The sequence below is a fragment of the Rhodococcus rhodnii NBRC 100604 genome, from assembly GCF_001894925.1.
Classification (GTDB): domain Bacteria; phylum Actinomycetota; class Actinomycetes; order Mycobacteriales; family Mycobacteriaceae; genus Rhodococcus_F; species Rhodococcus_F rhodnii.
Genome location: NZ_BCXD01000017.1, coordinates 57,672 through 115,342 on the forward strand (window position 1 = coordinate 57,672; position 57,671 = coordinate 115,342).

The window sequence follows — 57,671 nt, forward strand, 5'->3', positions numbered from 1 at the left end:
CGGCAGCCCGCAGCATCCATTCGACGAGATCGACTCCCGTCACCGCCTCGGTGACGGGGTGCTCGACCTGCAACCGCGCGTTGACCTCGAGGAACGAGGCCTCGCCACGCTGCGGGTCGTAGACGAATTCGACAGTGCCGGCAGAGCGGTAGTTCATCGACGAGGCGAGTCGGCGTGCCGATGCGGCGAGTTCCGTCCGCACCTCGTCCGGCAGCGCCGGGGCCGGCGCCTCCTCGACGACCTTCTGGTTGCGACGCTGCAGCGAGCAGTCGCGGTCGCCGAGCGAGACGACACGCCCCGCGCCGTCGCCGAACACCTGTACCTCGACATGGCGGGCGTTCTCGACGTAGCGCTCCGCGAAGACGCCGCCGGAGCCGAAGCTGCGCATCGCGAGCCCCACGACGCTCTCGTACGCATCGCGCACTTCGTCGTCGGTGCGGCACACCGACATACCGATGCCGCCGCCACCGCCCGTCGCCTTGAGCATCACCGGGTAGCCGACGGCGCGGGCCTCGGTCACCGCGGTGTCCGCGTCGGGGAGCAGCCCGGTGCCCGCGAAAACGGGCACTCCCGCCGCCACCGCGGCCGCGCGGGCGGTGTGCTTGTCGCCGAAGGCACACAGCGCGTCCGGCGTAGGCCCGACGAAGGCCAGCCCTGATCCTTCGACCGCGGACGCGAAATCGGCGTCTTCCGAGAGAAATCCGTATCCGGGATGAATCGCATCGGCGCCGCTCGACTTGGCCGCGGAGAGCACGGCCTCGACGTTCAGATACGACTCCGCCGGGGCAGTCGCTCCGAGCGAGACCGCGTCGTCCGCCATCGCGACATGCGCGGCCCCACGGTCCGCCTCGGAGAAGACCGCGACCGTGCGAATTCCGAGGCGCTTCGCGGTACGGATGACGCGGCACGCGATCTCGCCGCGGTTGGCGACGAGCAGAGTACGGACAGGACGTGGGTTCTCGAGAGACTCAGGCACCGGAATACACCACCATCTCGGCACGGCTCGGGTCGAAACCGTTGCACGGGTTGTTGATCTGAGGACAGTTGGACACGATCACGAGGGTGTCCTTCTCGGCGCGCATCGACACCGACAGTCCTGGAGCGGAGATACCGTCCACGATGCCCAGCGTCCCGCTCTCCTCGACGGGAACGTTCATGAACCAGTTGACGTTCGAGACCTGGTCGCGCTTACCCATGCCATATCGGCCCAGCTCGGCGAGGAAGTTGTCGGCACATCCGTGCTGCGAGTACGTGTGGTGGCCGTAACGCAGTGTGTTCGACTCGCGCGAGCACGCACCGCCCAGCGTGTCGTGGCGACCGACGTCGTCGGAGACGATCGTGAGCAGCGGGTCGTATTCGTTGTCCCGCAGCACGCTTCCGGTCGTGAGGTAGACGCTCGGCTGCGCCTGGAGCGTGGCCTGGGCGCTGTAGGCACGCGAATGATCGTGCGCGTCGTACGCCAGGAAGTCGACGGCCTGATTCGCGTCGAGATCCACGATGGACAGGACTTCACCCGCCGCGATCACCCTGCTCCACGGGGCCCGCGGTGCGACGGTCTCGCGGAAGTTCTCGGTTCCGAAGCGGCTCATGCGATTCCCCTGCTCATGCGGTAGTCGACGGTGTTCTCGTAGGCGCGGCGTCCCTCCGGGGTCGCCGACCACTGCGGGTCGTCCGGGGTCGTCGTCCGCTCGCGCCACCCGAGGATTTCGATCGGGCTGCACGTGTACTCGTCGCGCGGATCCAGCGGGTGCGCCGCGTTGGCGACGAGCATCACGACCGGGAGTTCGGTGCGCAGCGTCACGGACGCTCCGGCGCCGGCGGAGCCCGTCCACTGCGGGTGCCCTTCACCGTCGATGCGCACTCCCTGGAACAACGACGCCGTCGGGGGAAGATCCCGTCTCCCGAGCCCGTTCTTGGCCGCGGCGACCGCGAGCAACTCGCGCCCCGCGGGGCTCGGGCCCTGAATCTGCCCGTCTCCGTACCGTTCTTCGTTGCGAGCTCTCGACGATGCGCCGTAGATCAGATCGTGCCGCTGCGAGTCGTCGCCGACGATCGTCGCGAGCACCCGCGCCTGGTCACTCAGCAGGAGATAGCCCTCGTCTGCGTACACCTGCCACTGGATCTTCACGGTGTCGGCCACGTTCAGCCGTTCCCAGGGCGCGTCCGCGTTGAACAGCACCAGCGACGCGCATGCGTCGCCGTCGAGATCGGTGAGGCGCACGCACGTACCCGCCGCCAGTACGCGATGGGCGTAGCCGCCACCCGGAATCCGGTCGCTCCACAGCACATCGTCGCCGGTCACGCCGTCGGGTAGCGATTCGGCGCGCGAGGCCGGCACCGTCGGCGCCGTGTGGACGACAGTCCCCTCCTGCGCCCGCGCGTGCGATCGCGCGCCCTCGGTCGTGCTCGTGGCACTCTCGGACGCGGTAGCGATTCCCGGTACGTCGATGCTCATTGCATCCTCCCGCCGTCTTTTCGTTCGGTTGACAGAAATTGAACGCGAGCGGCGTGTCACCGCAGTCTCCCCGATGTAAAGCCTGAGTTAACCGGCGCGACAGTGCCCCTCGCCGGGATCCACCGCGTTCCCGACGTACTATCGGGCGATGGCCCGTCGTGGACAACCCCGCGCTGCAGGTCCTTCCGTCAGCGGACTGTCGACGGAACAGGAGATCCTGCACGCTGCCGCATGCCTGTTCTGCACCGAGGGGTACGGCAGCGTCAGCACCTACAAGATCGCCGCGGCCGCACGCGTGTCGCAAGCCACGATGTACCACTACTTCTCGGGCAAGCACGCCATTCTGCTCACCCTGCTGCTCGACACCGTCAAGCCGAGCGTCGGCTTCGCGGAGAGCCTGGTGGACCGCACCGAGAGCCCGGAAGCCCGGCTGTGGGCGCTCTGCGCGTTCGACACCACACTGCTCGTGTCGGGCGACGAGAATCTCGGCTCCCTCTACCTGCTGCCCGAGCTCGGCGACGAACGCTTCGAGTCCTTCCACGTCGAGCGCACACGCCTGCGTTCGGTGTACAACGCGCTGGTCACGCAGTGCCCGGACGTCACGGCGCCGATGGCGGCGGATCTCTCGGATCTCGTGTTCGGGCTCGTCGAGAGTGCGATCCTGCGTCGCCGCCTCGACAACGCCGTCGATGCCGCGTTTGCGGCCCGCACCGCAGACGCGGCACTGCGCGTCATCGGCGTCGGCGCCGTCGCGGCAGTGGAGGCCGCGCGTGCCGGCCACGCGATACTCACCGACGGATAGTGCTCTATATCTCTGCCGTACAACAGTTTTCACTCCGATTGCTCGTTCGATGATGCGCCCGGCCGAGCTGCAGACGTAATCAGCCTTTTACGGAGCGGAAACCGGAACGGACGCGATCGCCAGTAGTTTTCTGTCGTATGACAGGTATTCCGACACCTGCCGCTTCCCCGGCGATCCAGCCCACCGCCACGGACCTCACGGGATCCGTGCTCATCCGCACGCTCTTCACACAAGGCTCGTACGTCGACGACACGAGCACGGTCGAATGGGTCCAGGGACCCGCCTGGTTCTGCGACGTCCGCCGGCCCGCCGACTTCGTCCGACCGCGCGGCACATGCCTGCGCCGGATGGAGCGCACGGATCTCGCCGAACTCGCCCGCCAGGAAGGCTTCGCAGGACGACTCACCGACCGCGCCGCATCGGGCACGATCCCCGCACACGTCGAGTGGTCCCACGTCGTCGACCTGCATCCCGGCGCCGCCGTCGACGCCGGAACACTCGAGTACGGACCGGACCACCTGATCGAACGTGGCGTTCACGCCGACTACCTCGAGCACTGGACGGAGCGCGCACGCGGAGACGCGGAGGCGCACCGGCTGACCGACACCGAGAACGGCGCCGACGGCGTGCTCGTCCGCGTCGGCGACCGCTTCGGCTGGGCGCGCGGGCATCCGCCGCGCACCATCGGCCGGGCAGATCCCGATGCCGCACTGCGCGACGCGCAGGACGCACTCGACTGCGAGATCGCGCTCGGTGACATCGTCGGCGACGCCTGGACCATCACCTTCTCCACGCTTCCCTTCCGCGAAGGAACCCGCCTCGACCCCCGCTTCCACCCGGGCGGAGCCACGACAGCAAACCTCGACCCCGACGGTGCCCCGTACACCCGGACCTGGGTCGCCGCGAACCAGGAGTGACCCCGTGACCGACACCTTCACCTCCATCCCCGTCGTCGACATCTCGCGGCTCCGATCCGCCGACGCCGCCGAACGTGCCGCATGTGCACGTGAACTCGGTTCCGCCGCACGCGAAGTCGGATTCGCCCAGGTCGTCGGGCACGGCATCACCCCCGAGACGTTCGACGCCATGCTGACCGCGACGACACGCTTCTTCGCACAGAGCACCGACGACAAGATGTCGGTGTACATCGGCAACTCGACGAACCATCGGGGCTACGTTCCCGCAGGCGAAGAGGTCTTCGCGGGCGCGACTCCGGACCTCAAAGAGGCGTACGACCTCTCGATCGACCTTCCCTCCGACGACGCGCGTTACGTCGCCGGCAACCCGCTGCTCGGCCCCAACCAGTGGCCCGCACTCGACGACTTCGCCGAGCCGGTCGCGCGTTACTACGACGCAGTCTTCGAGGTCGGGCGCCACGTCCTACGTGCCTTCGCGCTCGCCCTCGGCGAGTCCGAGGACGCCTTCGACCGTTTCGTGACGACACCACCTGCGCAGCTCCGTCTCATCCACTACCCCCACGACGACTCCGCGCACGATCGGCCCGGCATCGGCGCCCACACCGACTACGAGGTCTTCACTCTGCTGCGTCCCACCGCTCCCGGCCTACAGGTTCTGGGCGGGGACGGCGAATGGATCGACGTTCCGTATCGCGAGGACGCGCTCGTCCTCAACACCGGTGATCTGCTGGAGATCTGGACTGGTGGTGAGTTCGTCGCCACGTCGCATCGGGTTCGCAAGGTCGCGACCGAACGCTATTCGTTCCCGCTGTTCTTCAACGTCGACTACGACACGCGGATCGAGCCGCTGCCCCGATTCGCCGGTGCTAGCGAGGAATACGGCTCCGTCGTCGCCGGCGACCATCTCTTCGCGCAGACGGCACAGAGTTTCGAGTATCTGCGCCGCCGCGTCGCGGAGGGCGCGATCGCGCTTCCCGGCGACGCACGTCCGCTCTATTCGCTCGGGCGCGAAGCCGCACGCGCCGCCCACGCCTGACCTCACTCCACCACGCACTCTCGGACCCGCCGCCGTGTCCGACGACACTCCTCCCGATCGGAGCACCCATGATCATCACCGGAGTCGCGATCTGTCTCGCGCTCGTCGTCGCCGTCGGCTTCTATTCGACGCGGCGGGTACGCGGCGAGACCGATAACTTCCTCGTCGCGGGCCGCTCGCTCGGCACTCCCGTCGTCGCCGTGCTGCTCATGTCGCAGGTCGTCGACTCCAATGCGACACTCGGGAGTGCCGACCTCGCCGCGAGTTTCGGGTTCTGGGCGGGTGCAGCAATGCCCATCGGTGTCGCCCTCGCCGTTCTTCTCGTGGGTCTCGCGTTCGCGAAGAAGCTGCGCCGCACCGAGATCGTCACGCTCCCCGAGTTCTTCGCGTCACGCTTCGGCCGCGGGACCGAGGTCACGGCATCGCTGCTCACCGTGATGAGCTTCGGCATCCTCCTCGCCGGCAACCTCGTCGCCCTCGGCTTCCTGCTCGAGTTCTTCGTCGGCATCAGCTACACGTGGGCCGTTCTCGCCCTGATTCCGTTCGCGCTCGCCTACACGATGGCGGGCGGAATGTTCGCGAGCGTCTACACCGGCATGGTGCAGTTCGCTGTGCTGGCCGTGGGCAGCGCGGCACTCGTCGTGTGGGTCGCCACCGGACCCGGCTTCTCCGCCGAGCCCGGACTCGGCGTCGGTGATCTGAGCCAGCTCACCAGCGCCGCCGAAGGTGCCGCGATCAACTGGGCGACGATCGTCGCCCTCGGCCTCGGCAACCTCGTCGCGATCGACCTCATGCAGCGAGTGTTCTCGGCGAAGTCGCCGGAGATCGCACAGCGGGCGTGCTTCTCGGCAGCGGCAGGAATCCTCATCGTCTGTGTCCCACTGTCGCTCGTCGCGGTCGCTGCAGTTTCCATCGTCGGCGCCGACGCCGCACACGGACCGATTCTCTACGTCCTGCTCGGCGAGTACGCACCGACCTGGCTGGCGATCGTCGTCATCTCGGGGCTCGTCATCGCGTCGCTCACGACGGTCAGCGGCATCCTGCTCTCCACCGCGAGCGTCCTGGTGCGCAACGTGCTTCGCATCGGCGGCAACAGCGGCGCGATGTCCGCGGACGTCATGAAGGCGACGCGCTTCGCGATGATCCCGATGGCCGCGCTGGGTGCCGTCGTCGCACTGCGCGTGCCGCAGACCGGCATCCTGCTGACGCTCACGTTCGATCTGCTGCTCGCGAGCATCGTCGCACCGTTCATCCTGGGGCTGTACTGGAAGCGCGGCGACGCCCGTGCCGTCGCCGCCGCCGTCGTCGCCGGAATCTCGGTGCGCATCGGGTTCTTCGTCCTCACCCCGACGATCTACGGCGTCGACAACACGCTGCTGTACATCCCCAACGATCTCGTCGGCCCGTCCGTCGACGGCTGGACGACCTTCCTCGCCGCCGGAGTGTCGTTCGCCGCGTACATCCTCGTCGCGGCGACGACGACGCGCCGCACCGACGAGCCCGCAACGACCGCCGCGCCGGCACCGGTCTCGCACGCTCCCGCGACCGTCCGGGTGTAGGCGGCTTCGCCGCTCGTGAGTGATCTTTCGGCATGGGGACCGGAAAGTCGCTCACGAGCGCGCAGCGCCTACGCTCCTACAGCGGCATCAGATGGTGCTTGCGCGGGTTGCGCTCGACCTGCTTGTCGCGGAGCAGGCGCAGCGCCTTGCGGATCTCGAGGCGGGTGTTCGACGGCTCGATCACGGCGTCGATGTAGCCGCGCTCGGCCGCGATGTACGGCGTCGCGACGTGCTCGTTGTAGAAGTTGATCAGCTGCTGACGCACGGCCGGCGCGTTCTCCCCCGCCGCCTCGATCTGGCGGCGGCCGATGATGCTCACGGCACTCTCGGCTCCCATCACCGCGATCCGGGCCGTCGGCCACGCCAGGTTGATGTCGGCGCCGAGCTGCTTGCTGCCCATGACGGCGTACCCGCCGCCGTACGACTTGCGGACGACGACGGTCACCTTCGGGACGGTGGCTTCGACGAACGAGAAGATGAACCGGCCACCACGTTTGATGACGCCGATCTTCTCCTGCTCGACACCCGGCAGGAATCCCGGCGTGTCGACGACGAACACGAGCGGAATCTCGTACGCGTCGCAGATGCGGACGAAGTGCGCGGCCTTGTCCGAACTCGCGGCGTCCAGCGCACCCGACAGGAACATCGGCTGATTCGCGACGACGCCCACCGAACGACCGTCGACACGTGCGAGACCCGTGATGATGTTCGGCGCGACCTGTCCGCCGATCTCGTGCAGCGTGCCGTCGTCGAAGATGCGCAGCAGAATGTCGTGCATGTCGTACCCGGCGTTGTCCGCGTCGGGCATGAACGAGTCGAGAGTCCGGTCCGACTCGGTGATCTCGGGCTCGAGGCCCGGATTCACGATCGGCGGATGCTCCTGGCAGCTCGACGGCATGAAGCCCAGGTACTCGCGCACCCACTCGAACGCGGCCTTCTCGTCGGGCGCGACGTGGTGGATGTTGCCGTATTCGGCCTGCTTGCGGGCACTTCCGAGGTCTTCGAGGCTGATGTCCTCGCCCGTCACCGACTTGATCACGTCGGGACCGGTGACGAACATGTACGCCTCCTCGGTCGCGACGACGATGTCGGTGTTGATCGGTGCGTACACCGCACCGCCCGCGCACTTTCCGAGGATGATCGAGATCTGCGGGCACATGCCCGACAGCGGCTCCTGCCGTCGGCCGAGCTCCGCGTACCACGCGAGGGAGGTCACGGCGTCCTGGACGCGTGCGCCGCCCGAGTCGTTGATGCCGACGCACGGGCAACCGATCTTCGCCGCGAACTCCATGATGCCGGCCACCTTTCGGCCGAACATCTCGCCGACGGTGCCGCCGAAGACGGTCTGATCGTGGGCGAACACCGCGACGGGCCTGCCCTCGACGGTGCCGTGCCCCGTGACGACGCCGTCGCCGTACGGATTGTTCGCATCGCCGGGCATCTTCACGAGCGCGCCGACCTCGACGAAACTGCCCGGATCGAGCAGCATGTCGATGCGCTCACGCGGGCTCGGAAGTCCCTTCGCCTTGCGCTTCTCGATCGCGCGCTCCGAACCCGGTTCCTTCGACTTCTCGAGCTTCTCGCGCAGTTCCGCGAGCTTCTCCGCCGTCGTCGTCACAGTCATCGCTGCACTCCACTTCCGGTCTCGCGGCCCGCCGAGATGCGCGCGAGCTTGGTCGTCAGGTCGGCGCCGACCTTGCCGATGTACGGCTCGTCGACCGCCTGGATGTGGTCGCCGCCGATGTGGATCACCTCGAGGTTCGCCACCGCGTCGCCCCACCCGCCGTCGGGCTTGCGGGTGCGGAACGCGGGCTCGAGTTCCATCGCGTCCTCGTGATACGAGTCCGCCATGTAGAGCACGACGTCGCCGTCGTACGGTTCGACCGTCGCGGTCTGGATCGCCCGGTTGTCGAGCCAGCTCGTGCGCTGATGCTCGATGATGCCGCCGGGAATCTTGGTGCCGCTCATCTTGAGCAGGTCGGTGAGGATCTTGATCTGCTCCTCGTCGGACTCCGCGGCCGCGAGCTGGTCGTACGGCAGCGGGTAGTCCACGCCGTACGTCTTCTTCGCGAACTTCGCGTACCGCTGCCAGCGCTTGCGGATCTCGTCGGGCGTGTCCGGCACCTGCTCGCCCGCCATCACCGTGTCGATGAGGCCGACGACGGCGACGTCACGTCCCTTGTCGCGCAACAGCTTCGCGACGGCGTACGCGAGGACACCACCCAGCGACCAGCCGTACAGTACGTACGGGCCGTCGCCCTGAATCTCCTCGACGAGCGGGAGGTAGACCTTCGCACGCTCCTCGATCGGCCCTTCGGTCCGCTCGAGGCCGTACATCGGGGTGTCGGCCGGCAGCCGCTTGAGCAGCGGCTCGTACGCGACCGTCGAACCGCCCGCGGGATGGAACACGAAGACGGGCACGGCATTCGATCCCTCGGGACGCTCGCGCAGCGTGCGCACGAGGCCGTCGATCTTGCCGCCGTCCTCGAGGAAGGCGCGCACGACGGTCGCGAGTTCCTCGATCGTCGTCGCGTCGAGCACGTCGTCGAAGGTGATCTCTCCGCCCGACCGCTCGGTCAGCCGCGCCGCGAGGGCTTCCGCCTTGTCGTCGGTGAGGATGGGCAGCGGATTGAAGATGCCCTTCGCCGACTCGCCCGTCACGACGGCCCACGTCGCGAAGGTGAGCCGCTCGGCGGCGTCACGCGGCGGGACGTCGGAGCCGGTCGCCGTCGCGAATGCCTCCTTGGTCGCCATCATCGACTGCTGCGCACCGACACCCACCGGAGCCTCGGGAGCTGCGGTCTCGCTCGCCTCGGCTACGGGCGCATCCGCGACAGGAGCATCCGACACCGGCGCATCGGGCGTATCCGTGTTCTCCGCTGCCAGCTCGGCCTGCTTCTCGGCTTCCTTCTCCGCGGCCTGCTTGTCGGCGAGTGCCTGCACCTCGTCGCGATTCTCGACGGCGTACCGCAGGTACTTGCCGACCTCACGGAGATTCGCGTCGCGCACGGCCTGCAGCTGCAGCTGCGGAATGTCGAACTCGTACTCGACGCGGTTCTTGATCCGCACCGCCATGAGCGAGTCGAGGCCGAGCTCGATGAGCGCGATCTCCTCCGGAAGATCTTCGGGCGCATAGCCCATCGACTCCGCGACGATGAGCGCGAGCCGCTCCTCGAGCGTCTGACTGCCGTTCGGATCCCACTTCTCGCCGCCGATGTCCTCGACCACCTCGGGGAGCTCGACGACGTCCTCGGCCGATACCGGCACCGGAGGTGCGATCGCGGGCTCCGCGAGCGGCTCGCCCGCCGTCACGACGGCCTCACGCACGAGCGTGAACTCGGTCCCGGCCTTCGCGTGCACCTGGATCGACGCACCACCCGGATGCGGGCTCAGCGTCGTCGTGAGCGTCCCGGCCGCCGGCACGTCACCCCGCGCGACCGACGCCGTCAGCGTGACGTCCGAGAGCACCTGCGCCGCAGCAGCTCTCACCAGAACGTCGACGTCGGTGACGACGTCGGCGCGCACCTCCCACACGTGGCGGCCGTCGGGCAGTGCGACGTGCGATCCCGGGACGCGTCCCTCACCGCTCGTCGAGACGACGGTATCGAGCCAGTAGGACTTGCGGACGAACGCCGTCCGCGGGATCTCCGCGAATCCCCCTGCGGGAAGCAGTGTTCCGAGATCGACGGCGTGCCCGTGCACGTACAACTGCGCGAACGCGGTGTACATGCCGAGGACGTCGTCCTCCTTGCGCTTGAGGGTCTGAATCAGCTGCATGTCGTGCAGGCCCGCCGCATACGCGCTCGCCGCGACCGACATGAGGGCCGCGGGGTTCGGCGCCAGCTCGACGAACGTGCTGTGCCCGTTGCCGACGGCGAGACGCACCGCGTTGTCGAAGTACACGCTGTAGCGCATGCCCTTCGTCCAGTAGTCCTCGACGTGGATCGGGTCGTGGCCCGGCCGGTAGAAGGTGTCCTTGTCGACGGACGAGTACACGCCGAGCTTCGGCGACGACGGCTCCAGACCGGCGAGTTCTGCGGCGAACTCGCCCAGGATCGGATCGACCTGCGACGTGTGGCTCGCGCCCTTCGTCTGGAGGATCCGCGCGAACTTCTCGGTCGACTCCGCCTGCGCGACGATCGCCTCGACGTCCGGCTGCGGACCACCGATGACGGTGTGCGTCGGCGCCGCGTACACGCAGACCTCGAGCTTCGGGTACGACGGCAGCAGCGCCTCGATCTCGTCGGCGCTGTACTCGACGATCGCCATGAGGCGGATGTCGTCGCCCTGCAACGTCGATTCGCCCTCGCCCATCAGACGCGAGCGCGAGCAGATGACCCGCACGGCGTCCTCGAGCGAGAGACCGCCCGAGATGTACGCCGCCGCGGCCTCGCCCATCGAATGCCCGACGACGGCTTCGGCGTCGGCGCCGTGGTGACGCAGCAACGCGGCGAGGCCGATCTGGATCGCGAAGATGCCGACCTGCGACGTCTCGACGTCGTAGTCGATCGCGTCGTCGAGGAACTTCTCCTTCATCGAGTACCCGGCCTCGAACTCGATGAGTTCGTCGACCTCGTCGATCGCCTTCGCGAACACGGGATTCTCGAGGTAGAGCTGCTTGCCCATCTTGCGGTGCTGCGAGCCGAAGCCCGAGAGCACCCACACCGGCCCCTTCGCGGCGGGCGAATCCGCCGTGAAGACACCGGGTCCCGGCTTTCCGGAGCCGATCGCGCGCAGCCCGGCGATCGCCTCGGCGCGGGTCTTCGCGACGACGACGCCGCGCGAGCGACCGTGATTGCGTCGCGCGAGGGCGCGGGCGACGTCCGCGAGCGGCGTCGTGCTGCCCGCCTCGGTCTCGAGCCAGTCGGCGAGTTCGGCGGCCGCGCGCTTACGCCGCGACGGCAGTGCACCCGACACCGGCAGCAACACGATCTCGTCGGACGCATCGGAGACTGCGGCCGGCGCAGCCACCTCGGCGGGCTCGTCCACGTCGGCGGGCCCATCCACGTCGGCGGGCTCTGGCGCCACGTACTCGCGCACGACGACGTGCGCGTTCGTTCCGCCGAAGCCGAAGCCGGACACGCCCGCGACGGCGCGCCCGCTGTAACGCGGCCACGGGCGGGTCTCGGGGATCACCTCGAGATGCGCCTGCTCGAACGGGATGTACGGGTTCGGGCCCGCGTAGTTGAGCGACGGCGGCAACTCGTCGTGCTGCATCGACAGCACGACCTTGATGAGGCCCGCGGCACCCGCCGCGGCCTCGAGATGCCCGAAGTTCGTCTTTGCCGAGCCCAGCAGGGCGGGCTTGTCGGCGTCACGGCCACGGCCCACGACGCGGCCGAGCGCGTCCGCCTCGATCGGGTCGCCGAGGATCGTGCCCGTGCCGTGCGCCTCGATGTAGTCGACGCCGACCGGATTGATGCCGGCATCGCGGTACGCGCTGCGCAGCACATCGACCTGCGACTCCGGGTTCGGCGCCGTGATGCCGTTCGACCGGCCGTCCTGGTTGACGGCACTACCGGCCACAACGGCGAGGATGTCGTCGCCGTCGCGCTCGGCGTCCTCGAGCCGCTTGAGGACGACGATGCCGCCGCCCTCGGCGCGGATCATGCCGTCGGCATCCGACGAGAACGCCTTGATCCGGCCGTTCTGCGCCTGCACCCCGAGCTGATCGAAGCCGAGCGTCGCGGCGGGCGCGAGCAGCATGTTGAAGCCGCCCGCGACGGCGACGTCCGACTCGCCCGACCGCAGCGAACGGACCGCCTGATGCACCGCGACCAGCGACGACGAGCACGCCGTGTCGAGAGTGAGCGACGGCCCCTGGAAGTCGTAGAAATACGACACGCGATTCGCGACGAGCGCCGTCGACGTACCGGTGAGGGCGTACGGATGCGCTCCCGCGGGATCGCTCACCGCGAGCAGCTGGTAGTCGTTCGCGGAACTGCCGAGGAACACCCCCACCCGCGAACCCTTGAGTTCGTTCGCGGGAATCCGCGCATGCTCGAGCGCCTCCCACGTCAGCTCGAGCGCGAGCCGCTGCTGCGGATCGACGTTGCGGACCTCGAGCGGCGACATCGCGAAGAACTCGGCGTCGAAACCGTCGAGCCCGTCGACGTACCCGCCCTGCGTGTTCGCGTTCGCCACCGCCGCGGCGATGACGGGATCCGCCAGGAACTCCGCCCAGCGGCCCTCGGGCAGATCGCGGATGCCGTCACGGCCGGCCGCGAGCATCTCCCACGTCGACTCGGGCGTCGCGCCCGCACCCGGCAGGCGGGTCGCGAGGCCGACGATCGCGATGTCGTGCGCGTCCGTCGTGTCGTTCGACGCGTAGAAGGCGTCGTCCACGACGTCCGCTACCTCGGGCTCGCCGTCGATGATGCGCTGCGCGAGCGACGCGATCGTCGGGTGCTGATACGCGACGGTCGCCGTGAGCGTCACGCCCACGAGCTCCTCGATCTCACCGCTCAGCGCGACGGCGTCGCGCGACGACAGCCCGAACTCCTCCATCGGCCGGTCGTCCGTGATCGCGCTCGCGGGCTGGCCCGTGACCTCCGCGACCCAGTTCCTGAGCCATTCGCGCAGCTGCGCGACCGTCATGTCCCCCTGCGAAGTGCCGTCCCGGTCCCCCGACCCGTTCGGATTGATCTCAGACATCAGCTCACCAAACTACCCGTAGTGACGAAAGCGCCCTAGTGACGGCAACGCAGTGGGACGAAACGCAGGAACGAGACGGTCCCCCTCGCGCCGAGGCGTGAGGGGGAACCGACGAGACCGGAACGGCGCGGATCACTCCGCGGCGACCTGATCCGGGAACGCCTGCTGCTGGTGACCTCCGCGCAGCGTGCCCGTGATGTAGGCGGAGCGGGTCGCGCGGCGTGCGATCTTGCCGCTCGACGTGCGCGGGATCGATCCCGCGGGAACCAGCAGGATGTCGCGGGCCGTGACGCCGTGACGCTGCGAGATCGCCGCGCGCACGGTGTCTGCGATGGGGCCGGGGTCGGCCTTGCCGGCGCCCGGCGCGCGCTCGGCGACGATCACGAGCTGCTCGGACGCGTCGTCGGCGTCGAACGAGATCCCCGAGTGGGAGTCCTCGAAGACGACCGTCGGCAGCTGGTTCGCGGGAACGGCGAACGCCGCGACGAAGCCGGGACGCAGTGCGCTGCTCGACTCCTGCGCAGAGAACTCGAGGTCCTGCGGGTAGTGGTTGCGGCCGTCGACGATGACGAGATCCTTGACGCGGCCGGTGATGTAGAGCATGCCGTCGACGTACACGCCGTAGTCGCCGGTGCGCATCCAGTTCGCGTCGGCGGGAACGCCGTCGGCGTGGGTGTTCTCCTGCCGCGACGCGAGCCGGTTGTGGAAGGTCTCGTCGGTCTCGTCCTTGCGGCCCCAGTATCCGATGCCGATGTTCGCGCCGTGCAGCCAGATCTCGCCGACGTGGCCGTCCGCGACCTCGCCGCCGGTCTCGGGGTCGACGATCGCGGCCCACTGGCTGCGGGCGACGTACCCGCACGCGACCTGCGCGACGGAGTTCGGGGTGTCCTTCTCGACCTGCTCGATACGGCCCGCACCGAGCGCGTCGCGGTCGACGTGGATGACCTTCGCCTCGTCCTCGGGACGCGTCGACGACACGAACAGCGTCGCCTCCGCCATGCCGTACGACGGCTTGATCGCCGTCTTGGGCAGGCCGTACGGCGCGAACGCGTCGTTGAACTTGCGCATCGAGGACACCGTGACGGGCTCGGAGCCGTTGATGAGACCGATGACGTTCGAGAGGTCGAGCGTCTCGCCGTTCTTCGGCAGGCCACGCGCCGCAGCGTGCTCGAACGCGAAGTTCGGGGCAGCCGCGAACGTGCCGGCGCCGTCGGAGACTGCCGCGAGCTCCTTGATCCAGCGGTAGGGCCACTGCACGAAGGCCCGCGGGCTCATGATCGTGATGTACTTGCCGCCCAGCGCCGGCAGGATCACCGTGAGCAGGCCCATGTCGTGGAACAGCGGCAACCACGTGACGCCGCGCGAGTTCTCGTTGAGGTCGATCGAGTCGGCCATCTGCAGCGCGTTCGTGCCGACCGCGCGGTGCGTGATCTCGACGCCCGCAGGGGTGCGCGTCGAACCGGACGTGTACTGCAGGTACGCGATGTCGTCGAGGGTGACCTCGGGGCGCGTCCAGGTCTCGGCGACGGTGTCGGGGATCGCGTCGACGGCGATCACGCGCGGGCGCTCCGCAGCGGGCAACGCACGGAAGAACTGGCGCACCCCCGCGGCCGACGACGTCGCGGTGAGGATCGCGGAGGGCTTGCAGTCGCCGAGGACGGCGTGCAGACGATCGGAGTGACCGGGCTCGTCCGGATCGAACAGCGGCACCGAGATGGTCCCCGCGTAGATCGCGGCGAAGAACGAGACGACGTAGTCGAGGCCCTGGGGCGCGAGGATCGCGACGCGGTCGCCGGGGTTCGTAACCTGCTGGAGGCGGGCAGCGACGGCGCGCAGCCGTACTCCGAAGCGATCCCACGTGAGTTCGTGGACCTCGCCGTCGCGCTCCCGCGAGTAGTCGATGTAACGGTAGGCGAGCTCGTTACCGTTCTTCTGTGCGTTCCGCTCGACGTAATCGATGAGAGTGTCGTCCGGCGACAACCGGAACTGACCGTTCTCGTCGAGATACTCCTCGACACCGAACTGCACGTTCATTGCTCAACTCCTCCGAAGCGATCGCACACTCGCACCCGCGACTGCGCCCCAGACTTCTCTCGCCCTATCGGATCTTCTCGTGGTACCGGCTGGTGCCGCGTACGGCTCTATGCACGTACGGCAGTGTGCACGCTGCGGGTGTCGCCACCCGAGAGGCACTCCACCGCACGACTACATCGAAATGTACCGGCGGTTATGTTACAGATCGGCATCATCTCGGTCGTTCCACGTGTCATTCCCCACGTAGCTGATCCATCACAGGAGCGAACGCGTCCATCTGCGTCGGGAAGATCCCGACGTAGGACATCGACGTCTTCTCCCGGACCATGCGGATCTGGTCGGCGATCTCCTCGAACGAACCGATCGCGAGGTACGGCGACGACAGGATGTCCTCGACGCCGAGCTTCACGTCGACCTCGATGTTCGGCGGGAAGCCCTGATCGAGGGCCGCCAACGCCATCTCCGCGGTCTGCTCGCGGTCGTCGGTGATCATGATCATCGTGATCGTCCAGTTCAGTTCGATCTCGTCGAACCGGTCACCGGCGGCCTCGCGGATCCGCTCGACACGCTCGATGGTCTTGTCCAGCGTGACACCGGAGAGCAGCAGCTTGCCCTCCTTCGACGTCGGCGTCGCGACGGAGATGATGTCCGCGTACTTCGCTGCCAGCGCGAGCATGCGCGGGCCGCCGCCGCCGACCGCGATCGGCGGTCGCGGGCCCTGGCGCGGACGCGGGCTGCCCGTGAGCCCGTTGATCGAGTAGTGCTTGCCCTCGAAGGTGCACTCCTGACCACGCAGCAGCGTGTCGAGGATCTGCAGCGACTCCTCGAGCTTCTCGATGCGCACACCCGGGCGCTCGTAGGCGATGCCGCCCTTGTCGAACTCTTCCTTCATCCACCCGGCACCGATGCCGAGTTCGAGACGACCACCCGAGAGGACGTCGATCGTCGCCGCATCCTTCGCGAGCACCGCGGGATGCCGGAAGCCGTTCGCGAGGACGGCCGTGCCGAGCCGGATCCTGTCGGTCGCGACGGCGAGCGCACCGAGCGCCGCGATCGGCCCGACCTGATTGCCGAGGTGATCCGGGATCATGAAGCTGTCGTATCCGAGTTGCTCGGCCTTCTGCGCGAGCCGCACGAACCGGCGTGCGCCGCCCTCCTCCGGGTTTCCCTCGCCACCAGCGGCGAACCGGAACCGGCGCAGGCCGCGCCCGTCGGACACAGTCATATGGAGCCTTCCTGTGGGTACGCGCTCACGCGCGATCGGCAGCACTCGCGCTCGGGGGGCGCGGAACAACGCGCCACTCTACCGCTGCGCCGCTGCCCGGCCCACCCGGTGCACCGCCTCGCGCGTCCCCTCACGAATGAGGCGGTGCGGGCGCCTGCTCGATCAGCGACGCCGCCCAGCCCGCGACCCATTGGGTGGACGTCGTCCCCGCGTCGTCCACCACGAACGACGCGTACTGCGCGTGGACCGGATTGCCCACGTACTCGCCGATGCGCGCCGCCGCCGAGAGCCAGTTGCCGGGCGAGAACGCACCCGCCGGCGCGTCGCAGATGCCGTCGCTCGGCGCGCAGATCTGATACGTGCGGTCGTCGAGTTCGCCGAAGCCGTTCTCGCGGGCGCCCGTCATCGTGATACCCGGGACGTCGAGACCCGCGAGCGAGAGCTCCGCACCGACACCGGCGGGCTCGGGACCGACCGGGATGCCGTGCGCGGGATCGCGGCGGCCGTCGGCGATGAGAGCGACGCCGAGAACGTCCTCCGCAGCGACCGGGCCGTCACCACGCCCGATGCTCGACGCGAGGTCGCCGGCGATCACCGCGCCCTGCGAGAAGCCCGCGAGCACGTACTTCGTGAGCCCGCACTCCGCCATGCGATCCACGAGGAAGTCGCGCGCGACCTGCGTCCCCTCGCCGCGGCTGTTGTTGTACGACTGCTGGCCGTCCGGGGGGATCGCGACGGGATTGGAGAACTGCGCGACGTACGGAACCGTGAAGACGTCGGCACGCGACGGCTCGAACTGCTGCTGCAGCGGCTGCGTCACGTTCAGCATGAGCGACGCGGGATTCGCCTGCGGCGCGTACGGATCGTCCGTCGGGCTCGACTCCCACGTCCCCGGAATCGCCACGACCTGCACGTCCGGGCAGTGCTCGGGCTGCGCCGTCGGCGGCTCCTCGACACCCGGCGGCGTCGGCACCTCGTCGGGCAACCGCCCGGCCAGCAAGTACCACAGGCCCACGACGACGAGAACGACGACGACGACCAGCGCGACGGCGATCAGCACCAGCCGGCGCAGCCTGCTGCCGCGCGAACGCTTCTTTCCTCCGGTCCAGCTCACGTCGCCCTACCGGCAGTAATTCGCGCGCGCCGTGTCGACGTACACCCGGGCGTCGGCCGCAGCCTTGTCCGGCGTGATCTCCGTGCCCGACGCGCTGGCGTCACTGCCGACCATCGCGGTGACGAACACGAGGATCGCCGTGTCGTCCTGGCCTTCGGCGCTCGCCTGGCAGATGTAGTCGGCCGTCGTCACCGCGATCTCGCCGTTGCCGGCCGGATCGATGCCGTTGCCGCGCAACGCCTCGACGAACGCCGCGCCCTCGGGTGTCACGGGAACCTCCGCCGGTCCCGGGTAGCCCTCGGGGACGGGCTCCGGCTCCTCGGCCGGTGCCGTCGCCGCCGACCCCTCACCGGGCGGCGTGCTCGGGGCCGCGTCCTCCTCCGACGTCGGCGCAGCACCCGTGGTGGTCGTGGCGGCCGCCTGCGTCGTGGTGGTCGGCGTCGACGTCGCGGTCGAGTCGTCGCTGCCGCACGCCGTCAGCAGTCCGCCACCCGCTACCGCGAGCAGGCCGACTGCGGCGGCGCGCGCAGTGAACGCGCGAGCCGGGACCGAGCGGAACAGTGACACCTTCGACATGACGACATCCGTCCTTTGCATGCACGACAAAGCTATGAGCGTGGCGATTCGGGGCACAGCCTACCGAGCGGGAAAGGGCCGCAGGCCGCCCCCGCGGGCGGCTGCGGCCGTTCCTCAGGAACACCTCAGGATCAGTGCACCTCGACCGTGTCGCCCATCACCGTGACATAGCCGAACTGGAAGTTCTGCTGCACCCCACCGGGAATCGCGAACTTGTCGGAGATCGGGAAGCCGAGCCGCCCGTTCTCGTAGCCCTCTCGCTCCCACGCGTCGAAGATCGGCCCGAGTTCCACCGTCCACGCACCCGTCGCGTGACTCCAGTAGATGTTGCCCGCCTCGAACTCGTTGAAGCGGCCGTTGTCCTTGACCGGGATCTCGCTCGTCTTCGGGAAGCCGAGCCAGCCGCCCTCCCAACCGGTTTCGGCGTACTTGCGCATGATCTCGCCCTGCACGGCGTGCGTGCCGTTCGCCGGGCTCGTGTACATCGCGCCGATCTCGAAGCCCTGCACCGCGCCGTCCTTGCCGGGCGTCGGCACCTCGGCGCCGACCGGGTACCCGAGGGGGCCACCCTCCCAGCCCTGACGTGCCCACTCGTCGCGGATCACGCCACCGACCGCGTGCGCGCCGGTCTGCGGCGTCCAGTAGATCGAGCCGTTCTGGAAGTGATTGAACCGGCCACGGCCGTCGGGGGTGCCGAGTTCGGGCGACGTCGGGAAGCCGAGCGCGCCACCCGGGCCACCGGTCCGCGAATACTCGCCGCCGATCCGTCCCGCGACCGGCTGCGCACCGGAGCCGCCGTCGAAGATCCGGCCGAAGCGGAAGTCCTGCACCGTGCCGCCGGCGACCTGGTACGCGGGCGTGAGGCAGTCGCCGATCCAGCCGTTCGCCGCGGCGGCACCGCCGATGGAGCCCTCCGCCGAGCACGCGGGCTTGTCGACGGGGACGCCGATCGCATTGGCGAGCTGCGGCCACAGCTGATGCAGCTCGAACTCCCAGTACGGCCACGAATGCGTGCCCGAGGGGCGGTAGACGATCTGCGCGGGGATCCCCAGCGTGTTGAGCTTGGTCGCGAAGGTCTGCGACGTCAGCCGCGACAGGATCTCGAGACCCATGCCCGCGTAGTTCGTGCTCACGCCCGGGATGTCGGACGGCTGATCGTACGGGCCGGTCGTTCCGCTGCCGCTCGACACGTAGAGGCTCACGCCGCGCAGATGCTCGGCGAGCAGATACGGGTCGTGCTCGGCCCACGCGGGCGCCGACGGCGGACCCCACATCGCGCGCGAGTCGAAGCCGCCGGCGTCGATCATCGCGTACTGGATTGCCTGCGGCATACCGAGCGAGGTCGTCGTGAGCATGCCCGACAACGACGCCGCGAAATCGAAGAAGCCCTGGTTGCGGGCCGCGAGGAACATCGCGGACGTCCCGCCCATCGACAGGCCGACGACGCCGCGCGTCTGCGTCGTGCGCCACTGGCCCTCGAGGATCGGCGGGAGCTCCTGCGTCAGGAAGGTCTCCCACTGGTAGTTGCGGCCGTTGTCCTGGTCCGCCCAGTCGGCATAGAAGCTCGACTCACCACCCACCGGCAGGACGACGTTGACGTTCTTGTCGGCGAAGAAGGCCTCGGCGTCGGTCTCGTACGTCCAGCCGTTCTCCTCGTCGGTGGCGCGCAGACCGTCGAGCATGAAGACAGCGGGGAACTTCGCGTCGGGGGTGATGTTCCAGTCGCGGGCGAGCAGCACCTGGACCTGGATGGGCGTGCCCATCGACGGCGAGTCGATCCAGAGCGCAACCTTGCGATCCGACAGCCACTCGACGTTCGACAGCACCGCGCCCGCGCCCGCCTGCGTCGCCGCCGGCGCCGACAGCGCGGGAGCCGCGGCCGCGACACCCACACTCGCGACGGTGCCCGACCCGACCGCGACGAGCGTCGCCGTCAGCGCACCGGCGACCACAGATCGGGACGCGCCCCTGCGCACGCTCCACTTCCGAACCAACCGCATTGCCCTGCCTCTCGCCCACTCACCGAAACCGGACGCGAAAACGCCGCCACCCCGGCCCGTGTCGCGTTGTTTCTACACGCAAACGGGGCCGGGGTGGGGTTGCCACGCTGGGCGAAGCCGCAATTGTCGCCGGCGTTCAGCCGATCGATACCGGCGTTCGGCCGATCGATCCCGGCTGTCAGCCGATCGTTGCCGACAGGTCGGGAGCGAGATCGTGGATCTGCGGCTCCCAGTAGCGCCACGAGTGCACGCCGCGCGGCTGGAAGTTGTAGGTCACGTTGTGCGCGCCGATCGCGGCGAGCTTGACCTGGAAGGCACGCGAGTTCGCGACCGACAGCACCTCGAGCGCGGAGCCCGATCCGGTGTTGACGACGTCGGTCAGCGAGTGCCGGCTCGGATCACCCGGGGCGGGGACGCCGCTGCCCGCGGAGACCCACAGGCGGGTGTTGTTGTCGCGCAGCTTGTTGGCGAACACGAACGGATCGTTGCGCAGCCACGCCGGGTTCCAGGGCGGGCCCCACATGGCGTCGACGTTGTAGCGGCCGGCGTCGAGCATCGCCACGCGGATCGCCTCACGCATGCCCGGTGCCGAGATGTTGAGGTAGCCCGACAGCGAACCGGCGTAGTTGAACTGCTGCGGGTGGTACGCCGCGAGCGTGAGCGCCGCACTGCCGCCCATCGAGATGCCGATGATGCCGTTGTTCCAGGACTGGAAGCCGTACCGGTTCGCGAGCGCGTTCGGGAGATTCTGGGTGAGGAAGCTCTCCCAGCTGTACTTCGTCTCCTGGCCGTTGAAGTTCGACGTGGAGATCCAGTCGGAGTAGAAGCTCGACTCGCCGCCGACCGGCATGACGACGTTGATGTTCTGCGACGCGAGGAACGGACCGACGTTGGTCTCGATCTCCCAGCCGTTGAGGTCGTCACGGGCGCGCAGGCCGTCGAGGAGGTAGACGACGCGGCTCGTGTTGCCGTCGTGCGCACGCCACACGCGGTTCTTGATTCCGCCCATGTCGGAGTCGACCCAGAAGTCCTCGGCGTTCGGGTCGAACGCGGCGTTGGCGATCGCGCCGCCACCGATCGTCTGGACGCCGAGTGGAAGAGCGACGGCCAGAGCGAGCGCTCCCGCCATCCGTTTGATCCAACTCCGTGCTCGCATCTACCCGCTCATCCTCCCGCTCACGGCTCGCGCCCGGTGCCGGGCACGAGCGAGGCTCTTCCATCTCGGTTCGGTCACGGGCGCAGGCCCGCATGCGACGCCGATGCTTCGGCGCCGAGCCGCCCGCGCAGTGTTGACTGCGCGGGCGGCGACGTGTCGCGATCACCTTATAGACAGCCGCCGCGCGCGGCATGTCCGGTGTCCACTGTGTGAAGTTGTCCGTACAGGCGAAACGCCCGGACGGGTGCAGCAGGAGCTCACCGCTTCCTGGACGCGAGTCCAGCTTTTCGTGCGGGAGCATGTGGCAGGCACTGTATGTCACCGAAAGGTCACGCACAATCCCGGAGTCGTGGCGATCGTGATCTGGGCGTTATCCGAACCGCCTCATCGGATCTCGTCCTCGGGTACCGGCGACGGGAGCCCGCACCGCTGCAGCTCGTACTTCGGGACACGATCGAAGCGATAGTCCGCGTACTCGAACGCGTTCTTGACGTTCTGCTTGAAGCGCGGCCACGTCAGCTCCGACCGCGACGACGTCAGCAGTTCCTGGGTCTCGGGGCAGGTGATCGCCACCTTCGCCCGCGCGACCCACTGCTCGTCGAGGAAGCCCGGCAGCCACGGATGGACGTCGACCATCCCGGTGTCGGCGACGACCCAGTCCGGGAACAGGTTCTTGTCGTGACCGATGCGGCCGTCCTCGAGCCGTTCGGTGTGTGCCGCGAGCGGGTACGCGAGCCCCATCTGGTCGTAGACGCGAACGTCGAGCCCGACGTTCATGCTCGTCATTCCCAGATTGAGGAAGTACACGGTGTGTCCGGCGCCGTCCTCCGGGATCGGCGCGGGCGGCGGGACGACGAACCAGAACGTGTAGTCGCCCGACGGCAGCAGCAGCCCACCGTCCGGGGTGTGCTCGATCGTCGCGGCCATCGCACGCATCCGCGGGTAGTCGAGGTAGTCGCTGGCGCGGATCGGATGATCGTGGCCCGTGTTGAGGACGTAGAACGCACGCTCGTCGACGATTCCGGACTTTCCCACCACCGCACCCTCGGGCATGCCCGTGGTGTTCGCAGCGAAGATGCTCCACACCACCGTCCCCACCCACACGACGGCGGCGACGCCGAGCAGGCCGCGCTCGCGGCCCGTCCGCTGCCCGCGGGGCGGGATCCGGACGGGAAGGACGGCGACCGGGAGCAGCAGCAGGAAGAGCGGCGGCAGCAGCACGCGGCCGTGCATGAAGTCGCCACCGACGCGCATCGAGTACAGCGCGAGCACGATGCCACTGACGACGGCGAAGACGACGATCGCGCCCGGCGTCCGCAACCAGCGCTGCACCCTGCGCACGTACAGCGGGAGACCGGCGCGCTCGGCACCTGCCCGGACCGCCGCCTCGCCGGCGTCGCTGCGTGCCGCGGCACCGCTGAGCCGGGCCACGGCGACACCGACCACGAGCAGCACGAGCGGAAGCCACAGCAGGTACGGACCGAGCAGGTTCCACAGATATGCGAAACCCTGATCCCACTTCGCGCCGCCCGCGTCCTTCGCGACGGCGGTGTTGGGGTACGGCAGCGCGTAGTAGCCCATCCGCCAGATCTGGTACCCGAGCGGCACGACGGCCGCGACGACGACCATCGCGACGCGCACCCGCCACGTGCTCGCCGCGAAGAACACCATCGCGAGCGCGAACGCGGCGGGAATCGCCAGCTCGGGCCGTACGAGCGGGCCGAGACCCGCGACGAAGCACAGCACGAGCACCGACGTCGTCGACGGCACGGCCGCGGTGCTCCACCGCATGAGCAGCAGCCACAGCAATGCCAGCCAGAACAGCACGAGGCACGTCTCGAGGCCCGACGTCGCGAAGTCGCGTGCCGGCGGAACCGCGATGAACACGAGCACACCGGCGGGCAGCAGCGCGAGCACACCGCCCGGCCGCACACTCGCGCGATACAGCCGCGCCGTGCCGAACATCGCGAGCACGATCGCACCCGTCGACAACGCGAGCGCGAGGGTCAGCACGACGTACTCGAGCCGCACTCCCGTCAGCCACCCGCCCGCGTACACGAGGTACGTCCAGACGGTGCTGGTGTTCGCTTCGACGCGCTCGCCCGCGTTGAACACGGGACCGTTGCCCGCCAGGAGGTTGCGGACGGTGCGCAGCACGATGAGGCCGTCGTCGGCGATCCACCGGCGCTCCCACGCACCCCAGAACATGAGCAGCGCCGACACGGCGACGCCCACACCGAAGACCCATCGGGACGTCACGCCGGCCCGCGAGGGCCGCTCGGGTTCGGAACCCTCGGCCGCGGCCGGCCGAGTCCGATCAGACGACGTAGACAGCGACACCGACCACACCGACCCACAGGACAGCGAGAATCTGCAGGACCCGATCCTTGAACGCGATCTCCTCCGGCTCCCCCGCTTCACCGCCGTCGACGTCCACGGCGTACCGCAGGATCGCGACGGTGAACGGCACCATCGAGAGCGCGTACCAGTTGGTGTCCTTCATGTCGTCCTGCTGGAACGCCCACAGGCCGTAGCACAGCACGACGGCCGTGGCGCTCAGCGTCCACACGAAACGCAGGTAGGTCGTCGTGTACGACTGAAGCGACTTGCGGATCTTCGCGCCGGTGCGCTCGGTGAGCAGCAACTCGGCGTACCGCTTGCCCGCCGCCATGAACAGCGAGCCGAACGCCATGATGAGCAGGAACCACTGCGACAGTTCGATCTCGGCCGCGACACCGCCGGCGATCGCCCGGATGAGGAAGCCGGACGACACGATGCAGATGTCGATGACGGCGTGATTCTTCAGCCCGAAGCAGTAGGCGAGCTGGATGCCGATGTACACCGCCATCACGACCGCGAGATTCCAGTTCGCGACGAACGACAGGCCGATCGAGGCGACCATGAGGACCGCCGCGGCGATGTACGCCAGCTTCACCGGCACGATGCCGGCGGCGATCGGACGGAAGCGCTTCGTCGGATGCGCGCGGTCGGACTCGACGTCGATCGCGTCGTTGACGAGGTAGACACCCGACGCCGCGAGACAGAACACGACGAAGGCGAGCAGCACCCGCAGCAAGATGTCGAGCTCGAACGCACTGCCCGCCGCGATCGGCGCCGCGAGGACGAGGACGTTCTTGACCCACTGCCGCGGCCGCATGGTCTTGATCAGACCGCCGAGCAGGTTCTTGGGCGGCTCGGCGACCTGCCGCGCGTCCTCGCTCATCGTTCCCCACTCTTCTTCTCGGAGCGTCTTTTCTCGGGGCGTCTCTTCTCGGGGCGTCGCTTCTCGAATCGCAGCACCGCGCCGGCGGACGCCGCACCCAGTGCCGAACCCGCGAGCACGTCCGTCGGGTAGTGCACGCCGAGGATCAGGCGCGACAACAGCATCGGCGGCACGATCACCGCCGGCAAGGGTAGCCCGGTGAGCCGGCCCATCAGCACGGCGGCGGCGGTCGTCGACGTCGCGTGCGACGACGGGAAGCTCAGCTTGCTCGGCGTCGACACCCCGACCGCGACGGCCGGGTCGTCGGGACGCGGGCGGCGCACGATCCGCTTGACGACGATCGACGCGGCGTGCGCGCCGACCGCACCGATGGCGGCGGCGGCCCACTGGCGGCGGCGGGAGCGGTCGACCACGGCGCCGACACCGGCGACGGCGACCCAGCCGAGCGCGTGCTCACCGAAGTGCGACATCGCGCGTGCAGCCGTCACGGCGCCCGGGACCGAACCGACGGTCGCCTGCACGCCCTCGAGCGCCCTGATCTCCCAGGACGACGGCGGCTGGGTGGGCAGTTTGCGGACGGTGGGAGCCGCGGCCCCCGTGCTCGCGGCGGCTCGCGAACGCTCGGTCGATGCCCGCTCAGTCGATCCCGAAGACACGTTCCCACCTCTCCTTGCTCGTCAGATCCGGTGCCGCGTCACGATAGCGTGCGCTCGTCTCGGGGAACCGGGCGAGGAGCTCACGGCGCAGCGCGAACGCGCGCTTGCCGAGTTCGAGGGCCTGCTTCGGGTTGCGCTTGCGGTAGACGACACCGCGGCCGTCCGCCGTCGTGACGGTGACGCCGTCGACCTGCGACAGCAGGAACCAGCGCGCGTCGAGGGTCGGGACGTTGAGCTGCGGCTGCTCGTGATGCCGCTCGTCGGCGGGCCGCACGCTGTGCACGAGTCCCTTCGCGAGGCGCGCGATCTTCGCGATCGGGTTCGCGGGCTCGCCCACGGCCCCGACGCCGTCGCCCGACGGCAGCGGCAGCTCCGTCGCCGACTTCAGCACGACGGCGTCCGGGAACTGCTTGCGCAGCGCCGCGACGTCGCCGAGCGCCGACTCCAGCTGCGCCGCGATGTGCTCGGGGCCCGCGAGAAAGTCCTCGATCGCCTTGTTCTGGATGGCGACCGTCGAGTACTCGAGGCACAGCAGATGCTTGATCGTCGCCTTCACGCTGCTCACGACGAGACCGCGGATCGACTGCGGGAAGTGGATCGACGCGACGACGAGCCGGTTGCGCAGGTGGAAGTACGCCTGCCAGTCGATCGCGTCGTCCTTGTCCGACCACGCCATGTGCCAGATCGCGATGCCCGGCACCGTCACCGTCGGGTAGCCGGCGGCCTTGGCGCGCAGCGCGAACTCCCAGTCGTCCCACTTGATGAAGAGCGGCATCGGCAGGCCGATCTTCTCCGCCGTCTCGCGCGGGATCATGCACATCCACCAGCCGTTGCCGTCGACGTCGATGCGGCGGTGCAGCTGCTTCGAGTTGTCGCGGTCGGAGAGCGGGTACTTCGAGAAGTCGTGGTCGTACTCGGCGTGCGGTGCACCCGTCCACATCACGGCGCCGCGGTCGATGACCTCGCCCATCGTGTGCAGGTGGCTGCGTTCCTGCAGGTTGAGCATCTGGCCGCCGACGAGCATCGGTGTCTTCGCGAACCGCGACATCGCCAGTGCGCGCAGGACGGAGTCGGGTTCGATCTCGATGTCGTCGTCCATGTACAGCACGTACGGGCTGTCGGTCGTCTTCAGCGCCTCGTACATGATCCGGCTGTAGCCGCCGGAGCCGCCGAGATTCGGCTGATCGTGGATCGTGAGCCGGCCGCCGAGCGCCGCCGCGGCTTCGGCGTAACCGGGCTCGTCGACGACCTTGCGGGTGCCCTGGTCGGGCATGATCACGGCGTCGATCACGTCCAGCACGAGCGGATCGGACGCGAGCGCCGCGAGCGCCTTGACGGCGTCGGTCGGCCGGTTGAACGTCGGGATGCCGACGGCGACCGAACCACGACCGGGCGCCTCGGTCGGCGCGTACCAGCCGGCCGCCTCGAGGACGACGTCCGTGTCGGTCGTGACGTCGAACCAGATCCACCCGCCGTCCTCGAACGGACCGAGATCGAGCACGAACTCGAGGTCGGCGTCGCCGTCCTCGAACTCGCGGCCGTCGACATGGATGCGCGAGCCGTCGGCCTTCGAGCGGTACACGTCGACGCGGCAGTGGCCCGTGAGCGTCACCCGCAGCACGACGGACTCGAGCGTCGTCCAGCGCCGCCAGTAGCTCGCGGGAAACGCGTTGAAGTACGACCCGAACGACGACTCGGACTCCGGGCCGAGCGCGACGGACGTACGCGAGAGTGCGTGCGCGCGTGTCGAGTTCGTCGTCGACTCGTCGAGATAGAGCGAGCGGACGTCGAGCGGCTCGCCCGGCCGGGGCAGCAGCACGCGCTGCAGCAGCGCCTTGCCGGTGTACTCGATCGTGTCGTTCTCGCCGTCCAGCAGGTGGCGCGCGTTCATGCGTCGTCCTTCGTCAGTGGCAGACCGTCCCGCAGGTGCGGTTCGAGGACGTTGTCGAACATCGACAGCGCACTCGCGATCGCCATGTGCATGTCGAGGTACTGGTAGGTGCCGAGACGGCCGCCGAACAGGACCCTGTTCGATGCCGTCTCCGCCTTCGCGCGGTCGCGGTAGGCCTGCAGCTTCTCGCGGTCGGCGGGCGTGTTGATCGGGTAGTACGGCTCGTCGCCGCTCTCCGCGAACCGCGAGAACTCGCGCATCACGACGGTCTTGTCCGACGGGTACTCGCGCTCGGGGTGGAAATGGCGGAACTCGTGGATGCGGGTGAACGGGACGTCCGCGTCGTTGTAGTTCATGACGGGCGTGCCCTGGAAATCGCCGGTCTCGAGCACTTCGGTTTCGAAATCGATTGTGCGCCAGCCCAGCTCACCTTCCGAGTAGTCGAAGTACCGATCGAGCGGACCCGTGTAGACGACGGGCGCGTCCGGGCTCTCGGCGCTCAGTTCACCCTGCACCTCGAACCAGTCGGTGTTCAGCCGCACCTCGATCTTCTCGTCGGCGGCCATGTTCTCGAGCCACGCCGTGTAGCCCTCGACGGGCAGGCCCTCGTACGTGTCGTTGAAGTAGCGGTTGTCGAAGGTGTAGCGCACCGGCAGGCGCGTGATGTTCGCGGCAGGCAGGTTCTTGGGGTCCGTCTGCCACTGCTTCGCGGTGTAGTCGCGCACGAACGCCTCGTAGAGCGGGCGCCCGATGAGGCTGATCGCCTTCTCCTCGAGGTTCGAGGCGTCCTTCGTATCGATCTCGGCGGCCTGCTCCGCGATCAGCGCGCGCGCCTCGTCCGGGCTGTAGTAGCGGCCGAAGAACTGGCTGACGAGGCCCAGTCCCATCGGGAACTGGTACGCCTGGCCCTCGTGCATCGCGAACACGCGATGCTGATAGTTCGTGAAGTCGGTGAACTGGTTGACGTAGTCCCAGACCCGCTTGTTCGACGTGTGGAACAGGTGCGCGCCGTACTTGTGGATCTCGATACCCGTCTGCGGTTCGGGCTCGGAGTACGCGTTGCCGCCGATGTGGTGACGGCGATCGATCACCAGGACACGCTTGCCCAACTGGCTCGCGGCGCGCTCGGCGACGGTCAATCCGAAGAATCCCGACCCGACCACGATGAGGTCGTAGCGGCCCGGGCCTGTGGTCTGTGGGGAAGCGGTCACGATGAACCAGGGTAAGCGACCGGCGGATTCTCGCCGCGCAGCCCCGGCGGCGGCGTCGCTCACCCCCTTCCCTCGCGGCGCGATGTCACACCGTGCGCGCTCGGTGCACACGATGTGACATCGCGCCGTGCGAGCGAGGCACCAGCGCCGGTCGAGCGGGGCACTAGCGACGATCGAGGTGCGCGAGGACCGCGTCGCGCACCAGCCGAGCGCCGCCCACGCCGCCGTAGTTCGCGGCGAAGCGCTCGTCGTCCACGTACATCTGGACCAGCCCGCGCACGTACTCGCCGCGCAACTCGCCGGAGTCCGTCCGCGGCACGCCGGGCGCCGCGTTCAGCCACGCCAGATGACGCCGCGCGAGCGCCTGCGCCCGCTCACCGTCCGGCGCCTCCCCCGCCGACGCGGCGTCCTGCCACTCCGACGCGAGAGCACTCGCCTCGCGAGCGAGGTCGCGACGCTCGTCGCCGCTCATTCCGCGCCAGCCCTCGTCGGCCTCGCGGTAGGCGTCCTCGCCCCACCGCTCGATCACTTCGCTCTTGTGACGGGTGTGATCGAACCCGTCGAAGGTCTCGTTCATCACGAGAGGCTCACCTGCTTTCGTTCTGCGAATCGTCGACCGCACCGACTCGATCTGCCGAGTCAGGCGTCGCTGCTCACGTTCGAGCAGCTCGAGGTGAGTGGTCAGCGCCGACACCGTGTCGGATTCGCCGTGCAGGACCGTCTCGATCTCCCGCAGCCCGAGCCCCAGATCACGCAGGAGCAGGATGCGCTGCAGCCGGACGACGCCGGCGTCGTCGTACCAGCGATAGCCGTTCGCGCCGATCCGACTGGGCCTCAGGATCCCCACGTCGCCGTAGTGACGCAACGCGCGGCTCGTCGTCCCTGCAGCCGCGGCCAACTCGGAGATCGACCATTCCCGTCCACTCACGGATTCAGCATGCAGGTTGACGCTGCGTCAAGGTCAACCCTCGACGGGCTCTTCGCCGCTCGGCTCCCCGGCATCACCGGCCGAACCGGTGCCGTCGGGAATCCATTCACGCAACACCGACGAATCGACGACCTGCGCTCCGAGCGACTGCGTCCAGATGATGACGCCGCCCGTGTACAGGCGGAACACGCCCGCCTCGTTCGGGAGCATCATCTGCGGGCCGAGCGGTGCGCCGAGCGTGCTCGCGGCACCGCCCAGTTCGCGGTACTTCTCGTCGACGGGCGACACGGGACCACCGACGTTGTTCCCCGGCGAGTTCAGTTCCGGTTCCGGCTCGGCGACCGTCGGCGGCGCCACCGCACCCTCGGTGATCGTGAACCAATCCGATCGCAGGTCGAGGGCGCGACGTGCCTCGATTCCCCCGACCTCGACCTCACCGTCGGATCCGGTCACCTTCAGCGTCGTGACCCGGCCGCCGTCGGCACCCGAGCCGTTGCGCACGGCCACCACGTCGTGGAGTTCCCCCACACCGAACGCCGACGCGATCTCGCCCGCCGTCGTCGCGACGACCCAGTCGTGGTGCGGCGACTCGGTGTCGCCGCGATCCTCGACCGCGGGGAAGTCGCCGCCCGCCGTCCAGCCGCCGGTGGACGCCGAGAACTCCGCCTTGACGGGCGCGCCGTCGCGCACGAGCACGGAGCGGGACGTCGAGCGCACGGCGTCGGTCGTCCGCGGATCCTCCGCGCCGGAGCCGCCGTACACCTGGCAGTCCTGCGTGTCGCACGTGTCGGCGTAGCTCGTGCGGTTCTCCGTCGACGCGTACGAGCGTGCCGCGATCGCCTGTGCGCGCAGTGCCTCCGCACCGCCCGTGTCGGCCCAGTCCGGACGCGATTCGGCCGGCACGACCGCGAGGAGATAGTCGTCGAGGTCGACGGAATTGACGACGCGCGGCGCGGTGCCGTCGAGCGCGACGCCCAACGAGCCTCGATAGCTCGCCGATCCGTCGCACAGCCTCAGATGTTGATCCGCGGGCCGGTCGGGCGCGAGATCCACGGGATCGACCCACGGATGATCGGTCTGCGCCTGCCACAGGACCTCGCCGCCGCACCCCTGGGTGACGACGACGTTCGCCCCGCCACCGGGCGTCGGTTGCAGGTGAGCGGCTTCGCCGGGCGCGAGCGGCCGGCCCGCGACGGACCCGCCCGCATCGGAGTAGACGTCGAGTTGGCGGTCGTCCTGGCCGACGAGGCGGACGGTGATCGCGGCGCCGGGCGCCGCGTCCAGCGTCGTTCCGCCGTAGTAGTGGCTCAGGATTCGCTCGGCGGCCCAGCCTTCGTTCTTGGCGTAGCCGTACGCACCCCACTGACCCATTCCGCGGCCGTGACCGTGGCCGTGGCCGGTGATGGTGTAGGGAGTGTCGGCCGCCACCACGGGTGCGACGTCGTCCGGCGAGAGCACGTGGGAGGCCCCTACTGCGGCGACGGCCAGCACGGGCACCGCTGCCAGCGCGAACGACGCGCGACGACGAGGGCGGGCTGGGGCGAAGAGTGCGAGACGCATGGCGAGGACTTCCTGTAGCCGAACCACGAGCGGACCGATGCCGGACCGTGACCAGCAACCCTCAATCTAAGGTTGAGCGTTATGGTTGCCTGTGGCTAGTCTGACACACGGACCCCAGGCGTCAACTTCATTCACACGTGTCAGTTCAGTAACACAGGCCCGTGCCAGGGAATCGAGAAATCGAGGAGATTGCAGTGCCACACCGTCGACCGAAGCCCTCGCTCGTGCTCGGGGCAGTAGCCGCGGTGGCCGTTGCCGGACCGCTCGCCGTCTACGGGACGGCGTCGCTCGGGTCCACCGAGCGCGCCGACGAGCCCCGTCGAGCCTCCGAGACCACGGTCTCGACCGACATCGCGAAGGTCACCCTCGAGCAGGTACCCGACATCGTGATCCCGCTGAAGGACCTCACCGGGCTGAATCTGCCGGACGTCGACCTCGGCGCGCTGCGCAGCATTCGGCTCCCCGACTCCATCACCATCCCGAGTTCCATCCCGCTTCCCGGCGGCGGTGAGCTGAAGATTCCGCTCGCGCCGCTGCCGTCGGACATCGCGGCTCCCGAGACGCCCGCGCCCACGCCCGCCACCGAGGCCGGCGCCGTCGTCAAGCAGCTCGAACGCGACACGCCGTTCAGCATGGTCGCGCTGACCTCCGAGACCGTCGCCTCGGCGCAGTCGAAGGTGCGCGCCCAGCGCGAGGACGGCAGCTGGGGCCCGTGGTTCACGCCCGACGCAGTCGACGCGTCGCCGTCGGGAGTCGACGGCTTCACGGGCACGGCGACCGAACCCGTTCACGTGGGATCGACCCGCGCCGTCCAGGTGCTGACGCCGAACGCCGATGCACCGGCACCGGCACCGGCGGAAGAGCAGCCCGCACCCGAACCCGCTGTGCAGCCTGCGCCCGAACCCGGTGCCGAGCCCGCCGAGGGCGCGCCGCTCGGCTACGTCCCGGCGTCGCAGTCGACGCCGCTCGCGATCGGCGCGGACGACGTCACCGCGGTCCTCATCGATCCCGGTACCGGCCCGGACGACTCCTATCTCTCCGACGTCGCAGCGCCGCTCGGCGGCGGGCCGTCGGTCATCACTCGCGCGCAGTGGGGCGCCGACGAATCGCTGCGGTGCCAGGAGCCGGTCTACGACGACGCTCTCGGCGGCGCAACCGTTCACCACACCGCCGGCAACAACGACTACACCAAGGCCGAGTCGGCCGGCATCGTCCGCGCCATCTACGCGTACCACGCGCAGACGCTCGGCTGGTGCGACGTCGGCTACAACGTCCTCGTCGACAAGTACGGCCAGATCTTCGAGGGTCGTGCGGGTGGTCTCGACCGGCCCGTCCAGGGCGCCCACACCGGCGGCTTCAACGAGAACACCATGGGCATCGCTATGATGGGCGACTTCTCGACGGTGAACCCGCCGCAGGCGACCGTCGATGCCGTGGGCAAGTTCCTCGGGTGGCGACTCGGCAAGGCGGGGCTCGACCCGCAGGGAACGACCCGGATGTGGTCGGAAGGAACGGATTTCACGTTCTACCCGCAGGGGGCAGCGGTCGATCTGCCGATCATCTTCGCGCACCGCGACGTCGGGAACACCTCGTGCCCCGGTGACGCCGGGTACGCCCGCATGAACGAGATCCGCCAGATCGCGGCGGCGAACACCGGTTCCGGTTCGGACGTCCTCGCGTCCGCTCCCGCACCCGGCGCTCCTGCCGCTCCTGCCGCACCGGAAGCCCCGACCAACAGGGCCTCGGGAGTCGTTCCGGGAGAGAACATCCCGGAACTCATCGGCGAACTCGTCCGGCTGACCGATCACAGCGTGATCGCCCAGAAGTGGATCGCGGAAGGTGGCGACACCGGCCCGCTCGGAGCCTCGCTCTCGCCCGTCCACCAGGTCTCGGCCGGCTACGAAGGAGCCGAGTTCGTGAACGGCGGGATCTACACGTCACCCAACGGTGGAGTGTGGGCCGTCCTCGGCGAGATCTACCGCTCGTGGCAGGCGTTCGGTGCCGGAATCGGCGAACTCGGACTGCCGACCAGTGACGAGTACCCCGTCCCCGACGGGCTGCGCACCGACTTCGAGAACGGATCGCTGATCTTCAACCAGCTCACCGGCATCGTCACCAAGGTGCTCAAGACCTACAACGACAACTACGACCAGGCGCTGGAGCAGGAAGCCCCGGCACCGGCACCGGTGGGCTAACCCCACCACCGTTCGAGAACGCGCGCGACGCCGTCGTCGACGTTGGTGCTCGTCACCTCGTCGGCGGCGGCTTTCGCGTCGGGGTGGGCGTTCTCGACGGCGACGCCGTGGTCGGCGAGGGACAGCATGGGGATGTCGTTGGGCATGTCGCCGAACGCGGCGATCCGCTCGAGTCTCACTCCGATGACGTCCGCGATCGCGAGGAGTCCGGAGGCCTTGGTGACGCCGGGGGCGGCGAGTTCGATCAGGCCGTTGTCGGTCGAGTAGGTCATGTCCGCCTTGCCCACGATGTGCGGGGCGAGGATCCGGGCCATCTCGTGGCTCGTCGCACCGGGCAGGCGGACGAGGAGCTTCACCGCGGGCGCGGAGATCAGGTCGTCGCTCGACATCTCGGTGTGATCGGGGTTGAGCCACGCGTGCTCGTAGCCGGGAGCACTGACGAACTGCGGGGTCGCGGTGTCGTGCGCGGTGCGCCCGATCCGCTCGGCGGCCAGTCCCGCGCCCGGCAGGACTGTCGTCGCGAGGTCGGAGAGCCAGGCGAGCGTGTCGACGTCGAGCGTCGCCGCCCACAGGATCGAGTCGGCGGCACTGTCGTAGAGCACCGCACCATTCGCGCACACGGCCATCGGCGCGAAGCCGAGACCGTCGGTGACGGGCTCGATCCACCGGGGCGGCCGGCCCGTGGCCAGGACGAACGGCGTCCCCGATTCGGCGACTGCCTGCACGGCGGCACGTGTACGTGCGCTGATGCGGTCGTCGTGATCGATCAGCGTTCCGTCGACATCGGAGGCGACGAGTCCGGGTCGGGGTGAGCGCACCCGTCCATTGTGCCCGGACCGGGGCCGGGTGAGCCGTCGACGTGCTCCGTGCCACGGATGTCCTCGCACGACGGTGCCGGTGCGCTGCCGCCGAGCCTGGCCGGAACCCACGGCGCTCCGGCCGGGTGGTCGAAGCCGGACTGCACCTCGTCGAGGACGGATCGCATCGCCCTCCGCAACGTGCCGGTGAGCGCCCGCGGATCCCCGATCGGCGGAATCGGATCTCCGACGCCCACCGCGATCGGGTACCGGTGTCTACCGATCGAGCGAGGCACTCCCTTCGACGCGATGCGCTGGGCGCCCCACACGATCATGGGGACGATCGGGACACCCGCGTCGAGCGCCATGCGGGCCGCGCCCGACTTGAACGTCTCGAGTTCGAAGCTGCGGCTGATCGTCGACTCCGGGTACACGGCGACGAGATCTCCCCCACGCAGCGCCGTCACGGCCGCAGCGTACGAGTCCGCGCCGGCGGAACGGTCGACGGGGATCACGCCACACCCACGCATGAGCACGCCGAGTACGGCGTTGTCGGCGAATTCCGCTTTCGCCATGAGCCGTACTCGGCGCTGCGCGCCGCGTGCCGCGAGCGCCATCGGAAGGAAGTCGAGGTAGCCGGTGTGATTGACCGCGACGACTGCTCCGCCCCGGGACGGGATGTTGCCGAGTCCGGCATAGGCGATCTGCAGCCCCTGGACACGCGCAACCACTCGCAGTGTGCCCTCGACGGCCGGGTAGAGCCTCACGTGTCGCGTTTGCGCGCGGCTCGCGCCTGCGCCTCCTCGGTATCCATCGCGTCGGCTTCCTCGAGTGTGGGAGCGGAGCCACCGAGCTTCGCGGGCACCCAGTATTCGCCCGCCGGATGGTCGTAGCCCTTCTGCAGGTCCTCGAGCATCCGTGTCATCGTCGAGCGCAATCGCTCCGTCAGCTCCGGCGCAGTCCCCTCGGGAGCGATCGGCTCGCCGACGGCGATCGAGATCGGCGTGTTCGTCCGTCCGAGCCGCTTGGGGTGGCCCTTCGTCCACACCCGCTGCGCGCCCCAGACGACGACGGGGACGATGGGCACGTCCGCCTCGACCGCCATCCGTGCCGCGCCCGACTTGAACTGCTTGATCTCGAAGCTGCGGCTGATCGTGGCCTCGGGGTACACGCCGACCAGTTCGCCGTCGCGGAGCGCCTGGACCGCGGCGCGGTAGGAGTCGGCGCCGGCGGTGCGATCGACGGGAATGTGTCGCAGCGCGCGCATGATCGGACCGGAGATCTTGTTGTCGAAGACCTCCTTCTTCGCCATGAAGCGGATGTAGCGCTTCGGCGTACGGGCGGGCAGCCCCGCATAGGTGAAGTCCATGTAGCCGGTGTGATTGATGGCGACGACGGCCCCGCCGGTGCGGGGGACGTTCTCCGCCCCGGAGACGGTGAACTTCAGCCCCTGCGCGAAGAACACGGTGCGGGCGACGCCGATGACGAACCGATACACGGGATCCACACCGGTCAGCGTAGCGGCAGTCGGGCGACGCGGCCCACAGCACGCCGTCCGTGTGACGCCTACTGCTGCGGGCGATGCCGGTTACCCTCGACGCGTGCCTTCGCCCGTTCGGTCGCTCGCGTTCGCCGCCGTCGCCGTCGCCGGATCGCTGATCCTGCTTGCCGCGGTGGCGCCGAGGTGGGACGACGGCACGTCCGGTCTGCCGCAGGACTCGGGCGCGCAGGACGGCAGCGGCGCGGTGGACGACAGCGGCGCGGTGGACGACAGCGGCGCGGTGGACGACAGCGGCGCGGTGAACGGGGCACGAGACCGCGAACCGAACGAACCCGCCGCACCCGACGACTCCGGCCTGCTCGCCCCGCCGCCGCTTCGGCCCGTCGTGGCCCCGGCCGCGGCCGATCCGGCGGCCGCCGCCGCCCTGCAGGCGTGGGTCGACGACGTCTTCGCCGACCCACGCGTCCTCGACGAGAGGTGCGCACTCCAGGCACCATCCCGCCGTACCGACGTGGACGCCGAGGCGATCGCCGCCGCCGTGACGCGGCCGGGAATCGCCGACCCGTACGCGGTGACATGGACCGGCGACGATGCGATCGTGTCCGTCGTCCGCAGCGACGTCGCGTCGGGTTATGCGTGCGGTTACGTCCGTTCCTCGGAGTCGGACCCGATGTTCGGGCCGGACGACGCGCACTGGGCCGTCGTCCGATACCTCGCCCGCACCGGCGGCACTCCCGTGTTCCCCGGCGACTCGGAGACGACGTACCCGTTGGTGTGTCCCGGCAACTCGCCGTGGGATCCGGACGGGACGGGCTCGGGCGGGCTGCCCCCGTTGCAGACGGCCGCCGCTCCCTCGGCCCGTGTCGACGTCGACGCACTGTCGTCCGCGCAGCCGGTCACTCGCGTGCTCCCCGGCGGCTATCTCGAGGTCTCCGTCCCCGCCGCGACGGAGTCCGGCGACGAGACCGTCACGGCGATCACCGCCGTCGGCCCCGACGGCTACTGCCTCGGCGAGTTCCGTTGAACTACGTCACACCAGCGCATACGCGGTGTCCGGTTTTTGCTCCGACCCCCGGGTGAGCGCCTACCCTGGGACGGTCGCGACCTCGGCGGGCGCGGCGAAGCGATCAGGAGGCAGTCGAGTGCAGGTCACGAGCGTCGGACACGCCGGATTCCACATCCAGACGAAAGCAGGCTCGATCCTGTGCGACCCGTGGGTCAACCCCGCGTACTTCGCATCGTGGTTCCCCTTCCCCGACAACACCGGTCTCGACTGGGACGAACTCGGGAACTGCGACTACCTCTACGTCTCGCACCTGCACAAGGACCATTTCGATCCCGAGAACCTGAGCAAGCACGTCAGCAAGGACGCGACCGTCCTGCTCCCCGACTATCCGGTTCCGGATCTCGAACGTGAACTGCGGGCGCTCGGCTTCACCAAGTTCATCGCGACCGACGACTCCGTCAAGCACCGCATCGGCCCGGACGGGATCCGCAGCGCCGAGGGCGCCCTGGCACCGGACGAGCTCGACATCATGATCGTCGCGTTGCGGGCGCCTGCCGACGGCCCGATCGGCGACTCCGGCCTCGTCGTGTCCGACGGCGAGACGACGGTCTTCAACATGAACGACGCGCGCCCCGTCGAGATGGACGTCGTCACGGAGTCGTTCGGCCACATCGACATCCACCTGCTGCAGTACTCGGGTGCCATCTGGTATCCGATGGTCTACGACATCCCCGCCAAGACGAAGACGAACTTCGGCAAGCAGAAGCGGCAGCGTGGCATGGACCGCGCCCGCAGCTACATCGAGCAGGTCGGGGCGACATGGGTCGTGCCGTCGGCGGGCCCGCCGGTCTTCCTCGACGACGCACTGCGTGATCTCAACGACGATCACGGCGACGAGGGCAACATCTTCCCCGACCAGATCGTCTTCCTCGAGCAGATGCGCATCCACGGCAACACGGGCGGGCTGCTCATGATCCCCGGCTCGACCGTGGACCTGACCGGGACGCAACTCCTGTCGCTGACGCACCCGATCCCGGACGACGACGTCGAGAAGATCTTCTCCGACAAGGCCGCCTACATCGAGGCGATGGCGCAGCGGATGAAGCCGGTCATCGAGGCGGAGAAGGCGACGTGGGCGCCTGCCGAGGGCGAGCCGCTGCTCGATCCGATCCGCGCCAAGTTCGAGCCGATCATGAAGCAGTCGGACCTCATGTGCGACGGCATCGGCTACCCCGTTGGCCTCGTGCTCGGCGACGAGACCGTCGTCCTCGACTTCCCGGCACGCGCAGTCCGCGCGCCCGAGGAGGGCGAACGCAAGTTCCGGTACGGCTTCCGCATCGCCCCCGAACTCGTGCGGACGGTGCTGCGCGACGACGAACCGGACTGGGTCAACACGATCTTCCTGTCGACGCGGTTCGAGGCGTGGCGGATCGGCGGCTACAACGAGTACCTCTACACGTTCTTCAAGTGCCTCACCGACGAGCGCATCGCATACGCGGACGGCTGGTTCTCGGAGGCGCACGACGACAGCGCGTCGATCGAACTCGGCGGCTACGAGATGCAGCGCCGGTGCCCGCACCTCAAGGCCGACCTCTCCAAGTTCGGGGTGGTCGACGGAAACGAGCTGACGTGCAACCTCCACGGCTGGAAGTGGGACCTCGACAGCGGCCGGTGCAAGACGTCGAAGGGCCACGAACTGCGCACCCGCAAGCTCTAGGCGGCTCCGCCGCTCGTGCGTGATCTTCCGGTGCAGAGGCCGGAAGGTCACGCACGAGCCGCAGTCCTCACGAGCAGGGCCGTCGCGGCGAGCGGCACCGACAACGCGGCGAGAAGAATGGCCGTCGGCACGGCGTCCCCCGCGACCGCGAAGATCGCATAGATCGCGACGGCGCTCGTCTCCCCGCCGAATCCCGCCAACGACAGACCCGTGGCCCGGACGTCCGAGTCCAGCCGGTCCTGTAGTCGCGCCTCGGTGACGACGGTGACGTCGGCGAGGACGCCGTACCCCACCGCGATCGCGACGAAGCCGCCGTAGCCGCCCCACAACGCGCCCGCAGCGAGTACGACGGCGGCGCCGAGCACAGCCGTGGAGAGCGTCGTCGCGGACACGGCAGCGGTCCGCCCCGCGAGCGCGGCACCGACCGCCTGCCCGACGACGGTGATCGCGACGAGCAGCGGCACCTCGGTCGTCGACGCACCACCCTCGCGCGCGACGAGCGGGAAGAACTCGTCGTAGGCGAGGAAGCCGGTGAGCAGCGCGGTGACGACGACGAGCCGACGGGAGGCCCGGTCGCGCGCGACGCTCGCAACGCCCGAACGCAGCGTCGTGCCGAATCCGGCCTTCGTCCTCTCGCCGTCGCGGCGTCGGCGCGGCTCGCGCGGCAGTGCCGCCACGAGCAGGCCGTTGCCGATCGTGATCGCGACGGACACCCAGCCGACGGCGGCATATCCCCCGACGTCGTACAGCGGCGTCGCGAGCACCGTGCCGACGAGAGTGCATCCGTGGGCGCCCGCGTGCGCCCACCCCCAGATCCGGGGATAGTCGGCGGCCCGGCCGAGCCCGTCCAACGCCTCGTAGACGAGGGATTCGACGGTGCCGGACTGCAGGGACGACGCGAGTCCCCACACCACGAAGCCGACCGCGAAACCGGCGAACACGGGCCACGTCAGCCACACGGTGAACCCTGCGGTGTACAGCACCGCGGAGACGGCGAGCACGAGGCGCTTCGGCAGGATGTCCGCCAGTGCGCCCGACGGGATCTCGGCGGCGAACGAGACGACCGACCACAGCGCGAACAGGATCGCGATGCCCGTCGCGTCGACGCCGGAGTCCTCGAACAGCAGGGCGTAGACGCCGAACAGCGGGACGAGTTCGTGCGTCGAGAAGTACGCGACGGCGGGGAGCGCTACCCGCGCCGGGCCGGGGCTACGTGAGGATCAACATCGGGTCATGGGACCCAGTATGCGCCTCTCAGCCCACGGTGGGCGGTGTCGCGACCGACTTCGCCATGTAGAGCTGCTCACCCATGCGGTCGATGAGTTGGAGCTGCGTCTCGAGGTAGTCGATGTGATCCTCTTCGTCCTTGAGGATCGTCTCGAGCAGCTTCGCGGACGTGATGTCGCCCTTCTCGCGGCACATCCTGATGCCGGGGCGGAGCCGTTCGACCACTTCCATCTCGATGGCGAGGTCGCTGCGGAACTGCTCGGGCAGCGTCTGGCCGATGCGCAGCGGCAGCAGCTTCTGATAGTTCGGGAGCGCTTCGAGGAAGAGGATCCGGTCGGTGAGGATCTCGGCGTGCTGCATCTCCTCGATCGACTCGGCGCGGGTCTTCGCCGCGAGTTCGGTGAACCCCCAGTCGGCCTGCATCTTCGAGTGCAGGAAGTACTGGTTGATCGCGGTGAGTTCGCTCGTGAGCTGTTCGTTGAGCAGATCGATGACCTCGGTGTCGCCGCGCATGATTCCTCCGTTCGCCCCGGTATCGGTCGCGAACGTAACACCGCCGCACGACACGTGCAGCGGGAAACGGGATCGAGTTGTCTCAGGCGGCGCTGCGCCCGACGGCGGTCCTTTCGAGGAGGAGTTCCTGCAGGCGGTCCAGACAGGTACCGCACCCCCAGCCGGCTCCGCAGCGTTCGCCGATCGCGTCGGCGGTGTCCGCGCCCTGACAGATGTGCTCGTGCACCTCGGATTCGGTGACGGCTCTGCAGATGCACACGAACATGACTTGCGACGCTCCCTTACCGCGCTGTCTCGGTGACTCCGTCCGCTTCGAGCGTCGGACGCACCGTGGGGTTAGGTAAGGTTTACATCATTCGGCCGGAGACGCAAGGGTTGCCTAACCGAAATTCCCGGACAGCGGACCTGCCGGCTCAGCCGACGGGGGTGAGTACGTCCCGTCCGACGTACGGCCGCAGCGCCTCGGGGACCCGAACGGAACCGTCCGCCTGCTGGTGATTCTCGAGGATCGCGACGAGCCACCGCGTCGTGGCCAGCGTGCCGTTGAGAGTCGCCGCGGTCTGTGGCTTCCCGTTCTCGTCCCGGTACCGGATGCTCAGTCGTCGCGCCTGGAAGGTCGTGCAGTTCGACGTCGACGTCAGCTCACGGTAGGTCTGCTGGGTCGGCACCCACGCCTCGCAGTCGAACTTGCGCGCCGCCGACGACCCGAGGTCGCCGCTCGCGACGTCGATGACGCGATACGGAACGTCGATCGCCGCGAGCATGTCGCGCTCCCACGCGAGCAGCCGGCGATGCTCGTCGTCGGCGTCCTCGGGACGGCAGTAGACGAACATCTCGACCTTGTCGAACTGGTGGACGCGGATGATGCCGCGGGTGTCCTTGCCGTAGCTGCCGGCCTCGCGGCGGAAGCACGACGACCATCCGGCGTAGCGCTTCGGCCCGTCGCCGAACTCGATGATCTCGTCGGAGTGGTAGCCGGCGAGCGGCACCTCCGACGTGCCGACGAGATAGAGGTCGTCCTCTTCGAGGTGGTAGATCTCGTCCGAGTGCGACCCCAGGAAACCGGTGCCCGCCATGATCTCGGGCCGCACGAGCACGGGCGGGATCATCAGCGTGAAGCCGTTGTCCACGGCCGTGCGCGCCGCGAGCTGGAGCATTCCGAGCTGCAGCAGCGCGCCGTATCCGGTGAGGAAGTAGAACCGCGCCCCCGACACCTTCGCGCCGCGTTCCATGTCGATGATGCCGAGCGATTCGCCGAGCGCGAGGTGATCCTTCGGCTCGAAGTCGAAGGTGGGGACCTCTCCGACCGTCTCGAGCGTGACGAAGTCGTCCTCGCCGCCCGCGGGGGCGTCGTCCTGGACGATGTTGGAGATCGAGGTGTGCGCGGCGTCGAGGGCGGCCTGCGCGGTGCGCTGGCGCTCCTCGGCGGCCTTGACCTTCGCCGCGAGCTCCTTCGACCCCTCGAGCAGCGCGGGCCGGTCCTCGGGCGCGGCCTGGCCGACCTTCTTGCCGAACGCCTTCTGCTCCGCGCGCAGCGCGTCACCCTCGGCGACGGCGGCACGGCGTGCCGTGTCGGCGTCGAGGAGTGAATCGACCAGCGCCGGATCCTCGCCGCGTTTGCGCTGCGAGGTGCGGACGACGTCGGGGTGCTCGCGGACGTACCTGAGGTCGATCACGCGTCAAACCCTACCGCGCGGGATATGCGCCGTTTCGGGCACTCGGCGCCTGTGACCCGGGATACGGACTCCCACGAATCCCCGAATCCCATACATCTGTATTGCTACGGTCCGAGAGTCGAACCGTTCACCGCGTGCGCGAGCGTCGCGCAGCAAGGAGAGGGTGAGAAATGACCATCAATCGCCGAATCGCAGCCGCGCTCGCGTCGGGCTCCGCGGTGGCTCTGCTCGTCGCGGGCTGCACCGACGACTCCGGCAACGACACCGAGACGACGACCACGGCACCCGCCGAGGAGACGACTGCGGCCGAGGAGACCACGGCACCCGAGGAGACGACCGCCGAACAGCCCGACGCCACGCCAGGGGCGACCGACGGCACCGTTCCCGGCCCCGACGGGCCGATGGAGGTCGAGCCCGCGGTCGCCGAGAAGTACACCGAACTCGGCGGCGAGAACGGCACCCTCGGTGCCGCGACCGGCCCGCAGGAGACGGTCGGCGACGGAGTGGCCGTCCCGTTCGAAGGCGGCACGATCTACTCCTCCGAGGCCACCGGAGCTCACGTCGTCCAGGGCGAGATCCTGCGCGTCTACACCGAGCAGGGCGGACCGGAAGGACAGTTCGGCTTCCCCACCGAGGACGAGACCGAGATCCCGATGGGCTGGAGCAGCACGTTCACGGGCGGAACCATCACCTGGACCGACCAGGGCGGCGGCGAGTACGCCGAGACGCTCACGCCCAACTGACGCACACTCGCGGCGGGCGCGTCAGTCGTCCGCACCGCGCTCCTGCGGAGCGAACCGCTCGAGCAGGTCCTCGCGGCCGAACATCGTCGCGGTGTCCACCGCGGTCGGATGCCCGGCCAGCGGATCCGCGCCCGCCGCGAGCAGCGCGTCCACCACGTCGTCCTCGCCCTTGAACACGGCGCCCGCGAGCGGGGTCTGTCCCCGGTCGTTGGCGCGGTCGACGTCGGCCCCGCGCCGGGCGAGGACACGCACCACCTCGTCGTGGCCGTGATACGCGGCGAGCATCACCAGGGTGTCGCCCTTCTCGTTCGCGAGATCCGGCGGCACACCGGCGTCGACGTACTGCGCGAGCATCGCGGGGTCACCTGCGCGCGCGGCGTCGAACAGCCTGGTCGCGAGCTCGGAGATCGCGGCTTCGGTCTCGGCGGAGTTCGGCTCGTCGGTCATGGTGGCGACGCTACGCCGCCTGCTCGCGGACCCGCCGGAACGTTCGGCTGACGCGCGCGACCGCGAGTCGATGGTCGCGGCAGAGGCGAGAAGGCATGATGGAGCGGATGCCTCACGACGATCCCGACTCACCCGACCGGACGGGCCGCACCGGTCCGCGGGTGTCGGCGCGCACGACGCGACGCGGCCTCGTCGCCGTCGCCGTCGGTGCGGTCGTCGCAGCGATCGCGACGATCGCCATCGCCGGCGGGTTCGACGGCAACGACGCCATCCGCCCGCCCGGCGAACAGAACCGTGCGTCCTCGGCAGCGGACGACGAGTTCGCCGCGACCTCCGCCGGCGACTGCCTGACCTGGACGCCGTCGGCGGATCCCGAACAGGATCGGCAGGATGTCGCCGTCGTCGACTGCAGCGACGAGCACCTGTTCGAGGTCGTCGCCCCGGTCGATCTGTCGACCTATCCGAGCGCCGAGTTCGGTCCCGGGGCGCGCTTCCCCGGAGCGATCCGGCTCGCCGAGCTGCGCGACGAGCACTGCGTCGACGCCGCACGCACGTATCTCGACGGCAGGCTCGATCCGCAGGGCAGGTTCGGTGTCGGCCTGATGTTCCCGAGCGAGAACGGCTGGGCGGACGGCGAGCGGACCCTGCGCTGCGGCCTGCAGTACTCGGGCACGAGCGGTTCGCTGCTGCCGTTCACGGGCTCGGTCCGCGAGCTCGACCAGTCGAACGTCTTCCCGGCGGGCACGTGCATCGGGATCGAGGGCAACGTTCCCACCGATCCGGTCGACTGCGCGCAGCCCCACGCGTTCGAGGTGATCTCCGTCGTGGATCTCGGTGCCCAGTTCCCGGGCGCGATGCCGTCGGTCGAGGATCAGGACGAGTTCCTGACCGGGGTGTGTACGCAGGCGTCGAACGAGTATCTGGGCGACCCCGAAGCGCTGCGGAACAAGACACTGACGTTGTTCTGGGACAACCTCGACTTCGACAGCTGGCTCGCCGGTAGCCGCAGCATCAACTGCTCGATCGGCAAGGAGACCGACGCCGGCGGATTCGCGAGCATCACGGGCAGCGCGCGCGGCGACATACTCATCGACGGCGCGCCGCCCGTCGCGCCGCCCCCCATCGGAGAGGGCCGGGCCGAGCCCGTTCCGCTCCCCGGCGCGAACCCGATCAACTGATGAGCGTCTCGATGACCGACGAGCGGTTCGACGAGCTCGTCGGCGAAGCACTCGACATCATTCCCGAGGCGCTCGCGGCGGCGATCGACAACGTCGTCGTCCTGGTCGACGCCCGCAACGAGGAGGAACCGGGCCTGCTCGGGCTCTATCACGGTGTCGCCCTCACCGAACGCGACAGTCATTACGCCGGTTCGTTGCCCGATACCATTACGATCTACCGCGACGCCCTGCTCGACATGTGCGACAGCGAGGAGGACGTCGTCCACGAGGTCGCGGTCACTGTGATCCACGAGGTTGCGCACTACTTCGGGATCGAGGAAGATCGCCTCCACGAGCTCGGCTGGGGATGAACGTCGTCCGGCGCACGCGCCGGATTCCGGGGGGAACCGACGAGCGCACTACTGCGTCCAAGTGGATGTCGGTCGTTCGGGGAGTCGATGCGGGGGGAGCCGAGCACCCCTCCGCCTCGACATGAGGAGGGAGTTCGCTCATGCCGTTTCTGCAAGTGAGGCCCGAGGCGCTGCTGCTCGCGGCGACAGAACTGGATGCGCTCGCCGCGCGCCTCGACACCGCTGCCGCCACGGCGAACGCGGCGATCCGCCCGCTCCCGCCGGGATCCGAAGAGGTCTCGCTGCTCACGGCGCGCTACTTCCACACGACGGCGGGTTCGTTCACGCCCGCGGTCGCACGCGGCACGGCCGAGTTGCGCGCGACGGCCGCGACGCTGCGGCAACAGGCCGCGCAGTACGTCGCACAGGACGTCGCGACCGGCGCGAACCTCTCGGCCCAGATGTGACCGGACACCAGCTCACACCACTGCATTCACTGGGGGAACACACATGACGATGGGACTCACCGGCGTCATCTGGCTGCCGCGTGGCGCGACGGTCAACTCGACGACACTCAACGCCGGCGCCGGGCCCGTCCCGCTGTCCGCCGCGAGTGCCGCGTGGACGGGTCTCGCGACCGCGTTCGGCGACGCCAACCTGACGCTGCTGCGTGTCACGGCCGAACTGGGCGCCGGCTGGCAGGGCATCGCCGGCGCCGCCGCGATCGCGAAACTCACTCCGTTCACCGTGTGGACGGCGCACTGTGCCGAGATCGCCGCCGAGACCGCCCTCAAGGCCGGTGCCCAGGCGACCGCGAACACCGTCGCACGGGCGGTGATGCCGAGCCTCCCGGAGATCGCCGCGGTGAAGACCGCGAAGGCCGTCGCCTACTCGGTGAGCGGTGCGCTGGTCGGTGCCGGTGCCGTGGCCGAAGCGGCCGATCGCGCGATGGACATCCGCGCCGGCATGGTCATGGAGGCGTACGAGGCCGCGTCGAACATCCTCGCCGTGCAGCAGAACTTCCCCATGCCGCCGCGCGTCGTGACGTCCGTCGACGGCGAGGCCGACACCGAGGCCTTCGACGAGGCGAGCGACTGGGAACGCGATCCGGTGCGGGCTGCGGGCGCTGCGCTCGCGGCGATGGGCCAGAACCCCGCCGTCACGACGGCCGCGTCGCAGGCCGGTCAGATCGCGGGGACCACGGTCTCCACCGCGACGTCGGCGGCGACGAATCTCGGCTCGGCCGCCGCGAGCATGGCGCACGGGTCGTCGACCGCTGCGGCGAGCGCGGCTCCGATGCTCGGCGGCATGGGCGGGCTGTCGGGCGCGGCTGCGTCGGCGGCGACGACCTCGGCCGCGTCCGCACGCGGCAACACCACGGCGGGTGTCGCGGCCGGCGTCATCGGCGGCGCCGCGGCACCGACGGGCTGGGGCGGGCCGACCGCCGCACCGGGCGCTGCGCCCGCGGCTCCCGTGAGCGGCCCGATGGGCGCGGTCGGCGAGGCCGCCGCGGCACGAGGCGGTTCGTCGGGCGCGATGATGTCGCCTCGCGGCGCACACGCCTCCGGTGAGGACGACGACGAGCACGACACCCCCGAGTACCTGAAGAGCTTCGAGCACTTCTCCGACGGCCGCACCGTGATCCCGTCGGTCATCGGCGGCGCCCCGGACGACGTGTCGTGATCGATCTCGGGACGGGTGTCGCGGTCGGCGACGCCGTCGTCGGCGGCCCGGTTGCGGCGCCTGCCGCGGCGTCGGTTCTCGACCTCGGGACGGCACCGGCCGCGACCGACACGATCACGCTGTCGCTCGACGACGTGAACTTCCTCGTCGAGACGCTGTCGCTCGATCAGCTGCCCGTCGTCCTCGACATCGCGCCGACGTTCGACCAGGACGAACAGCAGCTGCTCGCCCATCGCGCGTCCGAGGAGTCGCTCACCGAGCGCGGCATCGTTCACGGCGGCCGGGTCCGTGACGACGTGCAGCGCGCCCTCGCGACGGTCGCACGCCCTCGCTGGGAGCTCGCGGTGCGCTGGTCGATCGAGGGCACGGTCTCACGGATGTGCGTGTCGTACGACGAGCACATGAGCATCGCGGCGACCCGCACGGCCGAGGCGCTGATCCTGCGCGACGTCACCGTCGACCCGATCGGCGCCGTCGTCGGCGCGCTCGGAGCTCCGCCGGCGATGACGTTCAACGGCATCAACACGCCCACCGCGGAACTCGTGGCGGCCCTGGACGAGTCGGCCGATCCCGCAGCGCTCGCGTCGCGGCTCACGGCGTCGGGAGCGAACTCCTCGGATGCGACGGAGGTCGGCCGTGCGATGTTCGGCTGTGTGTCGTTCGCCGAGATCGTCGGCATCACGTACGGCGACGGCAACTACGACCCCGTCGGCGGGCCCGTGACGGTGTTCGACACCGACGCCGGCAGGGTCGTCGGCACGTCGAGCGTGTCGGGTCACGGTGTGGACTGGTCGTCGCTCAGTCCCGGGACGAGCTCACGGCTACGTCAGGCGCTCGTGTCTCTGACCGAACGGCTCGGCTGACCCGCCCGCTGGTCCACCCAGGCCGCTGGTTCCACCCGAGCCGCTTCATCCCATCGGGTCGTCGGTGTCCGGTGTGTCGGTGACGTCGATCGGTGTCGCGGCAGCGCCCCAGGCGACGAGCCGCCACCCACCGCCCGGAATCGGGTCGAGTTCGACGGTGTGAGTGTTCGCGAGGTGGTGGGTGAGCGCGAAATCGCCTGGCACGCGGGCGAGTTGCGCGGCCACGAGGCGGATTGCCGCGCCGTGGCTCACGACGACGACGTTGCCCGTGAGCTCGGGGTCGTCGAGGAACTCCTCGCGCAAGTCCGCGACGACGGGAAGGAACCGATCGAGGACGTCTCCACCGGATTCGCCGCCGGGCATGCGCGCCTTCAGGTCGCCGGTGTGCCATTCGCTGTACGTCTTCGCGAACAGGTGGTGCGATTCCTCGTCGCTGCGGTCCTCGAGGTGACCGACCTGGGTCTCGTGCAGCCCGGGCCGCACCTGCAGCGACAGTCCGGCGAGGCGTTCCGCGGGATCTGCGGTCTGCCGTGCGCGCAGCGCTTCGGAGGACACGAGTGCGGCGGCGTCACGTTCCGCGGCGAGCGTCGTCGCGAACGCTTCGGCCTGTGCGATCCCCTCCGCGGTCAGCCGGGCACCGGGCAGGCGGGTGTCGAGTCGCCTGGCGACGTTGGCCTCGGTCTGCCCGTGCCGCACCAGAATCAGTCGTCCGCTCACAGGTCGGCTCCTTCTCTGATCCGCTCCAGCCAGTCGGCGGAGCTTCCGGGTTCGGGCGGCGCGTTGCCCGAACCCACTGTCGTGGGCCATGATCCGAGGAAGCGGACACGCGATGTGCGGTGCAGCGCGGCGAGCGCTTCGGCGACGAGCGGATCGTCCAGGTGGCCCACACAGTCGACGAAGAACCGGTAGAGCCCCATCTCGGTACGGGTGGGTCGCGACTCGATGCGCGTGAGATCGATTCCGCGGAGCGAGAATTCGGAGAGCACCGCAAAGAGCGAGCCCGGATAGTTGGCGGGTTCGAGGACGACGGAGGTGCGATCGCGGCCGGTGCGGGCGGGCGGCGGGCACGGCGCCGTGACGAGGACGAATCGGGTGCGCGCGCCCGCGACGTCGGCGACGCCGTCGGCGAGTGACAGCAGACCGAGCCGCTGCCCGGCGAGGGGCGTCGAGATCGCGGCGTCGGCGATTCCCTTCGCGACGTCCTCGGCGGCGCCGGCGTTGGAGGAGGCCCACTGCACTTGTGAGCGTGGAAGATTCGCGGCGAGCCACTCGCGCACCTGCCCGCCCGCGACGGGATACGCCGCGACGGTCTCGACCTGGGCGAGCTCGGTGACGCCCGGCCGCGCGAGGACAGCGAAGCTCACGTCGAGTTCGGTTTCGGCGACGATCTGCAGCCGGGTCCCCGAGGCGAGCGCGTCGAGCGTCGGGACGACCGCGCCTTCGACGGAGCTCTCGATGGGGACGACGGCGCCGTCGACGTCGCCGGACCGGACGGCCGCGAGCGCTGCCGTCGGGCTTGCGGCGGCGACCCGTTCGACGTCGCCGGGCATCTGCGGCAGTCCGTCGTCCTCGAGCCGCGCGAGCGCCATCTCGGTGAAGGTTCCCGACGGGCCGAAGTACGCGATACGTGACACGCCTACGACATTACGGCGCGAAACGCGGGGACGGCGTAGGAGTGGACCCGAGCCGCCGTTCGAGCGCACCCAGCCCGGTGGCGTCGGTCACGACGACGCCGAGCAGGACCTCGCGGACCGCCGTCGCGGCGGCGGGCGGCAGCGCGGCGAGTGCGGTCGGATCAGGGGACGCGACGGCGCGGCGCACGTCGTCGCCGGTGAGCGCGGCGACGGTGGCGGCGAGGATCTCGAGCACGCCGTCCGCGTGGCCGGTGCGCGCGACGAAGCCGGTGTCGCCGTGCGCGACGACCGACAGGAAGTCGGCGATCGCGTCCGGCCCGGCCGTGAGGTCGAGCCCCGGAATCACACCCGTGCGCTGGGCATGGTCCGCCCGGTCGGCCGGTGTGCGCGCGCCTCGGCCGAAGACGACGAGCGGCGCCGGCAGCGCGAGGGCGCAGGCGTCGTCGAACTCGTCGTCGTCGATGTCGACGTGGATGCGGTGAGCACCTTCCAGGGGCACCCCGGCCGGGTCGACGTCGAGGTCGACGACGACACGGACGGGCGCGGCGCGCATGGGCGCGGGCAGCCGGGAGGCGCGGACGAGCGGCGGCCCCTGGAGCGGGCATGCGACGTGTGCGTCGATCGGGGCGTGGACGAGGGCGTCGAACAGCGACGCCGGAGCGGTCGCGGGGCGCGGCATCCCGAGGCCGATGGAGATCGGCGAGCCCGGCGCCGAATCGGTGGACGGCATTCGTCCACGGTACGTCGGTCGTCGCCTGCGAACGACGGGCGTCTCCCCCTTGCGCGCCGTCTCCGCTCGAATTAGGTTAGGTTAACCTCACACCGAGTTGTAGCTCACATCCCGCACGCCACACACACGAAGGAGCCGGTCATGGCACCAGCCCGCAGCCTGGGAGCGACCACCGCCGAACGCGTCCGCAGCACGTGTGCGCGGGAGTCCGAGGCCGTGCTCGCGATCGACGGCAGCTCGCCGACCCCGGTGGCCCTGCATCACGTGTGCGCCGACGGCGAGATCGCCGTGACCGTCGATGCCGATTCCACCGCAGCGACGCTCGCGTGGCTCGCGGGAGCGTCCGGCATCCCGACCGTCCTCGAACTCGCGGATCACTCACCGCTCGACCTGCGCGAACGCGTCCGTTCGCTCGTCTGGGTCAGCGGCACGCTGCTTCCGGTGTGCGATCACCACGCCCGCGACATCGCGGACGGTGTGGCCGCCGACTACCCCAGCCCGGAGCTGCTCGACATCGGCCACGGGACCGTCCTGCTCGTGCTGCGTCCGCATTCGGTCGTGGTCGCCGACTCGGCGGGCGCCGAACCGGTGTCGCTCGACGACCTGCTCGCCGCCGAGGCCGACCCGTTCTGCGACGTCGAGTCGTCGTGGCTGCGACACCTCGACGAGGACCACCCCGAACTCGTCGCGATGCTGTCGCGCAAGCTGCCCCCGCACCTGCGCCGCGGGCGCGTCCGGCCGCTCGAGATCACGCGCCACGGCCTGTCGCTGCGCATCGAGCATCCCGGCGTCGAGCGCGCCGGCGGTGCGGCCGGTGACACCGACGCCCCGCGCCCCGCCGACAACGACGTCTTCCTGCCGTTCCAGGAGCCCGTGACGGATGCCCTCTCGATGAGCAGGGCCATCCGCACCCTCGTCGGATGCCCCTTCGTCAACGGACTCCGCGCCCGCACTCCCTGAAGCTCCCGCCCCGGGCCAGGCAGGGATCGTAGGGTCGCGCTGTGAACGCACCGCGAGGCCACCGCGAGGTTCTGCGAGCCACCGAGTTACTGCTCGACGCCGCGCACAGTCGCGACGAGCAGACGATCCTGCGGCTCACCGTGGGCCCGCTGCGACGAACGCTGCTCGACGGCAGCGACTCCGCCCTGGTGTCTCTGCTCGTCGACCGACGGAGCGGGATCGGTCACCCGATCCACCCGGTGGTCGACGGCGACACGGCCGTGGTCCTCTTCCGCTCGGGTGACGTGGCGATGGTCTCGGTACTCGTGCGCTCCGACGATCCTCGCCGCGAACCCTGGCTGGTCGCCGAGCTCGGCGCACGCTCCACCGGAGTCCCGGACGGTGTGGCCGCGGTCCGCCAGGCCCCGTTCCAGCCACTCGACCGCCGCATACTCGACGAGGACCTCCACGCCCTGGCCGAACGCATCCGCGCCGCGGATCCGCACCGTGAGCTGTTCGCGAGCATCGACTGGAACGACCGCAGCGCGGTCCTGTCTCGCAACACGCTCGGCGAGACGAGGACGGTCGGCGACGTGATCGACGAGTCGGCACGCATCCCGGAAGGTCGGCTCGACCTGGTCGCCCGGACCGACGAGACCTGGCTGTTCGTGTACCTGCGCGAGCTGAATCCGCTTCTGTGGCTGCTCACGACCTGATCGCGACGGCGCGGCCGCACCACCTCTAGCCTGATCACGTGCGCATTCGCGAGTGGGTCGGGCCGCCCCGCCAGAATCAGGTTCCGGTCGTCACCGACCCCCGCGAACGCAAGTCGCTGTGGTTCGAGATCACGATCGTTCTGCTCGTGACGTTCGGGACGAGTGCGCTGTCGAGCATGTTCTCGCTGGCCGATTCGCTGCTCGCGGGTGACCTGTCGGAGCAGACGGTCGCGCTCAACACCGCACGCGCGTCGAATTCGCTGCTCGATCTGCTGTCGCAGTTGCTCGGCGTCGCCCGGTTGCTGGCGTGGGGCGCGTTGGGTGCCTACCTGCTGTGGCGGAGTGGCATCGCGCTCCGGACGATGGGCCTCGCGCGGGCGGATCGCCGCGACGCGGGCCACGGGGTCGGGCTGGCGGCGCTCATCGGTCTACCGGGGCTCGGGCTCTATCTCGTCGCGCAGGCGATCGGTGCGAACCTCACGGTCGCGCCGAGCACGATCGACGATCACTGGTGGCGACTGCCGGCGCTCTGCCTGTGGGCGGTCGCGAACTCGGGCGCCGAGGAGATCCTCGTGGTGGCCTATCTCGTCACCCGCCTCCGCCAGCTCGGCTGGGGCGAGAACTCGTCGCTCGTGGCGTCGGCGCTCCTGCGCGGCGGCTATCACCTCTATCAGGGCTTCGGCGGCGGGCTCGGCAACGTCGTCATGGGCGTCGTGTTCACCCGCTACTGGCAGCGCACCGGCAGGTTGTGGCCGCTCGTCGTCGCGCACGCCCTCATCGACATCGTGGCGTTCGTGGGCTATGCGTTGCTGCGGGGACGCGTCGGCTGGATACCGTGACGCAGCGGGACGCGTCTCGCCTGCCAGTACAGTCGTAACGTGCCCGACGACCGCCAGCCTCCTCCGCCGCCACCGCGGCGAGGCCCCGGCATGCCCCCGCGGCGCCCCTCGGGCCCGGCCCCGCGGCCGCGCGATCGCGAGGCTCCTCCCGTCTTCCGTCGTGACGGCCGTCCGAACGACGTGCCGCGCGGCCGTCCGGCTCCGCCGCCCCGGCGGCCCGGGCCTCGCGAGGACCGCGGGCAGGCGTGGGGTCAGTCGCCCCCGCCGCGGTACGCGCCGCCACCTCGGCAGGGACCGCCTCCCGGCCGGGGAGCGCCGCCGCCGCGCCGCGACGTCCCGCCGCCCGGGTCGACGCGCGTCTACGAGCGTCCGCCTCGGCGCACACCGCCCCCACCACCGCCGCCTGCGCGCAGGGACCGCGGCGCGGACGGACGCGGCCCGCGTCGCCCTCGCCGGTTCGGCTGGGGGAAGCGGATCGGGCTCGCCGCGCTCGTCATGGTCCTCGCGCTCGCGGGCTTCACGGTGTATCTCGATCGGTCCATGACCCGGATCGACGCGCTCGCGCCGTACGAGGGCCGCATCGGCGACACACCGGGTACGAACTGGCTGCTCGTCGGGTCCGATTCGCGCACCGGAATGTCCCCCGAAGAGGAGCAGGCGCTCGCGACGGGCGGCGACACCGGACCGAGCCGCACCGACACGATCATGCTGATCCACGTCCCCCGTGGCAGCGGCCCGACGACGATGGTGAGCCTGCCGCGCGATTCGTATGTGCCGATCCCCGGGTACGGCCGCGAGAAGCTCAACGCGGCGTTCGCGTTCGGTGGCCCGCAACTGCTGACCGAGACGGTCGAGACCGTGACGGGCGTGCGCATCGATCACTACGCGGAGATCGGGTTCGGTGGTTTCGCGGGCATGGTCGACGCCGTCGGCGGTGTCGAGATGTGTCTGGATCAGCCGATCGCCGATCCGCTCGCGGGTATCGACCTGCAGGCGGGCTGCCAGACGCTCGACGGCGCGCAGGCGCTGGGCTTCGTCCGGACGCGGGCGACCGCGATGGCGGACGTCGACCGGATGCGCAATCAGCGTGCGTTCATGAGCGCGATGCTGTCGGAGGCGACGAGTCCGGCGACCTTCCTCAACCCGTTCCGGGCGCTTCCGCTCGCGTCGGGCGTGGCCGATTCGCTCACGGTCGACTCGGGTGATCATCTGTGGCATCTCGCGCGCCTCGCGTGGGCGCTGCGCGGTGACGTCGTCACGACGACGGTCCCCGTCGCCGGGTTCGAGAACACGAACGTCGGCAACGTCGTGATGTGGGATACGTCTCGTGCATCCGAGTTCTTCGACGCGATCGCGTCCGGACGTCCCGTCCCCGAGGGCCTGTTGACCGAGGGCTGAGGGGGTCTTCCAGCCGGCTCGGCAAGCCTCACCTCAGTTCGGTGAGGCTCCACAAACATAGGCTGACCTGGGATGACGCGCCCGTACGTGCGCCTATACCGTCGTCACCATGACCCGCGATCAGGACCAGCTGACCAAGTTCCACGCGCTCCTTCAGGAGCAGATCCGCAACGAGTTCGACGCCTCGCATCGCTACGTCGCGACGGCCGTCCACTTCGACGCCGCAGACCTCCCGCGACTCGCCGCGCTCTTCTACGCGCAGTCCGTCGAGGAGCGCAATCACGCGATGATGATCGTGCAGTACTTCCTCGACCGCGACATCCCCGTCGAGCTGTCGGGATCCGCGAGCATCTCGGAGGCGGCGCCGACGAGCTTCGAGAGCGCGCGCGACGCGATCGCCGCAGCTCTGCGTCAGGAAGAGCTCGTGACCGAGCAGATCGTCGCGCTCGCGAAGGCGGCACGCGACGAAGGCGAATTCGTCGGGGAGCAGTTCATGCAGTGGTTCCTCGAAGAACAGGTCGAGGAGGTGTCGACGATGAAGACGCTCCTCACCGTCGCCGATCGTGCGGGCGAGAACCTCTTCGCGCTCGAGGACTTCGTGGCGCGCGAGCTGTCGGCGAGCGAGCCGCGCCGCACGCCGCCCCGCGCTGCCGGCGGCGCGCTCTGACGCACACCGCCGGCTCCTGGCACTGCTAGCGCAGCGTCACCTGCCGGCCGCGGATGCCGTCGCGCGCGCGACGTTCGTCCGCGGTGAGCGGTGCGTCGCTCGCGAGGGCCTCGCCGATCCGCGCTCCCAGCGCGGCCGTCGCGTCGGCCCATTCGGCCGGGTGCTGCTCACGGTCGAGATCGAAGACGGGAACGACGAGTCCGTGCGTACGGAACGATCCCGCGAAGCGTGACCCCTCACCGAGGGTGAGGCCGCCCGCAGCGTGCAGCCGGGCGAGGGCGAGCATCAGCTCGTCCTCGTCCTCGGGTCGCACCCACCGCAGGTGCGCCTTCTCGCCGGCGTCGACCCACCACGCGGCGTCGACGCCCTCGGCGTCGATCCGTGCGGACGGCAGGATCGCGGCGTTCGCCTGCTCGATCGCGGCCGCGACGTCGGGTGCGGGGTCGGTGCCCTCGGGCAGCCACCACGCGAAGTCCTGGTGGACGGTGATGTCGAGCGGGCTCTCGGCGAGCAGTTCGGTGACGGCGGGCGTCTCGCCCGACACCGATGCGCCGGCGAGCGTGTCGCCGGGCTCTGCGGCGAGCACCCACTGCACGGACGCGGCGAGGTCCGCGCCGAGATCACCCGAGAACTGCTGCACCTGCATTCCCACGAACCCGGTCGCGTCGGCGTGCTCGCCGCCGTCGCGCACCAGCGCCGCGACGGCGCCGGGCAGGACGCTCGCGAGCGTGACGGCGCGATCGCCGGGTTCCCGGAGCGGGAGAGGTGCCGTCGCGGACGGCACGAACTCCCGGAGCGCGACGAGATCGCATTCGAACGCGAGTCCCTCGAACGGCCTTGTGGCGACAGCCGAGTCGAGCGCCTCGCGCTCCGCGCGCCGTGCGGCGAGCTTCTCCTGACGGGCGCCGCCGGGCTTCGGTCCGCTGTTTCTCTTGCTCTTCTTACCCACGAACGACGAAACTACACGGTCAACGGTGTTCGCCGGATCGGGCGAGCCAGCCCTTCGTCGGGCCCGGGAAGTTCGTCGCGACCCAGCCGACGCCCAGATCGCGGCAGAACTCGATGTCGTCGCGATCGTCGACCGTCCAGCAGTACGTCGCGCGCCCCGCCGCAGCGGCCTTGTCGACGAGGTCCGGGTGCTCGCGCAGCGTCGCGACCGACGGACCGATCGCGGTGGCACCGACGGCCGTCGCGGCGCCACCACCGAGGGCGATCGACGATTCCCCGAGCAGCACCGTGGGGAGCAGCGGCGCCGACCTGCGGACACGCCACACTGCCGCCGCCGAGAACGACATGACGACGGCGCGCGCGTGGTCGGCCGATCCGGGCGAGCCGATCCCGTATCGGTGCAGCGTCGCGAGCACCTTGTTCTCCACGAGACCGCCGTAGCGCACGGGATGCTTCGTCTCGATGAACAGCTTGACCGGCCTCGACGTCCAGTCGAGTGCGAGTTCGACGAGGCGGTCGAGGGTGAGCAGCACACTGGGCCACTCCGGCGTGCCGTAGTCGAGGCGGCGCAGGTCGTCGAGCGTCATCTCGCTGACGGCACCGGTTCCGTCGGACGTCCGGTCGACGGTGCGGTCGTGCACGCAGACGAGGTGACCGTCGCGGGTGAGCCGGACGTCGCACTCGAGTCCGTCGGCGCCCTCCGTGAGGGCGCGTTCATACGCGGCGAGGGTGTGCTCGGGCAGGGTCCCGGACGCGCCGCGATGGGCGACGACGAGCGGATCTCGCGTCATGCGGCCGCCACCTCGTCGGTGCGGTCCCGTGCTGCGTCGCTCGACACGACCCATCGCGCGAGGGTGCGGGGCCGTCCCGACGCGGTGCGGCCCTCGAACCGCCGGACGATCACGAGCACTCCCGTCGCGACGGTCGCGGCGACGAGAGCGACGACGCCCGACAGCGCGACCCCGTCGGCCATGGCCTGCAGCGAGTCCCGCGTCCGCCACGCGGTCGCCGCGACGACGAACACGACGTCGATCACCCACAGCGACCACACGGCGAGGATCGCCTTGCGCAGCCACGGGTCGCGGCGGACCACTTCGAGCAGATAGATCGCGGGCATCACGAGGTTGACGATCGGCAGCGCGCAACCGAGCACGATCTCACGCGTGCTGCGGGGGTCGTCCTCGTTCTCGTCGCCGTACACGCGGCGACGCATCCGCACGAGCCATGCGATGGCTGCGGCGGCGGCGCCGACTGCCACGAGGAGCGCTGCCACCTGCGAGACGGCCACCGCGGCGTCGGAGACGGCGAGGACGGTGGGGTCGATGAGCACACTGCGGTTGCGGACGAGGATCCCGTAGCGCACGAACTCCGCGATCGCGGCGACGACGTAGAGGACCGCCGCGCACGCGAGCAGAGCGGGAGTGCGGGCGGCGAGTTCGGCGACGCGGTCACGCTGCGTCCCCGGGGCGGGGGCGACGGGGTCCACGAGCCCCCACCGTGGGATCTCCCGGTAGCGGGGTGGCGACGACGAGCGCGCTTCGGCGTCGGCGGTGACACGGGCGCGCTTGCCGGGAGTGCGGGCGGTCCATCGGAAGCCGCGGCGTTCCGGCGGCACGTGACGGTGTTCGTCGACCGGCGTCAGCAGTACGCCGTGGCATCGAGGGCACCACTGCATGCCGGACGGCGGCACACGCCAGCGCGACCCGCATCGCGCGCACACCTGAATCGCGCTCACGGGCGCCACCTCGCGGTGGTGACCCGACGATCGGGTCGCGCCGCGACCGCGCGGCGTACCCGTCCACTCGTGCCCTTCACGTCGCCGATTCTGTCACGCGAACCCGACGACGGCACGAAGCGCAGCCGACTGCCGGAATTGTCCTATCGCCGGAGTTGTCCACAGATTCCACAGGGTTGTCCACAGCCCCGGTGGACCACGAAAAACCAGATTCACCAGTGACGACGGCCGATGGTCCACAGTTGTGGACCATCGGCCGTGCGAGATATCCACACCCACGCCCCCGACGACCGCCGGTGTTCGTGCGAGCGAGCGGGCCCGGGCCGGAATCACCCCTTACAGGACCGACCGGTCGATCCCGACCCCGGACCGGGCCGCGTCGCTCGTGCGGGTCCTCCCCCGAACCCGCACACCAACACTGACGCGGCGGATCCGCGAACGGTTCCACTCTTCGCAGAGTTTTTTCGGCCGGGCCGTCAACGCCCCAGACGCGCCCACCACGCACGGGTCTCCGCGGCTCCCGCCACCGCGGCGACCGCCGACTCGACGCTCGCTGCCGGGAACCCGAGCCGCGCGAGCAGCGGCCGCGCGGGCGTCGTCATGGTGATCTTCGCGTCGGGGTAGCGCTCGGCGAGCACTCCGCGCAGGGTGCCGATGCCGTCGACGAGGCCGAGCTCGAGCGCGCGGCGTCCCAGCCACACGTCGCCGTCGAACAGCCCTTCGTGATCGGCGGCGAGACGATCTCCGCGGCGCTCGATCACCCACCGCGTGAACTCGTCGTGCAGACGGCGCTGCAGATCGGACAGCCACTCGACGTCCTCGGCGCGCTCGCTCGCGAACGGATCGAGCCGTGTCTTCGCCGGCCCCGTCGTGTAGAGGCGGCGCTCGACGCCGAGCCGTTCCATGAGCCCCTCGAACCCGAAACCGCCCGACACGACCCCGATCGACCCGATCATCGACGTGGTGTTGGCGAAGATCTCGTCGGCCGCACAGGCGAGCCAGTAGCCGCCCGACGCCGCCGCGTCCTCGCAGAATGCGAGGACCGGAAGCTCGTGCTTCGCCGCGAGTTGCCGGATCCGCAGCCCGATCTGCTCGCTCTGCGTCGGCGATCCCCCCGGCGAATCGATCGACAGAGCCACGGCGCGAGCGCTTTTCGTCTCGAAGGCACGCACGAGCGCCGGCTCGACCCCCTC

51 protein-coding genes (2 of these 51 cut by a window edge) are annotated in these 57,671 nt (G+C 69.7%); 18 read left to right on the plus strand and 33 right to left on the minus strand.

Annotation, left to right across the window (positions count from 1 at the left end; genetic code table 11):
- The 3 genes in view from uca to RR1_RS13750 are tightly spaced (each overlapping or abutting the next) and all read right to left on the minus strand, a layout consistent with a single transcriptional unit that may run on beyond the window.
- On the minus strand, window positions 1-976 hold the start of the coding sequence (gene uca, locus RR1_RS13740; RefSeq protein ID WP_010838082.1) for an urea carboxylase. The gene continues 2,612 nt to the left of window position 1, outside the view; 976 of the gene's 3,588 nt are visible here — the first part of the coding sequence; it begins with the start codon at window positions 974-976; the stop codon falls past the left edge of the window.
- Window positions 969-1,589, minus strand: coding sequence for an urea amidolyase associated protein UAAP2 (locus RR1_RS13745; RefSeq protein WP_010838083.1), 621 nt, complete (start codon window positions 1,587-1,589; stop codon window positions 969-971). The genes uca and RR1_RS13745 overlap by 8 nt, the downstream gene beginning before the upstream one ends.
- Window positions 1,586-2,455: an urea amidolyase associated protein UAAP1 gene (locus tag RR1_RS13750; RefSeq protein ID WP_010838084.1), complete on the minus strand. Its 870-nt coding sequence runs from the start codon at window positions 2,453-2,455 to the stop codon at window positions 1,586-1,588. Before RR1_RS13750 ends, RR1_RS13745 begins: the two co-directional genes overlap by 4 nt.
- A 148-nt stretch (window positions 2,456-2,603) precedes the next feature.
- Here RR1_RS13750 and RR1_RS13755 point away from each other — a divergent pair, with 148 nt between their 5' ends.
- The 4 genes from RR1_RS13755 (at window position 2,604) to RR1_RS13770 (ending at window position 6,769) form a co-directional block, all read left to right on the plus strand.
- A complete protein-coding gene (locus RR1_RS13755; RefSeq protein WP_010838085.1) occupies window positions 2,604-3,257 on the plus strand; it encodes a TetR/AcrR family transcriptional regulator in 654 nt (217 codons plus the stop codon).
- Between the two features lie 137 nt (window positions 3,258-3,394).
- Window positions 3,395-4,174, plus strand: a complete 780-nt coding sequence (locus RR1_RS22915; protein ID WP_010838086.1) for a hypothetical protein — start codon at window positions 3,395-3,397, stop codon at window positions 4,172-4,174.
- 4 nt (window positions 4,175-4,178) lie between these two features.
- Window positions 4,179-5,210: an isopenicillin N synthase family dioxygenase gene (locus tag RR1_RS13765; RefSeq protein ID WP_010838087.1), complete on the plus strand. Its 1,032-nt coding sequence runs from the start codon at window positions 4,179-4,181 to the stop codon at window positions 5,208-5,210.
- Window positions 5,211-5,278: 68 nt separating this feature from the next.
- Entirely contained in the window at window positions 5,279-6,769 is a 1,491-nt protein-coding gene (locus RR1_RS13770; RefSeq protein WP_010838088.1) for a high affinity choline transporter 1, read from the plus strand.
- Window positions 6,770-6,845: 76 nt separating this feature from the next.
- On the opposite strand, the gene RR1_RS13775 is transcribed toward RR1_RS13770, so the two are convergent.
- The 15 genes from RR1_RS13775 to RR1_RS13845 form a co-directional block, all read right to left on the minus strand.
- The gene (locus RR1_RS13775) at window positions 6,846-8,393 is read right to left on the minus strand and encodes an acyl-CoA carboxylase subunit beta (RefSeq protein WP_010838089.1); all 1,548 of its coding nucleotides are present in this window, start codon (window positions 8,391-8,393) and stop codon (window positions 6,846-6,848) included.
- Entirely contained in the window at window positions 8,390-13,366 is a 4,977-nt protein-coding gene (pks13, locus tag RR1_RS13780) for a polyketide synthase Pks13 (RefSeq protein ID WP_010838090.1), read from the minus strand. Before pks13 ends, RR1_RS13775 begins: the two co-directional genes overlap by 4 nt.
- Window positions 13,367-13,555: 189 nt before the next feature.
- Complete coding sequence (gene fadD32, locus RR1_RS13785; RefSeq protein WP_010838092.1) at window positions 13,556-15,457, minus strand: long-chain-fatty-acid--AMP ligase FadD32; 1,902 nt, start codon at window positions 15,455-15,457, stop codon at window positions 13,556-13,558.
- 232 nt (window positions 15,458-15,689) lie between these two features.
- A complete protein-coding gene (locus tag RR1_RS13790; RefSeq protein ID WP_040772996.1) occupies window positions 15,690-16,682 on the minus strand; it encodes an LLM class F420-dependent oxidoreductase in 993 nt (330 codons plus the stop codon).
- A gap of 130 nt (window positions 16,683-16,812) precedes the next feature.
- Window positions 16,813-17,796: a cutinase family protein gene (locus RR1_RS13795; protein ID WP_010838094.1), complete on the minus strand. Its 984-nt coding sequence runs from the start codon at window positions 17,794-17,796 to the stop codon at window positions 16,813-16,815.
- Between the two features lie 6 nt (window positions 17,797-17,802).
- Window positions 17,803-18,372: a DUF732 domain-containing protein gene (locus RR1_RS13800; RefSeq protein WP_040773008.1), complete on the minus strand. Its 570-nt coding sequence runs from the start codon at window positions 18,370-18,372 to the stop codon at window positions 17,803-17,805.
- Window positions 18,373-18,503: 131 nt separating this feature from the next.
- A complete protein-coding gene (locus RR1_RS13805; RefSeq protein ID WP_051111150.1) occupies window positions 18,504-20,372 on the minus strand; it encodes an alpha/beta hydrolase-fold protein in 1,869 nt (622 codons plus the stop codon).
- Between the two features lie 178 nt (window positions 20,373-20,550).
- Entirely contained in the window at window positions 20,551-21,528 is a 978-nt protein-coding gene (locus tag RR1_RS13810; RefSeq protein ID WP_010838097.1) for an alpha/beta hydrolase, read from the minus strand.
- Window positions 21,529-21,912: 384 nt separating this feature from the next.
- On the minus strand, window positions 21,913-23,736 hold the full coding sequence (locus RR1_RS13815) for an arabinofuranosyltransferase AftB family protein (RefSeq protein ID WP_174555429.1): 1,824 nt from the start codon (window positions 23,734-23,736) through the stop codon (window positions 21,913-21,915).
- A 109-nt stretch (window positions 23,737-23,845) separates the two neighbouring features.
- Window positions 23,846-24,751, minus strand: a complete 906-nt coding sequence (locus RR1_RS13820; protein ID WP_010838100.1) for a decaprenyl-phosphate phosphoribosyltransferase — start codon at window positions 24,749-24,751, stop codon at window positions 23,846-23,848.
- Complete coding sequence (locus RR1_RS13825) at window positions 24,748-25,320, minus strand: phosphatase PAP2 family protein (protein WP_238558987.1); 573 nt, start codon at window positions 25,318-25,320, stop codon at window positions 24,748-24,750. Before RR1_RS13825 ends, RR1_RS13820 begins: the two co-directional genes overlap by 4 nt.
- A gap of 67 nt (window positions 25,321-25,387) precedes the next feature.
- Complete coding sequence (locus tag RR1_RS13830; protein WP_010838102.1) at window positions 25,388-27,298, minus strand: glycosyltransferase; 1,911 nt, start codon at window positions 27,296-27,298, stop codon at window positions 25,388-25,390.
- Window positions 27,295-28,509: a UDP-galactopyranose mutase gene (gene glf / locus RR1_RS13835; RefSeq protein WP_010838103.1), complete on the minus strand. Its 1,215-nt coding sequence runs from the start codon at window positions 28,507-28,509 to the stop codon at window positions 27,295-27,297. Before glf ends, RR1_RS13830 begins: the two co-directional genes overlap by 4 nt.
- A gap of 163 nt (window positions 28,510-28,672) precedes the next feature.
- A complete protein-coding gene (locus RR1_RS13840; RefSeq protein ID WP_010838104.1) occupies window positions 28,673-29,437 on the minus strand; it encodes a MerR family transcriptional regulator in 765 nt (254 codons plus the stop codon).
- A 33-nt stretch (window positions 29,438-29,470) separates the two neighbouring features.
- The gene (locus RR1_RS13845; protein WP_081634145.1) at window positions 29,471-30,997 is read right to left on the minus strand and encodes a SpoIID/LytB domain-containing protein; all 1,527 of its coding nucleotides are present in this window, start codon (window positions 30,995-30,997) and stop codon (window positions 29,471-29,473) included.
- 194 nt (window positions 30,998-31,191) lie between these two features.
- Here RR1_RS13845 and RR1_RS13850 point away from each other — a divergent pair, with 194 nt between their 5' ends.
- Window positions 31,192-33,192 (plus strand): N-acetylmuramoyl-L-alanine amidase, encoded by a 2,001-nt coding sequence (locus tag RR1_RS13850; RefSeq protein WP_040773014.1) that lies wholly within the window; start codon window positions 31,192-31,194, stop codon window positions 33,190-33,192.
- Here the strand turns inward: RR1_RS13850 and RR1_RS13855 are convergent.
- From RR1_RS13855 to RR1_RS13865, 3 genes are read right to left on the minus strand one after another with little or no spacing between them, the layout of a single operon-like run.
- Window positions 33,189-34,010, minus strand: coding sequence for a Cof-type HAD-IIB family hydrolase (locus RR1_RS13855; RefSeq protein WP_040773016.1), 822 nt, complete (start codon window positions 34,008-34,010; stop codon window positions 33,189-33,191). The two genes, RR1_RS13850 and RR1_RS13855, sit on opposite strands and share 4 nt — an antisense overlap.
- Window positions 33,959-34,756, minus strand: a complete 798-nt coding sequence (locus RR1_RS13860; RefSeq protein ID WP_010838108.1) for a lysophospholipid acyltransferase family protein — start codon at window positions 34,754-34,756, stop codon at window positions 33,959-33,961. The genes RR1_RS13855 and RR1_RS13860 overlap by 52 nt, the downstream gene beginning before the upstream one ends.
- Entirely contained in the window at window positions 34,753-35,496 is a 744-nt protein-coding gene (locus RR1_RS13865; RefSeq protein ID WP_010838109.1) for a lysophospholipid acyltransferase family protein, read from the minus strand. The genes RR1_RS13860 and RR1_RS13865 overlap by 4 nt, the downstream gene beginning before the upstream one ends.
- Window positions 35,497-35,590: 94 nt before the next feature.
- Between RR1_RS13865 and RR1_RS13870 the strand changes: the two genes are divergently transcribed.
- Window positions 35,591-36,514, plus strand: coding sequence for a hypothetical protein (locus RR1_RS13870; protein ID WP_010838110.1), 924 nt, complete (start codon window positions 35,591-35,593; stop codon window positions 36,512-36,514).
- A gap of 118 nt (window positions 36,515-36,632) precedes the next feature.
- Window positions 36,633-38,213, plus strand: a complete 1,581-nt coding sequence (locus RR1_RS13875) for a Rieske 2Fe-2S domain-containing protein (RefSeq protein ID WP_010838111.1) — start codon at window positions 36,633-36,635, stop codon at window positions 38,211-38,213.
- Window positions 38,214-38,260: 47 nt separating this feature from the next.
- On the opposite strand, the gene RR1_RS13880 is transcribed toward RR1_RS13875, so the two are convergent.
- From RR1_RS13880 to serS, 4 genes are all read right to left on the minus strand, one after another.
- Window positions 38,261-39,358 (minus strand): MFS transporter, encoded by a 1,098-nt coding sequence (locus RR1_RS13880; protein ID WP_040773018.1) that lies wholly within the window; start codon window positions 39,356-39,358, stop codon window positions 38,261-38,263.
- 109 nt (window positions 39,359-39,467) lie between these two features.
- Entirely contained in the window at window positions 39,468-39,953 is a 486-nt protein-coding gene (bfr, locus tag RR1_RS13885; protein WP_010838113.1) for a bacterioferritin, read from the minus strand.
- Window positions 39,954-40,035: 82 nt separating this feature from the next.
- Entirely contained in the window at window positions 40,036-40,218 is a 183-nt protein-coding gene (locus tag RR1_RS13890) for a (2Fe-2S)-binding protein (protein ID WP_010838114.1), read from the minus strand.
- A 148-nt stretch (window positions 40,219-40,366) separates the two neighbouring features.
- Window positions 40,367-41,629 carry a serine--tRNA ligase gene (serS, locus tag RR1_RS13895; RefSeq protein WP_010838115.1) on the minus strand — a complete coding sequence of 421 codons (1,263 nt, stop codon included), beginning with the start codon at window positions 41,627-41,629 and terminating at the stop codon, window positions 40,367-40,369.
- Between the two features lie 170 nt (window positions 41,630-41,799).
- Between serS and RR1_RS22920 the strand changes: the two genes are divergently transcribed.
- The gene (locus RR1_RS22920) at window positions 41,800-42,372 is read left to right on the plus strand and encodes an LGFP repeat-containing protein (RefSeq protein WP_010838116.1); all 573 of its coding nucleotides are present in this window, start codon (window positions 41,800-41,802) and stop codon (window positions 42,370-42,372) included.
- 21 nt (window positions 42,373-42,393) lie between these two features.
- Here RR1_RS22920 and RR1_RS13905 read toward each other — a convergent pair whose 3' ends face one another.
- Window positions 42,394-42,819 (minus strand): ankyrin repeat domain-containing protein, encoded by a 426-nt coding sequence (locus RR1_RS13905; protein WP_010838117.1) that lies wholly within the window; start codon window positions 42,817-42,819, stop codon window positions 42,394-42,396.
- 107 nt (window positions 42,820-42,926) lie between these two features.
- Here RR1_RS13905 and RR1_RS13910 point away from each other — a divergent pair, with 107 nt between their 5' ends.
- From RR1_RS13910 to RR1_RS13930, 5 genes are all read left to right on the plus strand, one after another.
- Complete coding sequence (locus RR1_RS13910) at window positions 42,927-43,997, plus strand: septum formation family protein (protein ID WP_238558985.1); 1,071 nt, start codon at window positions 42,927-42,929, stop codon at window positions 43,995-43,997.
- Window positions 43,997-44,347: a metallopeptidase family protein gene (locus RR1_RS13915; RefSeq protein ID WP_010838119.1), complete on the plus strand. Its 351-nt coding sequence runs from the start codon at window positions 43,997-43,999 to the stop codon at window positions 44,345-44,347. The genes RR1_RS13910 and RR1_RS13915 overlap by 1 nt, the downstream gene beginning before the upstream one ends.
- 140 nt (window positions 44,348-44,487) lie before the next feature.
- Window positions 44,488-44,793: a PE family protein gene (locus RR1_RS13920; RefSeq protein ID WP_010838120.1), complete on the plus strand. Its 306-nt coding sequence runs from the start codon at window positions 44,488-44,490 to the stop codon at window positions 44,791-44,793.
- A 43-nt stretch (window positions 44,794-44,836) separates the two neighbouring features.
- Entirely contained in the window at window positions 44,837-46,009 is a 1,173-nt protein-coding gene (locus RR1_RS13925; RefSeq protein WP_072713640.1) for a PPE domain-containing protein, read from the plus strand.
- Window positions 46,006-46,872 (plus strand): ESX secretion-associated protein EspG, encoded by an 867-nt coding sequence (locus RR1_RS13930; protein WP_010838456.1) that lies wholly within the window; start codon window positions 46,006-46,008, stop codon window positions 46,870-46,872. The genes RR1_RS13925 and RR1_RS13930 overlap by 4 nt, the downstream gene beginning before the upstream one ends.
- A gap of 45 nt (window positions 46,873-46,917) precedes the next feature.
- Here the strand turns inward: RR1_RS13930 and RR1_RS13935 are convergent, their stop codons facing one another.
- The 3 genes from RR1_RS13935 to RR1_RS13945 are packed head-to-tail and all read right to left on the minus strand — an operon-like array spanning window position 46,918 to window position 49,236.
- Window positions 46,918-47,589 (minus strand): histidine phosphatase family protein, encoded by a 672-nt coding sequence (locus RR1_RS13935; RefSeq protein WP_010838457.1) that lies wholly within the window; start codon window positions 47,587-47,589, stop codon window positions 46,918-46,920.
- Complete coding sequence (pheA, locus tag RR1_RS13940; protein WP_010838458.1) at window positions 47,586-48,506, minus strand: prephenate dehydratase; 921 nt, start codon at window positions 48,504-48,506, stop codon at window positions 47,586-47,588. Before pheA ends, RR1_RS13935 begins: the two co-directional genes overlap by 4 nt.
- A gap of 10 nt (window positions 48,507-48,516) precedes the next feature.
- Window positions 48,517-49,236: a hypothetical protein gene (locus tag RR1_RS13945; protein WP_010838459.1), complete on the minus strand. Its 720-nt coding sequence runs from the start codon at window positions 49,234-49,236 to the stop codon at window positions 48,517-48,519.
- A gap of 141 nt (window positions 49,237-49,377) precedes the next feature.
- On the opposite strand from RR1_RS13945, the gene RR1_RS13950 reads away from it, so the two are divergent.
- The 5 genes from RR1_RS13950 (at window position 49,378) to RR1_RS13970 (ending at window position 53,795) form a co-directional block, all read left to right on the plus strand.
- The gene (locus RR1_RS13950) at window positions 49,378-50,196 is read left to right on the plus strand and encodes a DUF2470 domain-containing protein (RefSeq protein ID WP_010838460.1); all 819 of its coding nucleotides are present in this window, start codon (window positions 49,378-49,380) and stop codon (window positions 50,194-50,196) included.
- A 41-nt stretch (window positions 50,197-50,237) separates the two neighbouring features.
- Window positions 50,238-50,891, plus strand: a complete 654-nt coding sequence (locus RR1_RS13955; protein WP_010838461.1) for a hypothetical protein — start codon at window positions 50,238-50,240, stop codon at window positions 50,889-50,891.
- A gap of 44 nt (window positions 50,892-50,935) precedes the next feature.
- Window positions 50,936-51,730, plus strand: a complete 795-nt coding sequence (locus RR1_RS13960; RefSeq protein ID WP_051111179.1) for a CPBP family intramembrane glutamic endopeptidase — start codon at window positions 50,936-50,938, stop codon at window positions 51,728-51,730.
- Between the two features lie 90 nt (window positions 51,731-51,820).
- A complete protein-coding gene (locus RR1_RS13965) occupies window positions 51,821-53,128 on the plus strand; it encodes an LCP family protein (protein ID WP_083581020.1) in 1,308 nt (435 codons plus the stop codon).
- Window positions 53,129-53,237: 109 nt separating this feature from the next.
- On the plus strand, window positions 53,238-53,795 hold the full coding sequence (locus RR1_RS13970) for a ferritin (protein ID WP_010836392.1): 558 nt from the start codon (window positions 53,238-53,240) through the stop codon (window positions 53,793-53,795).
- 25 nt (window positions 53,796-53,820) lie between these two features.
- Here the strand turns inward: RR1_RS13970 and RR1_RS13975 are convergent, their stop codons facing one another.
- The 4 genes from RR1_RS13975 to RR1_RS13990 form a co-directional block, all read right to left on the minus strand.
- Window positions 53,821-54,744: a DUF5926 family protein gene (locus RR1_RS13975; protein ID WP_010836393.1), complete on the minus strand. Its 924-nt coding sequence runs from the start codon at window positions 54,742-54,744 to the stop codon at window positions 53,821-53,823.
- Between the two features lie 19 nt (window positions 54,745-54,763).
- Window positions 54,764-55,534 (minus strand): glycerophosphodiester phosphodiesterase, encoded by a 771-nt coding sequence (locus tag RR1_RS13980; protein WP_010836394.1) that lies wholly within the window; start codon window positions 55,532-55,534, stop codon window positions 54,764-54,766.
- On the minus strand, window positions 55,531-56,478 hold the full coding sequence (locus RR1_RS13985) for a DUF4328 domain-containing protein (protein ID WP_071990676.1): 948 nt from the start codon (window positions 56,476-56,478) through the stop codon (window positions 55,531-55,533). The genes RR1_RS13980 and RR1_RS13985 overlap by 4 nt, the downstream gene beginning before the upstream one ends.
- Before the next feature lie 476 nt (window positions 56,479-56,954).
- On the minus strand, window positions 56,955-57,671 hold the 3' portion of the coding sequence (locus tag RR1_RS13990; RefSeq protein ID WP_010836397.1) for a S49 family peptidase. Its footprint extends 150 nt past the window's final position; 717 of the gene's 867 nt are visible here — the last part of the coding sequence; the start codon falls outside the window, past its right edge; the stop codon is at window positions 56,955-56,957.

Coding starts and splice junctions, on each gene's coding strand:
- RR1_RS13745 (WP_010838083.1), bottom strand. CDS start 1,589: ATGAGCCGCTTCGGAACCGAGAACTTCCGCGAGACCGTCGCACCGCGG.
- RR1_RS13750 (WP_010838084.1), bottom strand. CDS start 2,455: ATGAGCATCGACGTACCGGGAATCGCTACCGCGTCCGAGAGTGCCACG.
- RR1_RS13755 (WP_010838085.1), top strand. CDS start 2,604: ATGGCCCGTCGTGGACAACCCCGCGCTGCAGGTCCTTCCGTCAGCGGA.
- RR1_RS22915 (WP_010838086.1), top strand. CDS start 3,395: ATGACAGGTATTCCGACACCTGCCGCTTCCCCGGCGATCCAGCCCACC.
- RR1_RS13770 (WP_010838088.1), top strand. CDS start 5,279: ATGATCATCACCGGAGTCGCGATCTGTCTCGCGCTCGTCGTCGCCGTC.
- RR1_RS13775 (WP_010838089.1), bottom strand. CDS start 8,393: ATGACTGTGACGACGACGGCGGAGAAGCTCGCGGAACTGCGCGAGAAG.
- pks13 (WP_010838090.1), bottom strand. CDS start 13,366: ATGACGGTCGCGCAGCTGCGCGAATGGCTCAGGAACTGGGTCGCGGAG.
- fadD32 (WP_010838092.1), bottom strand. CDS start 15,457: ATGAACGTGCAGTTCGGTGTCGAGGAGTATCTCGACGAGAACGGTCAG.
- RR1_RS13790 (WP_040772996.1), bottom strand. CDS start 16,682: ATGACTGTGTCCGACGGGCGCGGCCTGCGCCGGTTCCGGTTCGCCGCT.
- RR1_RS13800 (WP_040773008.1), bottom strand. CDS start 18,372: ATGTCGAAGGTGTCACTGTTCCGCTCGGTCCCGGCTCGCGCGTTCACT.
- RR1_RS13805 (WP_051111150.1), bottom strand. CDS start 20,372: ATGCGGTTGGTTCGGAAGTGGAGCGTGCGCAGGGGCGCGTCCCGATCT.
- RR1_RS13810 (WP_010838097.1), bottom strand. CDS start 21,528: ATGCGAGCACGGAGTTGGATCAAACGGATGGCGGGAGCGCTCGCTCTG.
- RR1_RS13815 (WP_174555429.1), bottom strand. CDS start 23,736: ATGTTCTGGGGTGCGTGGGAGCGCCGGTGGATCGCCGACGACGGCCTC.
- RR1_RS13820 (WP_010838100.1), bottom strand. CDS start 24,751: ATGAGCGAGGACGCGCGGCAGGTCGCCGAGCCGCCCAAGAACCTGCTC.
- RR1_RS13830 (WP_010838102.1), bottom strand. CDS start 27,298: ATGAACGCGCGCCACCTGCTGGACGGCGAGAACGACACGATCGAGTAC.
- RR1_RS13845 (WP_081634145.1), bottom strand. CDS start 30,997: ATGCGTCTCGCACTCTTCGCCCCAGCCCGCCCTCGTCGTCGCGCGTCG.
- bfr (WP_010838113.1), bottom strand. CDS start 39,953: ATGCGCGGCGACACCGAGGTCATCGATCTGCTCAACGAACAGCTCACG.
- RR1_RS13890 (WP_010838114.1), bottom strand. CDS start 40,218: ATGTTCGTGTGCATCTGCAGAGCCGTCACCGAATCCGAGGTGCACGAG.
- RR1_RS22920 (WP_010838116.1), top strand. CDS start 41,800: ATGACCATCAATCGCCGAATCGCAGCCGCGCTCGCGTCGGGCTCCGCG.
- RR1_RS13905 (WP_010838117.1), bottom strand. CDS start 42,819: ATGACCGACGAGCCGAACTCCGCCGAGACCGAAGCCGCGATCTCCGAG.
- RR1_RS13910 (WP_238558985.1), top strand. CDS start 42,927: ATGCCTCACGACGATCCCGACTCACCCGACCGGACGGGCCGCACCGGT.
- RR1_RS13915 (WP_010838119.1), top strand. CDS start 43,997: ATGAGCGTCTCGATGACCGACGAGCGGTTCGACGAGCTCGTCGGCGAA.
- RR1_RS13920 (WP_010838120.1), top strand. CDS start 44,488: ATGCCGTTTCTGCAAGTGAGGCCCGAGGCGCTGCTGCTCGCGGCGACA.
- RR1_RS13925 (WP_072713640.1), top strand. CDS start 44,837: ATGACGATGGGACTCACCGGCGTCATCTGGCTGCCGCGTGGCGCGACG.
- RR1_RS13945 (WP_010838459.1), bottom strand. CDS start 49,236: ATGCCGTCCACCGATTCGGCGCCGGGCTCGCCGATCTCCATCGGCCTC.
- RR1_RS13950 (WP_010838460.1), top strand. CDS start 49,378: ATGGCACCAGCCCGCAGCCTGGGAGCGACCACCGCCGAACGCGTCCGC.
- RR1_RS13965 (WP_083581020.1), top strand. CDS start 51,821: ATGCCCCCGCGGCGCCCCTCGGGCCCGGCCCCGCGGCCGCGCGATCGC.
- RR1_RS13970 (WP_010836392.1), top strand. CDS start 53,238: ATGACCCGCGATCAGGACCAGCTGACCAAGTTCCACGCGCTCCTTCAG.
- RR1_RS13980 (WP_010836394.1), bottom strand. CDS start 55,534: ATGACGCGAGATCCGCTCGTCGTCGCCCATCGCGGCGCGTCCGGGACC.